This is a genomic window from Pseudomonas sp. 910_23, assembly GCF_052850795.1.
Genome location: NZ_VXCZ01000024.1, coordinates 57,672 through 98,891 on the forward strand (window position 1 = coordinate 57,672; position 41,220 = coordinate 98,891).

40 protein-coding genes (1 of these 40 cut by a window edge) are annotated in these 41,220 nt (G+C 60.8%); 20 read left to right on the plus strand and 20 right to left on the minus strand.

Annotation, left to right across the window (positions count from 1 at the left end; genetic code table 11):
- The 4 genes in view from pqqB to pqqE are tightly spaced (at most 11 nt apart) and all read left to right on the plus strand, a layout consistent with a single transcriptional unit that may run on beyond the window.
- Positions 1-308: the end of a pyrroloquinoline quinone biosynthesis protein PqqB gene (gene pqqB / locus FW800_RS24335; RefSeq protein WP_005792074.1), read on the plus strand. 604 nt of this gene lie to the left of the window's left edge; the window shows 308 of its 912 coding nt (coding positions 605-912); its start codon lies off the left edge, out of view; the stop codon is at positions 306-308.
- 11 nt (positions 309-319) lie between these two features.
- On the plus strand, positions 320-1,072 hold the full coding sequence (pqqC, locus tag FW800_RS24340) for a pyrroloquinoline-quinone synthase PqqC (RefSeq protein WP_017138042.1): 753 nt from the start codon (positions 320-322) through the stop codon (positions 1,070-1,072).
- A complete protein-coding gene (gene pqqD, locus FW800_RS24345) occupies positions 1,069-1,344 on the plus strand; it encodes a pyrroloquinoline quinone biosynthesis peptide chaperone PqqD (protein WP_032879124.1) in 276 nt (91 codons plus the stop codon). Before pqqC ends, pqqD begins: the two co-directional genes overlap by 4 nt.
- Complete coding sequence (gene pqqE, locus FW800_RS24350) at positions 1,337-2,467, plus strand: pyrroloquinoline quinone biosynthesis protein PqqE (protein ID WP_050549385.1); 1,131 nt, start codon at positions 1,337-1,339, stop codon at positions 2,465-2,467. The genes pqqD and pqqE overlap by 8 nt, the downstream gene beginning before the upstream one ends.
- A 5-nt stretch (positions 2,468-2,472) precedes the next feature.
- On the opposite strand, the gene FW800_RS24355 is transcribed toward pqqE, so the two are convergent.
- The 4 genes from FW800_RS24355 to FW800_RS24370 all read right to left on the minus strand — a co-directional run bounded on the left by FW800_RS24355 (position 2,473) and on the right by FW800_RS24370 (position 4,888).
- Positions 2,473-2,631 (minus strand): YqaE/Pmp3 family membrane protein, encoded by a 159-nt coding sequence (locus FW800_RS24355; RefSeq protein ID WP_003194776.1) that lies wholly within the window; start codon positions 2,629-2,631, stop codon positions 2,473-2,475.
- A gap of 93 nt (positions 2,632-2,724) precedes the next feature.
- Positions 2,725-3,045 carry a helix-turn-helix domain-containing protein gene (locus FW800_RS24360; RefSeq protein WP_032879122.1) on the minus strand — a complete coding sequence of 107 codons (321 nt, stop codon included), beginning with the start codon at positions 3,043-3,045 and terminating at the stop codon, positions 2,725-2,727.
- Positions 3,029-3,394 (minus strand): type II toxin-antitoxin system RelE/ParE family toxin, encoded by a 366-nt coding sequence (locus tag FW800_RS24365; protein WP_032879120.1) that lies wholly within the window; start codon positions 3,392-3,394, stop codon positions 3,029-3,031. Before FW800_RS24365 ends, FW800_RS24360 begins: the two co-directional genes overlap by 17 nt.
- Before the next feature lie 225 nt (positions 3,395-3,619).
- A complete protein-coding gene (locus tag FW800_RS24370) occupies positions 3,620-4,888 on the minus strand; it encodes an aspartate aminotransferase family protein (RefSeq protein ID WP_103735241.1) in 1,269 nt (422 codons plus the stop codon).
- Between the two features lie 209 nt (positions 4,889-5,097).
- Here FW800_RS24370 and FW800_RS24375 point away from each other — a divergent pair, with 209 nt between their 5' ends.
- Positions 5,098-5,997 carry a LysR family transcriptional regulator gene (locus tag FW800_RS24375; protein ID WP_005792083.1) on the plus strand — a complete coding sequence of 300 codons (900 nt, stop codon included), beginning with the start codon at positions 5,098-5,100 and terminating at the stop codon, positions 5,995-5,997.
- A 226-nt stretch (positions 5,998-6,223) separates the two neighbouring features.
- On the opposite strand, the gene FW800_RS24380 is transcribed toward FW800_RS24375, so the two are convergent.
- From FW800_RS24380 to bioB, 9 genes are all read right to left on the minus strand, one after another.
- Complete coding sequence (locus FW800_RS24380) at positions 6,224-8,002, minus strand: acyl-CoA dehydrogenase C-terminal domain-containing protein (protein ID WP_446438622.1); 1,779 nt, start codon at positions 8,000-8,002, stop codon at positions 6,224-6,226.
- A 143-nt stretch (positions 8,003-8,145) separates the two neighbouring features.
- The gene (locus tag FW800_RS24385; RefSeq protein WP_122735986.1) at positions 8,146-9,435 is read right to left on the minus strand and encodes a GGDEF domain-containing protein; all 1,290 of its coding nucleotides are present in this window, start codon (positions 9,433-9,435) and stop codon (positions 8,146-8,148) included.
- A 218-nt stretch (positions 9,436-9,653) separates the two neighbouring features.
- Entirely contained in the window at positions 9,654-11,459 is a 1,806-nt protein-coding gene (locus FW800_RS24390; RefSeq protein ID WP_032879115.1) for a phenylacyl-CoA dehydrogenase, read from the minus strand.
- 333 nt (positions 11,460-11,792) lie between these two features.
- Complete coding sequence (locus FW800_RS24395) at positions 11,793-12,074, minus strand: hypothetical protein (protein WP_032879113.1); 282 nt, start codon at positions 12,072-12,074, stop codon at positions 11,793-11,795.
- Between the two features lie 105 nt (positions 12,075-12,179).
- A complete protein-coding gene (bioD, locus tag FW800_RS24400) occupies positions 12,180-12,860 on the minus strand; it encodes a dethiobiotin synthase (RefSeq protein WP_078822489.1) in 681 nt (226 codons plus the stop codon).
- Positions 12,857-13,669, minus strand: coding sequence for a malonyl-ACP O-methyltransferase BioC (gene bioC, locus FW800_RS24405; protein WP_446438623.1), 813 nt, complete (start codon positions 13,667-13,669; stop codon positions 12,857-12,859). Before bioC ends, bioD begins: the two co-directional genes overlap by 4 nt.
- Positions 13,662-14,393, minus strand: coding sequence for an alpha/beta fold hydrolase (locus FW800_RS24410; RefSeq protein WP_446438624.1), 732 nt, complete (start codon positions 14,391-14,393; stop codon positions 13,662-13,664). The genes bioC and FW800_RS24410 overlap by 8 nt, the downstream gene beginning before the upstream one ends.
- Entirely contained in the window at positions 14,386-15,567 is a 1,182-nt protein-coding gene (gene bioF, locus FW800_RS24415) for an 8-amino-7-oxononanoate synthase (protein ID WP_446438625.1), read from the minus strand. The genes FW800_RS24410 and bioF overlap by 8 nt, the downstream gene beginning before the upstream one ends.
- 11 nt (positions 15,568-15,578) lie before the next feature.
- Positions 15,579-16,634, minus strand: coding sequence for a biotin synthase BioB (bioB, locus tag FW800_RS24420; RefSeq protein ID WP_005792092.1), 1,056 nt, complete (start codon positions 16,632-16,634; stop codon positions 15,579-15,581).
- Between the two features lie 92 nt (positions 16,635-16,726).
- Here bioB and FW800_RS24425 point away from each other — a divergent pair, with 92 nt between their 5' ends.
- From FW800_RS24425 to rarD, 5 genes are all read left to right on the plus strand, one after another.
- Positions 16,727-17,464, plus strand: a complete 738-nt coding sequence (locus tag FW800_RS24425) for a ComF family protein (RefSeq protein WP_446438626.1) — start codon at positions 16,727-16,729, stop codon at positions 17,462-17,464.
- Between the two features lie 57 nt (positions 17,465-17,521).
- A complete protein-coding gene (locus tag FW800_RS24430) occupies positions 17,522-18,286 on the plus strand; it encodes a TOBE domain-containing protein (protein WP_078822491.1) in 765 nt (254 codons plus the stop codon).
- 70 nt (positions 18,287-18,356) lie between these two features.
- Positions 18,357-20,255: a PhoX family protein gene (locus FW800_RS24435; RefSeq protein WP_446438627.1), complete on the plus strand. Its 1,899-nt coding sequence runs from the start codon at positions 18,357-18,359 to the stop codon at positions 20,253-20,255.
- Positions 20,256-20,424: 169 nt separating this feature from the next.
- The gene (locus FW800_RS24440) at positions 20,425-21,399 is read left to right on the plus strand and encodes a serine/threonine protein kinase (RefSeq protein ID WP_103735247.1); all 975 of its coding nucleotides are present in this window, start codon (positions 20,425-20,427) and stop codon (positions 21,397-21,399) included.
- A 127-nt stretch (positions 21,400-21,526) separates the two neighbouring features.
- Entirely contained in the window at positions 21,527-22,411 is an 885-nt protein-coding gene (gene rarD / locus FW800_RS24445; RefSeq protein WP_446438628.1) for an EamA family transporter RarD, read from the plus strand.
- 222 nt (positions 22,412-22,633) lie between these two features.
- Here the strand turns inward: rarD and FW800_RS24450 are convergent, their stop codons facing one another.
- A complete protein-coding gene (locus tag FW800_RS24450; RefSeq protein WP_446438629.1) occupies positions 22,634-23,146 on the minus strand; it encodes a glycine cleavage system protein R in 513 nt (170 codons plus the stop codon).
- Between the two features lie 267 nt (positions 23,147-23,413).
- Between FW800_RS24450 and FW800_RS24455 the strand changes: the two genes are divergently transcribed.
- Positions 23,414-25,591 (plus strand): malate synthase G, encoded by a 2,178-nt coding sequence (locus FW800_RS24455; RefSeq protein ID WP_446438630.1) that lies wholly within the window; start codon positions 23,414-23,416, stop codon positions 25,589-25,591.
- Positions 25,592-25,753: 162 nt separating this feature from the next.
- On the opposite strand, the gene FW800_RS24460 is transcribed toward FW800_RS24455, so the two are convergent.
- Positions 25,754-26,200: a response regulator gene (locus FW800_RS24460; RefSeq protein ID WP_032879104.1), complete on the minus strand. Its 447-nt coding sequence runs from the start codon at positions 26,198-26,200 to the stop codon at positions 25,754-25,756.
- A 245-nt stretch (positions 26,201-26,445) separates the two neighbouring features.
- Here FW800_RS24460 and FW800_RS24465 point away from each other — a divergent pair, with 245 nt between their 5' ends.
- The 8 genes from FW800_RS24465 (at position 26,446) to FW800_RS24500 (ending at position 35,430) form a co-directional block, all read left to right on the plus strand.
- A complete protein-coding gene (locus tag FW800_RS24465; protein ID WP_248089333.1) occupies positions 26,446-28,368 on the plus strand; it encodes a putative nucleotidyltransferase substrate binding domain-containing protein in 1,923 nt (640 codons plus the stop codon).
- A complete protein-coding gene (locus FW800_RS24470; RefSeq protein WP_248089332.1) occupies positions 28,365-29,072 on the plus strand; it encodes a 3'-5' exonuclease in 708 nt (235 codons plus the stop codon). The genes FW800_RS24465 and FW800_RS24470 overlap by 4 nt, the downstream gene beginning before the upstream one ends.
- Positions 29,073-29,172: 100 nt before the next feature.
- Positions 29,173-29,691 carry an RNA polymerase sigma factor gene (locus tag FW800_RS24475; protein ID WP_005792103.1) on the plus strand — a complete coding sequence of 173 codons (519 nt, stop codon included), beginning with the start codon at positions 29,173-29,175 and terminating at the stop codon, positions 29,689-29,691.
- Entirely contained in the window at positions 29,688-30,656 is a 969-nt protein-coding gene (locus FW800_RS24480; RefSeq protein WP_446438631.1) for a FecR domain-containing protein, read from the plus strand. The genes FW800_RS24475 and FW800_RS24480 overlap by 4 nt, the downstream gene beginning before the upstream one ends.
- Positions 30,657-30,863: 207 nt before the next feature.
- On the plus strand, positions 30,864-33,293 hold the full coding sequence (locus tag FW800_RS24485; protein WP_446438632.1) for a TonB-dependent siderophore receptor: 2,430 nt from the start codon (positions 30,864-30,866) through the stop codon (positions 33,291-33,293).
- Positions 33,294-33,356: 63 nt separating this feature from the next.
- Positions 33,357-34,460 (plus strand): PepSY-associated TM helix domain-containing protein, encoded by a 1,104-nt coding sequence (locus FW800_RS24490; RefSeq protein ID WP_005792106.1) that lies wholly within the window; start codon positions 33,357-33,359, stop codon positions 34,458-34,460.
- Positions 34,457-34,639 carry a hypothetical protein gene (locus FW800_RS24495; protein WP_078822500.1) on the plus strand — a complete coding sequence of 61 codons (183 nt, stop codon included), beginning with the start codon at positions 34,457-34,459 and terminating at the stop codon, positions 34,637-34,639. The genes FW800_RS24490 and FW800_RS24495 overlap by 4 nt, the downstream gene beginning before the upstream one ends.
- Before the next feature lie 161 nt (positions 34,640-34,800).
- Positions 34,801-35,430, plus strand: coding sequence for a glutathione S-transferase family protein (locus tag FW800_RS24500; RefSeq protein ID WP_446438633.1), 630 nt, complete (start codon positions 34,801-34,803; stop codon positions 35,428-35,430).
- 186 nt (positions 35,431-35,616) lie between these two features.
- Here the strand turns inward: FW800_RS24500 and creD are convergent, their stop codons facing one another.
- Genes creD through rloA2 form a run of 4 tightly spaced genes read right to left on the minus strand, consistent with a single transcriptional unit; the run spans position 35,617 to position 39,635 of the window.
- Positions 35,617-36,966 (minus strand): cell envelope integrity protein CreD, encoded by a 1,350-nt coding sequence (creD, locus tag FW800_RS24505; RefSeq protein ID WP_032879097.1) that lies wholly within the window; start codon positions 36,964-36,966, stop codon positions 35,617-35,619.
- Between the two features lie 52 nt (positions 36,967-37,018).
- Positions 37,019-38,458, minus strand: coding sequence for a two-component system sensor histidine kinase CreC (gene creC, locus FW800_RS24510; RefSeq protein WP_248131229.1), 1,440 nt, complete (start codon positions 38,456-38,458; stop codon positions 37,019-37,021).
- Complete coding sequence (gene creB, locus FW800_RS24515) at positions 38,458-39,126, minus strand: two-component system response regulator CreB (RefSeq protein WP_078822503.1); 669 nt, start codon at positions 39,124-39,126, stop codon at positions 38,458-38,460. Before creB ends, creC begins: the two co-directional genes overlap by 1 nt.
- An 8-nt stretch (positions 39,127-39,134) precedes the next feature.
- The gene (rloA2, locus tag FW800_RS24520) at positions 39,135-39,635 is read right to left on the minus strand and encodes a retropepsin-like aspartic peptidase RloA2 (RefSeq protein WP_005792112.1); all 501 of its coding nucleotides are present in this window, start codon (positions 39,633-39,635) and stop codon (positions 39,135-39,137) included.
- 173 nt (positions 39,636-39,808) lie between these two features.
- Here rloA2 and FW800_RS24525 point away from each other — a divergent pair, with 173 nt between their 5' ends.
- On the plus strand, positions 39,809-40,717 hold the full coding sequence (locus FW800_RS24525; protein WP_446438634.1) for an acyltransferase: 909 nt from the start codon (positions 39,809-39,811) through the stop codon (positions 40,715-40,717).
- A 92-nt stretch (positions 40,718-40,809) separates the two neighbouring features.
- Here the strand turns inward: FW800_RS24525 and FW800_RS24530 are convergent.
- The coding region (locus FW800_RS24530) for a hypothetical protein (protein WP_446438635.1) at positions 40,810-41,220 on the minus strand (411 nt) is incomplete at its 5' end.

Consider the following 41,220-nt stretch of genomic DNA (forward strand, 5'->3'; position numbering starts at 1 on the left):
AGGTCGACGCGCCGCTGCTGGATATCATGGGCGGCAGCGATTGCCTTTTGGTAGACGGCACGATGTGGGATGACGATGAAATGCAGCGCCGTGGCGTCGGCACCCGCACCGGTCGCGAGATGGGCCACCTGGCGCAGAACGGCCCGGGCGGTATGCTCGAAGTGCTGGAGCAGTTGCCCAAGCAGCGCAAGGTGCTTATCCACATCAACAATACCAATCCGATCCTCGATGAAGATTCCCCCGAGCGAGCCGAGTTGGTGCGGCGCAATGTCGAAGTGGCGTACGACGGCATGAGCATTGAATTGTAGGAGCCACTGAAATGACTGACACACCGCTGACGACCGCCGAGTTCGAAGCAGCCTTGCGGGCCAAGGGCGCCTTCTACCATATCCATCACCCCTACCATGTGGCGATGTATGAAGGCCGCGCTACCCGCGAGCAGATCCAGGGCTGGGTCGCCAATCGCTTCTATTACCAGGTGAACATCCCCCTGAAAGACGCCGCGATCCTGGCCAACTGCCCGGACCGTGAGATCCGCCGCGAGTGGATCCAGCGTTTGCTCGACCACGACGGCGCACCGGGGGAAGACGGCGGTATCGAAGCCTGGCTGCGCCTGGGCCAGGCCGTTGGCCTCGACCCGGACCAGCTGCGCTCCCAGGAACTGGTGCTGCCCGGCGTACGCTTCGCGGTGGACGCCTACGTCAACTTCGCCCGCCGCGCCAGTTGGCAGGAAGCTGCCAGCAGCTCGCTGACCGAGCTGTTCGCGCCGCAGATCCACCAATCGCGCCTCGACAGCTGGCCGCAGCACTACCCGTGGATCGACCCGGCCGGCTACGAATACTTCCGCACCCGCCTGGGCCAGGCTCGTCGCGATGTGGAACATGGCTTGGCGATCACCTTGCAGCACTACACCACCCGCGAGGGTCAGGAGCGCATGCTGGAAATTCTCCAGTTCAAACTGGATATTCTATGGAGCATGCTCGATGCAATGAGCATGGCCTACGAACTCAAACGCCCGCCCTATCACAGCGTGACCGAGCAGCGGGTGTGGCATAAAGGGATCACCCTATGAGCTTTGATCGCAGCAAAATACCGACCTGGCGCCAGGGCTACCGTTTCCAGTATGAGCCTGCGCAAAAAGGCCATGTGTTGCTCTATCCGGAAGGCATGATCAAGCTCAACGACAGCGCCGCGTTGATCGGCGGTTTGATCGACGGCGAGCGCGACGTGGCAGCCATCATCGCCGAGCTGGACCAACAATTCCCCGGCGTACCGGAGCTCGGTGAAGACATCGAGCAATTCATGGAGGTCGCCCGTGCTGAGCACTGGATCACCCTTGCCTGAAAAACCCGCCATCGGCTTGCCGCTGTGGCTACTGGCAGAGTTGACCTATCGCTGCCCGCTGCAGTGCCCGTACTGTTCCAACCCGCTGGATTTCGCCGAGCAGGGCAAAGAGCTGAGCACCGAGCAATGGATCAAGGTGTTTCGCGAAGCCCGCGAGATGGGTGCCGCACAGCTGGGGTTTTCCGGGGGTGAACCACTGGTGCGACAGGACTTGGCCGAACTGATCGCCGAGGCCCGCAAGCTGGGCTTCTATACCAACCTGATCACCTCCGGTATCGGCCTGACCGAGCAGAAAATCAGCGACTTCAAAAAGGCCGGGCTGGACCATATCCAGATCAGTTTCCAGGCCAGCGACGAACAGGTGAACAACCTGTTGGCCGGCTCGAAAAAAGCCTTCGCGCAAAAGCTGGAAATGGCCCGTGCGGTCAAGGCACACGGCTACCCGATGGTGTTGAACTTCGTCACCCATCGGCACAATATCGACAAGATCGACCGCATCATCGAGCTGTGTATCGCGCTGGAAGCGGATTTTGTCGAACTCGCCACCTGCCAGTTCTACGGCTGGGCGCAGCTTAATCGCGTGGGCTTGTTGCCGACCCGAGACCAGTTGGTGCGCGCCGAACGCATCACCAATGAATACCGCGCCAAACTGGAAGCCGAAGGTCATCCGTGCAAGCTGATCTTCGTGACACCGGATTATTATGAAGAGCGTCCGAAAGCCTGCATGAACGGCTGGGGCAGCATCTTTCTGACGGTGACACCGGACGGCACCGCCCTGCCCTGTCACGGCGCGAGGCAGATGCCGGTGCAGTTTCCCAATGTGCGCGACCACAGCATGCAGCACATCTGGTACGACTCGTTTGGTTTCAATCGCTTTCGCGGCTACGACTGGATGCCCGAGCCCTGCCGCTCATGCGATGAAAAGGAAAAGGATTTCGGCGGCTGCCGTTGCCAGGCGTTCATGCTCACCGGTGACGCCAGCAATGCCGACCCTGTATGCAGTAAGTCCGAGCAGCACGGCATCATCCTGCAGGCACGGGAAGAAGCCGAACATGCCACCCAGACCATCGAGCAACTGGCCTTTCGCAATGAGCGCAACTCACGGCTCATTGCAAAAGGCTGAGGGCTTCAACGCTTGGCGATGATGTACACCGCGTGGATGATGCCAGGGAAGTAACCGCACAGGGTCAGCAGGATATTCAGCCAGAATGCACCGCCGAAGCCTACTTGCAGGAACACACCCAGTGGCGGCAGCAGAATAGCGATGATGATACGAATAATGTCCATGGGTCAGCTCCAGAAAATCGGCTCGTGTGAGCCGTGTAGCTAATCGACATTGGCGGTTCGTGAGGGTTCAGTGGATTCTGGCATCGGGCCATCTCACGCCAGAATCTGCAGACCATGCTTCTTCACGACGCTCAACAACTTGAGTGCCATGCCGCTGGGCCGTTTCTCGCCCGACTCCCATTTTTTGACCGTGGAAGCACTGGTGTTCAGGTAGCGGGCAAATACAGGTTGGCTGACATGGCTGCTTTCACGCAGTTGCTTGATCTGTTCGGCAGGGATTTGGTCCGGCATGGCAGATAAGCATGCTTCATCATATTCTCGAAGCGTGGTTTTGCTGATGGCGCCGATGGCATGAAGCGCTTCGGCAGACTGATGAATGGACTCAAGCGCCTCACTTTTATACTTCTTGGTCATGATGTATCTCCACAAACTCCCTGAGATCCAGCATGCGCTGAATCTGTGCTTCGTTTAACCCTTCATAAGTTTTGGCAAGTGTTCGAAACCAGACAAGTTCGCTCTGCGTTATATTGCTTTGATCCTGCTTCGCGAACAGAAACTGATAAACCCAATAATGCCTGCCCTTGGCCAATACAACAGACCGATGCCGATTCTGGTTGAGACGTTTTTTCCAGACACCACCTCCCAGATTATCTGCCTGCCCCCTCAACATTTCGCCAAACGCCTTCCTCAACTCAGAATCGCAGATCCAGACTTTAGTGGCCGCCTCGGCAAATCGCCTTGTTTTGAACAACCTGAGCCTCATGGAGATCCCTTCCTAAAACATACCACCCAGTGGTATAGATTAAAAGTCGAGCACGTCGTGCCCCTCCGGCAGTCCTTGCCGACGCTCGCTAAAAAGCCATCGTTTCCAAAGAGACTCAATAAACGTTTTCACACCAGAAATTACTCAGGCAAAAAAACGCCCCCAGCCAAAAGAATCAGGCTGAGGGCGCCGCGTATACCGCGAGACGGTTCAGGAAGTGGACGGTTAAACGGCAATGCCCTTTCGGCATTGCAGTTGCGCGGTGCGCACCCGTGAGAAGGCGCGGGCCAGGCGCAGGAGCATTTCGTCGATGTTGCTTTTGCTCACCGTCAGCGCCGGTGTGAAGCGCAGGCAGTCGGGTTGCGGCGCGCTGAGGATCAGTCCCTCTTGCAGCGCGGCTTTTACCACCGCATCCGCAGAATCATCCGATAAGGTAAGCCCCCACATCAGGCCATTCCCGCGCAATGGGCCATGGCCGTAGCGATAGGCCAGACGGGCAAGCCCTTCGCCCAGGTGACAGCCCAACACGCGTACATGCTCAAGAAAACCGGGCTCAAGCACGGTATCGGTGACGGCCAAGCCAGCCGAGGCCATCAATGCATTGCCATGATGGGTACCTTCCAGCTCACCCACTTCAAAGCAACAGGCCTTGCCCCGTGCCAGCAGCGCCGCCAACGGCACACCGCCGCCCAGGCCCTTGCCCAGGGTGATGATGTCGGCATGCACGCCGTACTGTTGCTCGGCAAGCAAGGTGCCACAGCGGCCCATGCCGGTTTGCACTTCGTCGAGGATCAGCAGGATCCCCAGTTCGCGGCACAGCCGCTCGACGCCTTTGAGATAGTGTTCGGTCGCCGGGATCACGCCGGCTTCGCACTGGATCGGTTCCAGCAGAATGGCCACCGTCTGGGCATCCACGGCAGCATGCAGGGCGGGAAGATCATTGAAGGGAACGTGACTGAAGCCCGACAATTGCGGTTCGAAGCGGTTTACCAAGGTACCAGCCGAAGCGGCTAGCGTAGCGAAGCCATGTCCATGGCAACCGTTGCTGGCGCTGATAATGCGATAGGCCCCGCCACGGTGCAGTTGCCCCCACTTGCGCGCCAGTTTGATTGCCGCCTCGCAGGCTTCCGCGCCGCTATTGAGCAGGTAAGCCTGGTCACTGCCGGTATGCTGGCAAAGACGCTCGACGAGATTGAGTTGGGCACGGTTATGCAGGCCATTGCCGGGATTGATCAGCGCCTGGGTTTGCGCAGCCAGGGCCTTGATCAATACCTGTGGGCTATGGCCCAGGCTGTTGGCGGCATTGCCTTGGCTGAAGTCCATATAGGCACGCTCATCACTGTCCCACAGCCACGAGCCCTGGCCTCGCACAAACACTTGAGGTGGGCGCGCCACAGTGGGCATCAAATGCTCGGTTGAATGCGTGTCGCGTGGGGCATCCTGGATCAGGTCATCCAGGCTCGGGGCGGGGCGGCGGATGTTGAACAGATTCACAACTTACCCCCGTTGGCAACCTGACCTTGGTGGTTACGGCCGGACCATTGCACCTGAGGTTTTTTTGCCTTGCCTATGTAAACGCTATCAACAAAAACGCTGTTCATTGTCCGATCCGGCCCTGTAAGCCCTGCGAATAGGCGCTAGACTAGGCGTCTCGGGGGCCAGCGGCCATTTCGATTTTCCAGCTTTTTCGATAAGTAAGCCTTATGGATTTCAAGCAACTGCGTTATTTCGTCGCGGTGTATGAGGAAGGCCACGTAGGGCGTGCTGCGGAGCGTCTTTCGATCTCGCAACCGGCCTTGTCACAACAGATTCGCCAGCTGGAGCAGAACCTTGATGTAAGTCTGTTCGAACGCAGCAGCAAGCGGCTGCTGCCGACCCTGGCGGCGCACACCTTATACAACCACGCGTTGCCGCTCATTGATGGCATGCAGCAAGCCGTCGAAGCGCTACGCAACTTCAAGGGCCAGGCCATGCGGACCCTGGCCATCGGCGTGCTGCAAACCGTGCACACCAGCCTGGTGCCGCAAATGCTTGAGCGCGTGCGCAAGGCCCAGCCTCATTTGGTGGTGCAGATTTACGAGCTGACGGGGCTTGAGATTGAGCGGCGGTTGCTCAACGGCTCCCTCGACATTGGCATCAGCTACCTGCCACCACGCCAGCCGGGCCTGCACGGTGTGCTGCTGTATGAAGATGAGTTGAAGGTGGTGATTCCCGACGACCATCCGCTGCGCGAATTCAAGAAAGTCTCGCTCAAACAAGCTGCCGAGTTACCGATGCTGCTGTTGGGGGAGGAGTTTCAAGTCAGGCAGATCTGGCAGGGCCAGTTGGCCAACCTGGGGCGGCGCCCGCAGGTGCAAGCGGAGCTCAACACCATGGTGGGAATACTCGACAGCCTGCCCCACACCAAGCTGGCGACGGTGCTACCGGGGCGTTCCCAGGACGAACACAACAGCCAGGCGCTTTTGTGGAAACCCTTGAGCGAACCGAGGGTGCCATTGAAGGTGGGGCTGGTCTGCCGCGATGTGCAACGCCAACAGGCCACCGTCGCATTGCTGCGCACCCTGCTGGAAGACGTGATGAATGCCCCGCAGGCAAGCGCCTGACTTTTTCGCGGGCAAAAGAAAACCCCGCCGAAGCGGGGCTTTGCAGACTGTTTCCCTGACATCCATTTCACTCCGCCGTCCTGGCAGAATCCTACGTGTCCGTGTTGTTGCTTTGCGCTTCCTGCGCGACGTCCATGTGAAGTAGATTATCCGTGGATCCAATTTGGCGATAGAGGACGATTAGCAGCACGTCATGTAAGAGATTGCTTACACGCCCTACAGGCCCTTAAAACAGTGCTTCATCCATCAGGAACAGCGATTCGCTACCGGCTTTTACCGACGCGCTCAACGAATGAATGCGCGGCAGCAGACGGGCAAAGTAGAAACGTGCAGTCCCCAATTTGCTGGCGTAGAAAGCCTCCTCGGCCTCTTTGCCCAACGCGGCCTTGGCCATGCGCGCCCACATATAGGCGTAGGCCATGTAGCCGAATGCATGCAGGTACTCCACCGACGCTGCGCCGATTTCATTCGCGTTGCTCTTGGCGCGGTCCAGTACCCAGGCCGTCAATTCATCCAGGTTATCCACCGCTGCGCTGAGCGGCGTGGTGAACTCGGCCAGCTCGGCCCCCGATTCAGCGATGAACTGGCGGATCTCATCGGCGAACAGCGTGTAGAACGCACCGCCGCTGCCGACGATCTTGCGTCCCATCAAATCCAGCGCTTGAATGCCGTTGGTGCCTTCGTAGATCTGGGTGATGCGCACGTCACGCACCAGCTGCTCCTGGCCCCATTCGCGAATGTAGCCATGGCCACCAAACACTTGCTGGCCGAGCACAGTGGTTTCCAGGCCCAGGTCGGTGAGGAACGCCTTGGCCACGGGTGTCAACAGCGCCACCAGGTTATCGGCGCGCTCGCGCGCCTGCGCATCGTCGCTGAACTTGGCGATGTCCAACTGCGTCGCCACGTAGGTGGAGAACGCACGACCGCCTTCGTTGGCCGCCTTCATGGTCAGCAGCATACGGCGTACGTCCGGATGCACGATGATCGGATCTGCCACTTTATCCTTGGCCTGTGCACCCAGCGGGGAGCGGCTTTGCAGGCGGTCGCGGGCGTATTCAATCGCGTTCTGATAGGAGCGCTCGCCGGACGCCAGGCCCTGGATGCCCACCCCCAGACGCTCGTAGTTCATCATGGTGAACATCGCCGCCAGGCCACGGTTAGGCTCACCGACCAGATAACCCACGGCTTCGTCGAAGTTCATCACGCAGGTCGCGGACGCCTGGATCCCCATCTTGTGTTCAATCGAACCGCAGGTCACCGGGTTGCGCGCGCCAAGGCTGCCGTCGGCGTTCACCATGAACTTGGGCACCAGAAACAGCGAGATGCCCTTGGGCCCCGCCGGTGCATCCGGCAGTTTGGCCAGCACCAGATGGATGATGTTCTCGGTCAGGTCGTGCTCGCCACCGGTGATGAAGATCTTGGTGCCGCTGACCTTGTAGGAACCGTCCGCCTGAGGCTCGGCCTTGGTGCGAATCATGCCCAGGTCGGTGCCGGCATGGGCTTCGGTCAAGCACATGGAACCGGCCCACTCACCGGAATACATCTTCGGCAAGTACGCGGCCTTGAGCTCTTCGCTGGCGTGGGTGTTGATCGAGACACAGGCGCCGGAGGTCAGCATCGGGTACAGGCCGAATGCCAGGCTCGACGAGTTGATCATTTCTTCAACCTGCGCCGACACCGCCTTGGGCATACCCATGCCGCCATAGGTCGGATCGCCGCCCACACCCACCCAGCCGCCTTCGGCGTAGGTCGCATAAGCCTGGGGGAAACCGTCCGGGGTACGCACCGCGCCGTCGGTCCAATGGCAGCCTTGCTCATCGCCGCCGCGGCTCAAGGGCGCGATGGATTTGGCGGTAACCTTGCCGGCCTCTTCGAGGATCGCCTCAACGGTTTCGGCATCAACGGTGTCTGCCAATGCCGGCAGTTGGGCCCAAGTCTTGGCGACTTCAAAAACTTCGTTGAGGACGAAGCGCATATCACGCAACGGCGCTTTGTAATCAGCCATGGCAAACCTCGTGGGAACATGAAAAGTGATTCGATAGGATCGGTTTTACAGACCCCGAGTGTACCCGAACAACTTTTCAGACACATAGGGTCTGCTTGTGACTATCTGGTATTTTTAAGTCACAGTAAATACAGCACGCTGACTCAACCCGCAGCGCTTTGCGTGCGCACCGCGCCACGACGGGTTTGCCCGGCCGCGATCACGCAGTTACGCCCGGCGCCCTTGGCGGCGTACAGCGCCTGGTCGGCGGACTTGAGCACGTCTTCAGGGTTACGCTGCTCGGCCTGACGCTCGGCCACGCCGATGCTGACCGTCACCGACACGCTGGAGGCACCGCTGCCCGCACGCCGTTGACGGCCTTGATGGTCGTCATGAGGACGATCCGGGTTGCGCAACTTGATGGCGTAGCCGGCAATGATCTCGCGAATCTCCTCCAGGTGCGGCATGCATTCATCCAAGGTCTTGCCGGCAAACACCACGGCAAATTCTTCACCGCCATACCGGTAGGCGCGCCCGCCGCCGTTGACCTTGGACAGCTTGCTCGCCACCAGGCGCAGCACCTGGTCGCCCACGTCGTGGCCATGGGTGTCGTTGAAACGTTTGAAGTGATCAACGTCACTCATCGCCAGCACATAGTTGCGCCCCAGCCGTTGCATGCGTTCGTTGAGGGCGCGTCGTCCCGGCAAGCCGGTCAGTTCGTCGCGGAACGCCATTTGGTAGGCTTCGTGGGCCACACCGGCAGCAATCATCAACATCACTTGGCTGCACATGATGTTGAGGGTGAACGGCAGGATGAAGGTTTGCGGCAACATCCAGAACAGGCCCAAAAACCCCACCAATTGGGCGGCGTGCAGCGGGCGCGGCTGATACCAATACTGGGCGGCCAGGGTAAGGAAGCCGATCAGGAACATGGGATAGGACAGCTGGATCAGGCTCATCCACGCGCCATGCAGCATCGGCCAGCGAATCTCCGCCAACCAGCCCAGCAAAGCCTGGGGGAAACTTTGCTCCAGGGCCAGCGCCACACTGCCCACCGCCAGCAACACCGCGCAGCGGGCGACGAAGTCACGGAACAGATGGGTTTTTTCCTGCCACAGCGCGTAGATGCTGAATAGCAGCGGCAACAGCAGGCAACACAGGTGGAACACCACCGCGGCGTCGTCACGCACGCGGCCATTGTCGCGGTAGAAATCGGTCTGGGTATCCAGCAGGAAATAGGCGACGTACACCGTGATCATCAGGAACAGTTCACGCTGGCGCCGATAGACCGCGCAGTACGCGCCGCCGAGCAGCAGGACCAGGGTCGGCAACACGTTGAAGAGCGAGGTGAAGAAGACGTTGAGGTCCTTGACGTACGCAGCCGAAAGCCCGGCCAGCAACAGCAGCAGCGAAGGTAGGAAATGACTGAAACGTACAGCAGACACGCGTGACAAGGGTAAAACTCCGACCCGCAAAATAATGGCACTGTGCCTTCATGCAGTCAGTTAAGCACAACCGGACTGACACGTATCACATTGCCACTACTGTAACGGCAGCGGGCTGTAATCCCTGAGTGCATCACTGCGGTTTTTTATGTCCGTACTCTGTAGGAGGGCAAAAAAAACCGCCGCGTCCCGAAAGAGGCGGCGGTTCCAGAAAGAACCGGTAAGGCTTAGTAAGCCAGGCCGAAGTCTTCTTCTTTCATGTCCATCAGGTTGTTGGCGCCCGACAGCATGGTCGCCACGTGGGTACGGGTACGCGGCAGGATGCGCTGGAAGTAGAAGCGCGCGGTCTGCAACTTGGCGGTGTAGAACGCCTCTTCGCTGGTGCCGGCGGCCAGTTTCTCGGCGGCCAGGCGCGCCATGTCGGCCCAGAAGTACGCCAGGCACGCGTAGCCGGAGTACATCAGGTAATCCACCGAAGCGGCACCGACTTCTTCGCGGTCTTTCATCGCGGCCATGCCGACCTTCATGGTCAACTCGCCCCACTCCTTGTTCAGTGCCGCCAGCGGTGCAACGAACTCTTTAACCGCGTCGTTACCTTCGTTGGCCTGACAGAACTTGTGCACAATCTTGGTGAAGCCCTTGAGCGCTTCGCCTTGGGTCATCAGTACTTTGCGGCCGAGCAAGTCCAGGGCCTGGATGCCGGTGGTGCCTTCGTACAGCATCGAAATACGGCTATCGCGCACGTTCTGTTCCATGCCCCACTCGGCGATGAAGCCGTGGCCACCGTAGATCTGCACGCCGTGGTTGGCCGATTCAAAGCCGACTTCGGTCATGAACGCCTTGGCGATCGGGGTCATGAATGCCAGCAGGCCATCGGCCTGTTTCTTGGCTTCGTCGTCGGTGCCGTACTTGACGATGTCCACTTGCTTGGCGGTGAAGTACACCATCGCGCGGTTACCTTCGGCGAAGGCTTTCATGGTCAGCAGCATACGACGTACGTCTGGGTGCACGATGATCGGGTCAGCGGCTTTGTCCGGTGCTTTAGGGCCGGTCAGGGAGCGCATCTGCAGGCGATCACGCGCATATTTCAGGCCGCCCTGGAAGCCGATTTCGGCGTGGGCCAAGCCTTGCAGGGCGGTGCCCAGGCGAGCGGTGTTCATAAAGGTGAACATGCAGTTCAGGCCTTTGTTCGCCGGGCCGATCAGGAAACCAGTGGCTGCGTCGAAGTTCATAACGCAGGTAGCGTTGCCGTGGATGCCCATCTTGTGTTCCAGGGAACCACAGGTGACCGCATTGCGCTCGCCCACTGAACCATCGGCGTTGGGCAGGAACTTGGGCACGATAAACAGCGAGATGCCTTTGGTGCCGGCCGGTGCGTCCGGCAGGCGGGCCAGTACGATGTGGACGATGTTGTCGGCCATGTCGTGTTCACCGGCCGAGATGAAGATCTTGGTGCCGGAGACTTTGTAGGAACCGTCAGCCTGAGGCTCGGCCTTGGTACGCAGCATACCCAGGTCGGTACCGCAGTGTGGCTCGGTCAGGCACATGGTGCCCGTCCATTCGCCCGACACCAGTTTGGTCAGGTAAGCGTCTTGCTGCTCGGGGGTGCCGTGCTCGGAAATGGTGTTCATCGCGCCATGGGACAGGCCAGGGTACATGCCCCACGACCAGTTGGCTTCGCCGACCATTTCGCTCACAGCCAGGCCCAGGGACTCCGGCAAGCCCTGGCCACCGTGCTCCACGTCATGGGCCAGGCTCGGCCAGCCGCCTTCGACGAACTGTTTGTAGGCTTCTTTGAAACCGGTAGGGGTCTTAACGCCTGACTCACTCCAGGTACACCCTTCGATGTCGCCCACGCGGTTCAGCGGTGCCAGCACTTGCTCACAGAACTTGGCGCCTTCTTCGAGGATGGCGTCGACCATGTCCGGGGTAGCGTCCTGGCAAGCCGGCAGGCTCTGATAGTGCGCTTCATAACCGAGCAGTTCGTCACGAACGAAGCGAATATCACGCAAGGGGGCCTTGTAGTCAGGCATAGCGATAAACCTCTGCTGATGTATCTGGGATGAACAACCGCGTGGATTTGTTATGGCGGTCAAACAGGTGTTTGAAACATACGTTTACGACCCAGGGTTGTCAAGCGTCGGCCTGATGCCGTTTGTCTTGACGCAGATCAGCGCCAGGCACGGCAAGGCCTGCGGCGAGATGCCACTGCAAAAAACGAATAGAGAACTAGCTCAGGGCCAGGCACAGGCGAATGTAGGAGGGGCTTGCTCCCGATAGCGGTAGGTCAGCTATGAATGGGCACGCTGATACACCGCATCGGGAGCAAGCCCCCTCCCACATTTTTAATTGAGTTCAGCAGGGGATCAGGCGTAGGTATCGATCAACGTACCGAGCATTTCATCCGAAGCCTTGGCGACTTTTGCCCCCAGCTCGACTTGAAACTTGCCCTGGGCCATTTCCACCATATTGCTCGCCGAGTTTGACGCTTGGGCGCGGTCATTGGCTTGCAGACGATCGCTTTGCGCGGCCGATGGCTGGGCTGTTGCGGCGCTGGCAATCTTGCCGGCCGCCTGGTCGACACGGCTCTGCCCGGTCTGAATACTGCTCAGGCCCGAATAAAACGCGCTGCTTCCAGAGATTTCCATGGCTTAAGCCTGCCTTGAGAGAATCGTGAAGGTGGATTGAAGCAGACATCCCGGCAAAAGGCCCGTCAAAAACACTAATGGCATAATGCCTTGCGATAGCCAAAATCAGTCAAGCAGGTCCAACTCCAGGTACTCCGCCACGGCGGCGGCACCGGCATCCTTGAGCTTCGGCACGCGCCCCAGGCAGGGCGCCGGCAAGCGCTCGGCCAGGGTGGCGAGGTTTTCTTCCAGACGGGAGGTCTTGGGATCGATGATATTCGCCACCCAACCGGCCAGCGGCAAGCCGTCCCGTGCGATCGCTTCGGCGGTCAACAACGCGTGGCTGATGCAGCCCAGGCGCACACCCACCACCAGGATCACCGGCAATTTGAGCGCGATGGCCAGGTCAGACAGGTTGGCCTGATCGGCCAAGGGCACGCGCCAGCCGCCCGCCCCTTCGATCAAGGTAAAGTCGGCTCCACGGGCCAGAATCTGTTGCATCGGCTTGAGCAACGATTGCACCGTCAGCCCCACGCCCGCCTCGCGCGCAGCCAGATGCGGCGCGATAGCCGGCTCAAATGCCACCGGGTTGACCTCGGCATAACTGAGCGGCAATGAGCACTCGGCCAGCAACGCCAGGGCATCGGCATTGCGCAAGCCCTGGGCAGTCAACCGGCACCCCGACGCCACCGGCTTCCCGGCGGCCGTGCTTTTGCCCGCGAGCCTGGCAGCATGCAACAGGCCGGCCGCGATAGTGGTCTTGCCCACATCGGTGTCGGTGCCGGTGATGAAGTACGCGACGCTCATAGCGGTTTCTCCAGTACGGCGTACACCACCTGATACGTGGCGGGCAGGCCCTGAGCCTGACGGAACTGCTCGTATGCGTCTACCAGTGCAACAATCCGCGCGCGCCCCGTCAAGCCGCCGGGGCGGCCGGGGTTGAGGTTATGGGCGCCCAACGCTTTGAGCTCGTGGGACAGGCTGCGCACATCCGGGTAATGCAGCACATGGGGCTGTCGCGCGAGACTCACCACCCGCAGGCCGCTGGCCGCACATAACTGCTGATAAGCCTCGAAGGTGCGAAAGCGATTGACGTGAACCAAGCCGTCTACCGCTCGCCAGCTTTCGCGCAGTTCATCCAGGGTACCCACGCACAGGCTCGCGAACGCCAACACACCGCCAGGTTGCAATACGCGCTGAGCTTCGCTGAGCACTGCATCGAAGTTGGCACACCATTGCACGGCGAGGCTGGAGAAGAGCAGCTCGAAGCTGTCAGCCTTCAGCGGCAAGCGTTCAGCATCGCCAGCCATGAAATGCGCGGCGCCGCCCAACGGACGCGCGTGGTTGAGCATGCCTTCGGCGATATCCAGCGCCACGCCCTCGCTCCCGGGCAAACGCTCACCCAGCACGCGACTGAAATACCCTGTGCCGCAACCCATATCCAGCCAGCGTTGTGGCGAAAGCTCGCTGGGCAAACGGCGGAGTAACTCATGCCCTACTGCGCGCTGCAACTCGGCTACGCTGTCGTAGCTGGCCGCTGCACGGGAGAACGAGGCAGCAACCTGGCGCTTGTCCGGCAAGGCACCCGGCAGACAAGGGTGGGATAAGTCAGTCATCAACACACTCATGCAAAAAAGCCTGGATGGCCCCCGCTACACCGTGGGGGTCTTCCAGAAGAAACGCGTGACCGGCCTGTTCAATCAGGCCGACTTCTACATCCGGGAGCAACGCCAGCAGGTCACTGGCAGCTTCGGCAGGTACCAGCCCATCCAGGCCGGCAAACAGATGCAACTGCGGCCCGCGAAATGCCTGCAAGGCCGCGCGGGTATCCAGTTGGGCCAGCAGCTCCAGGCCGGGCATCAACACGCTGGGGGCGGTATGCGGCGCACCGCTGACCAGCAAGCGCGAGAGCCCGCGAAGCTCCTGCGCGCCCTTGGCACACAACAGGCCGAAGCGCTTGAGGGTGACCTGGGAGTCGGCGTGGCAGCCCGCCAGGAACGCATCGAAGGTCTCGGCGGGCATCCCGTGGGGCCAGCCATCATGGGCGACGAAACACGGGTTGCTCGCCAGGGTCAGCAAACCGCAGCAACGTTCGCCACGGCGTGCCGCCAGCTCCGAAGCAAGCATCCCGCCCAGGGACCAGCCCCCGAGCCAGACGTCGTCCGCCAGCGTCGCATCGAGCTCGTCAAGCCACTCATCCAGATCGCTGGAATCCAGCGCCGGCAAGGGTTCGATCTGTACCCGCAGGTGCTCGTTGAGGCCCTGCAGTGCCGCGGCCAGCGGTTCCAGCGGCGACACACCGAGCCCCCAACCAGGCAGCAGTATCAGGCGATCACGCATGGTCGGGCTCCGCTGCGTTTAATGACCGGAAACAGTCCTCTAATCCGTTTAACAATAGCTGCACCTGCGCTTCGCTGTGCGCCGCCGTCAATGTCACGCGCAACCTTGCACTGCCGGCCGGTACAGTCGGCGGGCGGATTGCAGTCACCATCAGCCCACGCTCGCGCAGCATCTGTGACAGCTGCAACGCCCGGGCGCTGTCGCCAATCAGGATTGGCTGGATCGGCGTAAAGCTGTCCATCAACGCCAGGCCCAATTGCTCGGCGCCGCGACGGAACTGGCGGATCAACCCGTTGAGGTGCTCACGCCGCCAGTGTTCGCTGCGCAGCAGTTCCAGGCTTTTGAGGGTGGCGCAGGCCAGTGCTGGTGGCTGGCTGGTGGTGTAGATATACGGCCGGGCAAACTGGATCAGGCTTTCGATCAAGTCTTCACTGCCTGCCACAAATGCCCCGGCGGTGCCGAAGGCTTTGCCCAAGGTGCCAACCAGCACCGGTACATCGTCCTGGCTCAAGCCAAAATGTTCGACGATGCCGCCGCCATGGGCGCCCAGCGGGCCAAAGCCATGGGCATCATCCACCATCAGCCAGGCACCTTTGGCCCTGGCTTCCCGGGCCAGCGCTGGCAGGTCGGCCAGGTCGCCGTCCATGCTGAACACACCATCGGTGACCACCAGCGTACTGCCGGTGGCCTTTTCCAGGCGCTTGGCCAGGCTGCCCGCGTCGTTATGCAGATAGCGGTTGAACCGCGCCCCGGACAATAAGCCGGCATCCAGCAACGAAGCATGGTTGAGGCGATCTTCCAGCACCGTATCGCCCTGCCCCACCAGCGCCGTGACCGCGCCCAGGTTGGCCATATAGCCGGTGGTAAACAGCAACGCACGCGGGCGCCCGGTCAAGTCAGCCAGGGCTTCTTCCAACTCATGGTGCGGCGTGACGTGGCCCACCACCAAATGCGAAGCGCCGCCACCCACGCCCCAACGGGCCGCACCGGCGCGCCAGGCTTCGACCACCTGCGGGTGATTGGCCAGGCCCAGGTAATCGTTATTGCAGAACGCCAGCAATGGCTGGCCATCCACCACCACTTCAGGGCCTTGGGGGCTCTGAAGCAACGGGCGTTGACGGTAAAGATGTTCGGCACGGCGGGCCGCGAGGCGCGCGGCGAGATCAAAAGACATGCTGGCCTCGATCAAACAGCGGCGTTATAGAACTGCTCGCTGCTCTTTTGCTCCACCAGCGCCTGCTCGATCGCTGCCTGATGCACTTCATCGGCGTGCTCTTCACGAGCTTCGGGCAGGATGCCCAGGCGTGCGAACAGCTGCATGTCCTTGTCAGCCTGAGGGTTGGCGGTGGTCAGCAATTTATCGCCGTAGAAGATCGAGTTGGCACCGGCAAAAAACGCCAGGGCCTGCATCTGCTCGTTCATGGCTTCGCGGCCAGCGGACAGGCGCACGTGGGATTGCGGCATCAGGATGCGCGCCACCGCCAGCATACGGATGAAGTCGAAGGGGTCGATGTCCTCGGCGTTTTCCAACGGCGTACCGGCCACCTTCACGAGCATGTTGATCGGCACCGACTCCGGATGCTCTGGCAGGTTGGCCAGTTGGATCAGCAGGTTGGCACGGTCGTCGAGGGACTCGCCCATGCCGAGGATGCCGCCCGAGCAGATCTTCATCCCCGAATCACGCACGTAGGCCAGGGTTTGCAAGCGCTCGCTGTAGGTACGGGTGGTGATGATCGAGCCGTAGAACTCTGGCGATGTGTCGAGGTTATGGTTGTAGTAATCCAGGCCGGCCTGGGCCAGCGCTTCGGTCTGGTCCTGATCGAGACGACCCAGGGTCATGCAGGTTTCCAGGCCCATGGCCTTTACGCCTTTGACCATCTCCAGCACGTAGGGCATGTCTTTGGCCGACGGGTGTTTCCACGCCGCGCCCATGCAAAAGCGCGTCGAGCCGATGGCCTTGGCGCGGGCGGCCTCTTCGAGGACCTTCTGCACCTCCATCAGCTTCTCTTTTTCCAGGCCGGTGTTGTAGTGACCCGACTGCGGACAATATTTGCAATCTTCCGGGCAGGCGCCAGTCTTGATCGACAGCAGGGTCGATACCTGCACGCGGTTGGCGTCGAAATGCGCGCGGTGCACGGTCTGCGCCTGGAACAACAGGTCATTGAACGGCTGCACGAACAGGGCTTTGACTTCGGCCAAAGACCAGTCGTGACGCAGGGTGGCAGAGGTGCTGGCGCTCATGGGCGATTCCTTGATTATGCTTTGGCTAACGCTGCGGGAAGGGCAATACCCACAGGCACGACACGGATGCTCGGCATATTTAAGGAAGATTCATGCACTGTCAACCTGAGTACAAACACCAAGTTTACATCTGGTTAAAAAACAAACAGACCTGTCTGATCTGTGACGAATGCACAGACTCCGCCGAAAATGTATGCAATACCTGCGAAACAGAACTGCCATGGTTGCTAGAGCACTGTGAACAGTGCGCCTTGCCTTTGCCGATGGACGGGCCGATCTGCGGCCAGTGCCAAAAACACCCTCCGGCCTTTAACCAGGTGATCGCACCCTGGATCTACAGTTTTCCCATCGACACCCTGGTCAGCCGATTCAAGCATCAGGCTCGCTGGCCGCTGGGCCACATGCTGGCGCGCCTGCTGGGGCAGCACCTGCAGCACCGCTTCGATAACGCCGAACTCAACCGCCCCGACTATCTACTGCCGGTCCCCATGGCCCGCAAACGCCTGCGCCAACGCGGCTTTAACCAGGCGCAGATGGTGGCTCGCTGGCTCAGTAGCGCGCTCGACATTCCCCTCAATGAGCACGCGCTGCTGCGCCCGCTTGAAACCGTGGCGCAGCAAGACCTCGACGCCAAGACGCGTAAGCGTAACCTGCTCAACGCCTTTGCCCTGGCGCCCGGCGCTCAAGTCGCAGGGCAACACCTGGCGCTGGTGGACGATGTACTCACCACCGGCGCTACCGCCTACAGCCTGGCGCGGTTATTGATGGGTGCCGGCGCACGCCAGGTCGATGTCTACTGCCTGGCCCGCACCCCCAAACCCGGCCCCTGACTTGACTCCCCTGCTTCAGGGCGGCAACGTCGGCTTATCTCATCCAAGCGTATGCCCATGTCTCTGCCCAGCCCACTCAGCCAGCACATCATCCGTCGCCCCCAACGCATTGCCTTGCTGGGGCATATCGCCGAGCAGGGCTCCATCACCCGTGCCGCCAAAAGTGCGGGGTTGAGTTACAAGGCCGCCTGGGACGCCATCGATGAACTGAACAACCTGGCGCAAAAACCGCTGGTGGAACGCAGCGTCGGTGGCAAAGGCGGTGGCGGCGCCAAGCTGACGCAAGAAGGTGAACGAGTGCTGCGCCTTTATCAGCGCCTGCAAGTGCTGCAGGCCGAGCTGCTCGGTTCGGACGAAGCGGCCAGTGACTTCAACCTGCTCGGCCGCTTGATGCTGCGCACCAGTGCACGCAACCAATTGCACGGCCAGGTCATCGCCATCGACAGCCAGGGCCGCAACGACAGGATTCGCCTGCAACTGGCCGGCGACCTGTACCTCGACGCCCAGATTACCCACGACAGCACCCAACGGCTGGAGCTGCAGGCCGGCGTGGAGGTGGTCGCCCTGATCAAAGCGGGATGGCTGGAGTTGCGGGCGATCGGGCACCCAGAAACACCTGGACACAATTGCATGAGCGGTGTGATTGAGGCGATTCTCGATGCCGAGGACGGCCCCAGCGAGGTGCGTATCGCCTTGCCCAACGGCCAGGTGTTATGCGCGCTGGCACCGCCCGCTGCACTTCTGGTACTCAACGCTGCCGAGGGCCAGCCGATCCAGGTGCAATTCGCACCCAGCAATGTGCTGCTCGGGACCCCGGTATAACGTCTTCAGGCTGCAACAATTTGGTCACAACCGCTCCTTAAGGTATCTGCAAAAATCGCGGGAGCCTGAGATGAGCCTATTAGAAGAAAACCAAGCCACTGACCTTGAACAAATGGTCGGCCTGACCCGCCGTCGCTTTATCGGCGCGGGCGCCCTGTGCGGCGCCGCGATGTTCCTCGGCGGTAACCTGCTGAGCCGCAGCGCCCTGGCGGTGAATGCCGCCTCCGCCAGCCCGCTGCTGGGTTTTACCAGCATCGCCGCCGCCACCAGCGACACCATCACCCTGCCCCCTGGCTACAGCGCTTCTGTGCTGATCAGTTGGGGCCAGCCGCTGCACAAGAACGCCCCGGCTTTCGACCCATCGGGCAATGGCACGGCCAAGGCCCAGGAACAGCAATTTGGCGACAACAACGACGGCATGAGCCTGTTTCCGTTCCCGGGCGACGACAACCGCGCCTTGATGGCGATCAACAACGAATACACAAACTACCGCTACCTCTACGCCCACGGCGGCGCGCCACAATCGGCCGAGGAGGTACGCAAGGCCCTGGCCAGCGAGGGCGTGTCGGTGATCGAAGTACGGCGCAAGGGCGACACCTGGCAGTTCGTCCAGGACTCACGCTACAACCGGCGCATCCATGGCAACTCACCAATCCGCTTGAGCGGCCCCGCTGCCGGCCATGACTGGTTGAAAACCACTGCCGACAAAACCGGCAAGAAAGTCCTGGGTACGTTCCAGAACTGCGCCAACGGCAAGACACCGTGGGGCACCTACCTGACCTGCGAAGAGAACTTCACCGACTGCTTCGGCAGCAGCAACCCGCAGCAAGCGTTCGACGCCGGGCAGAAACGCTACGGCGTAGTGGCCGCCAGCAAAGACATCAACTGGCACCCGCACGACCCGCGCTTCGACATGGCCAAGAACCCCAACGAACTCAACCGCCATGGCTGGGTGGTGGAAATCGACCCGTTCGATCCGCAATCCACTCCGGTCAAGCGCACGGCCCTGGGCCGCTTCAAACATGAAAACGCGGCGCTGGCCGAAACGCGCGACGGCCGCGCCGTGGTGTACATGGGCGACGACGAACGCGGCGAGTTCATCTACAAGTTCGTCAGCCGCGATCAGATCAATCACAGCAATCCGAAAGCCAACAAAGACCTGCTCGACCACGGCACCTTGTACGTGGCCATCTTCGATGCGGGCGACGGTAACGCCGATCATCCCAAGGGCAAAGGCCAATGGGTTGAACTCACCCATGGCAAAAACGGCATCGACGCCGGCAGCGGTTTCGACAACCAGGCAGAGGTGCTGATCCATGCGCGCCTGGCCGCCAGCGTAGTGAAGGCCACGCGCATGGACCGCCCGGAGTGGATCGTCGTCAGCCCCACCGACGGCCAGGTCTACTGCACCCTGACCAACAACGCCAAGCGCGGCGAAGACGGCCAGCCGGTGGGCGGCCCCAACCCGCGAGAGAAAAACGTCTACGGCCAGATCCTGCGCTGGAAAGCCGACGCCGATAACCACGGCGCCACAGACTTTACCTGGGACCTGTTCGTAGTGGCCGGAAACCCGGGCGTGCACGCTGGTACGCCGAAGGGCGGCTCGTCCAATATCAACCCACAGAACATGTTCAACAGCCCCGACGGCCTGGGCTTCGACAAGGCCGGGCGCCTGTGGATCCTCACCGACGGCGACTACAGCAACGCGGGCGACTTTGCCGGCATGGGCAACAACCAGATGCTGTGTGCCGACCCGAGCACCGGGGAAATCCGCCGTTTCATGGTCGGGCCGGTGGCGTGTGAGGTCACCGGGATCAGCTTTGCGCCGGATCAGAAGACGTTGTTTGTGGGGATTCAGCATCCGGGAGAAACCGGTGGTTCGACTTGGCCTGAACATCTGCCGAACGGCAAGCCGCGTTCGTCGGTGATGGCGATTCGGCGGGATGATGGCGGGATCGTAGGCTCCTGACAGGGCCTCATCGGGGGCAAGCCCCCTCCCACAATTCTGAATTGCGAATACATTCAAATGTGGGAGGGGGCTTGCCCCCGATTGCAATAGCACAGCCACCACCTATCCCAGCCCCGGTGCGTTACCATACCCGGCCGGACGCGGCGCCCTGCTGCGCGCAGGAGTTCGCATGGCTCACCCGTTTGAAACACTCACCCCTGATCTGGTCCTCGACGCCGTCGAAAGCATCGGCTTTCTCAGCGATGCGCGCGTGTTGGCGCTCAACAGCTACGAAAACCGCGTGTACCAGGTGGGCATCGAAGACGCCGAACCGCTGATCGCCAAGTTCTACCGGCCCCAACGCTGGACCAACGAGGCGATCCTCGAAGAGCACCGCTTTACCTTCGAACTGGCCGAGTGCGAAGTGCCCGTGGTGGCCCCGCTGATTCACAACGGCGAGAGCCTGTTCGAACACGCAGGTTTCCGCTTCACCCTGTTTCCCCGCCGTGGCGGCCGCGCGCCGGAGCCGGGCAACCTCGACCAGCTTTATCGCCTTGGGCAGTTGCTCGGCCGTTTGCACGCCGTGGGGTCAACCCGCCCGTTCGAACATCGCGAAGCCCTGGGCGTGAAGAACTTCGGTCACGATTCCCTCAACACCTTGCTCGAAGGCAACTTCATTCCCAAAAGCCTGTTGCCGGCCTATGAATCCGTGGCCCGCGACCTGCTCAAGCGTGTGGAAGAGGTTTATAAAGCCACGCCGCACAAGAACATCCGCATGCACGGCGATTGCCACCCCGGCAACATGATGTGCCGCGACGAGATGTTCCATATCGTCGACCTCGACGACTGCCGCATGGGCCCGGCGGTGCAAGACCTGTGGATGATGCTCGCTGGCGACCGCCAGGAATGCCTGGGCCAGCTGTCGGAACTGATGGACGGCTATCAGGAGTTCCACGATTTCGACCCCCGCGAACTCGCCCTGATCGAACCGTTGCGCGCCTTGCGCCTGATGCACTACAGCGCCTGGCTGGCACGGCGCTGGGATGATCCGGCGTTTCCCCACAGCTTCCCGTGGTTTGGCACCGAGCGGTATTGGGGCGACCAGGTGCTGGCGTTGCGTGAGCAACTGTCGGCGCTCAATGAAGAACCGCTAAAACTCTTCTGACTGATTTGCTTTATGTGGGAGCGAGCCCCCCTCCCACATAAAAATCCCCATTGCCAAGCAAGTCCCCATTGTCTGACAAATATCCTTACAATCGCGCTTTGTTAGCTGCCTAAGCAAGGATTCTGCAATGCAAGCCGCCAACCCTCGCAAGGGGTACATCCTGGGCCTGAGCGCCTACATCATCTGGGGTCTGTTCCCGCTCTATTTCAAAGCCATCGCCAGCGTGCCCGCCGCCGAGATCATCGTGCACCGCGTGCTGTGGTCAGCGCTGTTCGGCGGCTTGCTGTTGATGGTGTGGAAGCACCCTGGCTGGTTTCGCGAACTGCGTGACAACCCCAAGCGCCTGGCGATCCTGGCACTCAGCGGTTCGCTGATCGCGGCCAACTGGCTGACCTATGTGTGGTCGGTGAACAGTGGGCGCATGCTTGAAGCCAGCCTGGGTTACTACATCAACCCGCTGGTGAATGTACTGTTGGGTATGTTGATACTCGGTGAACGCCTGCGCCGCCTGCAATGGGTGGCGGTGGGGTTGGCGGCGGTCGGTGTGGCGCAACAAGTGTGGCAGGTGGGTAGCTTGCCATGGGTGTCGCTGGCGCTGGCGTTGACGTTCGGTTTTTACGGCTTGATCCGTAAACAGGCCCCGGTCAAGGCACTTCCGGGGCTGGTGGTGGAAACCTGGATGCTGGTGCCGATTGCCGTCGCCTGGTTGCTGTTCAATCCATCGGCCCACAGTGCACAACTGGAATTCTGGAGCACCTCCGAAGCCTGGTGGTTGGTGGCCGCAGGTCCGGTAACCCTGATTCCATTGGTCTGCTTTAACGCCGCAGCACGGCATTTGCCCTATACCGCACTGGGCTTTTTGCAATACGTGGCGCCGACCCTGGTGCTGTTGGAAGCGGTATTGCTGTTCGGCGAACACCTGGCGCCGGCCACGCTGATTGCCTTCGCCTTCATCTGGGCCGGGCTGGTGATCTACAGCGTGGATGCATGGCTGACGGTGCGCAAACGCTGATCAAATAACGCACAAACCTTTGCAAGCCACGGCGCCCGTGGCTTGCAGCGTTTCACCCCAAGGTTATCCACAACCTGATCCCCGCCATTTGTGCACAAGCCCTTGAAACTGCTCGTTTTTTGCTCAGCTGACGGAGAAGTCCGGCCGACGTGGCCTGGCGCCGGGTCTCTACAGGTTATCCACAGGCCCATGCAAGATTTCCATGCATAACCTTGTGGGTGGTTATTCCTCGTTGCGCAGTTCCACCATCAAGTCGTCGGCCAAGGTCTCAAGCGATTCCTGCAAGCGCTCCAGAGACAACGTAGACGGCACCTGCAACAAAGCCTCGGCGTTGAACAACGGGTCCCCGCTCATGGGCGCCGGGCGTACATCGGTACTCAAGCGCTCCACGTTGACACCCTGCTGGCTCAACAGCGCAGTAATCTCGCGCACGATGCCCGAGCGGTCATTGCCCACCAGCGTCATCACAATCGATTTGGACACTGTCGCCTGCCCTGTACTGCCCTCGCCCACCAGCACGCGTATGCCGTGTGTGGATAAGTCTTCCAGCGCGCCCACCAGTGCCTGACGTTGCTCCGTCGGCACGCTGACCCGCAGGATCCCGGCAAACTGCCCAGCCATGTGGGCCATGCGGCTTTCCAGCCAGTTACCACCGTGGGCGGCAATGTTCTGCGCGATGCGTTCAACCAGGCCGGGTTTGTCGGCGGCGATAATTGTGAGTACAAGATGGTCCATGGCGAAGCCCTCTGGAATTCAATCTACAAGGTGGACCCGGGAGCCCTCGAAAACAAATCGTGTACCATTTTTATATTTATCTGGAACAATCCAATAGTTTTTTGAGAACATCCGGTTCTCCGCTGTGACCGTACGACCAAAGTGGGTCGCTAAACGACGTATTTAGTCTAATTTTCACAACCGCAAGTCATCATGTAGTATGCCCAACCGTGCACTACATAATGAAAATCTGAAAAAGCGCATAAGCTCCGCAGAGTGAGGCAAGCAATGACTGAACACGTTCAAGTCGGTGGCCTGCAGGTCGCCAAAGTCCTGTTCGACTTCGTGAACAACGAAGCCATTCCCGGTACCGGCATTACTGCCGACCAGTTCTGGGCCGGTGCCGACAAGGTCATCCACGACCTGGCCCCGAAGAACAAAGCCCTACTCGCCAAACGCGACGATTTCCAGGCGCGGATCGATACCTGGCACCAGACTCACGCCGGCCAGGCCCACGACCCGGTGGCCTACAAAGCCTTCCTGCAAGACATCGGATACCTGCTGCCAGAAGCCGCAGACTTTGAGGCCTCGACGCAAAACGTCGACGACGAAATCGCGCGCATGGCCGGCCCGCAACTGGTGGTGCCGGTGATGAATGCGCGTTTCGCCCTCAACGCCTCGAATGCGCGCTGGGGCTCGCTGTATGACGCGTTGTACGGCACCGACGCCATCAGCGAAGCCAACGGCGCCGAAAAGGGCAAGGGCTACAACAAGGTGCGTGGCGACAAGGTCGTCACCTTCGCCCGCGCCTTCCTCGACGAAGCCGCACCGCTGAGCGCGGGCAGCCACGTCGATTCCACCGGCTACAAGATCGTCGACGGCAAGCTGATCGTGAGCCTCAAAGGCGGCAGCAACAGCGGCCTGCGTGACGATGCCCAGTTGATCGGTTTCCAGGGCCCCGAGGCCGAGCCGATTGCGCTCCTGTTCAAACACAACGGCCTGCACTTCGAGTTGCAGATCGACGCCAGCACCCCGGTCGGCCAGACCGATGCCGCCGGTGTCAAAGACGTGCTGATGGAAGCCGCGCTAACCACCATCATGGACTGCGAAGACTCCGTTGCTGCCGTGGATGCCGATGACAAGGTGGTGATCTACCGCAACTGGCTCGGGCTGATGAAGGGCGACCTGGCCGAAGAAGTGGCCAAGGGCGGCAAGACCTTTACTCGTACCATGAACCCTGATCGCGCCTACACCGGCATCGACGGTAACGACGTGACCCTGCACGGCCGTTCGCTGTTGTTCGTGCGCAACGTTGGCCACCTGATGACCATCGACGCGATCCTCGACAAAGACGGCAACGAAGTGCCCGAAGGCATCCTCGACGGCCTGATCACCAGCCTGGCGGCGATCCACAGCCTCAATGGCAACAACACGCGCAAGAACAGCCGCACAGGTTCGGTGTACATCGTCAAACCGAAGATGCACGGCCCGGAAGAAGCCGCGTTCACCAACGAGCTGTTCGGTCGCATCGAAGAGGTGCTGAACCTGGCGCGTAATACGCTCAAAGTCGGGATCATGGATGAGGAGCGCCGTACCACGGTCAACCTCAAGGCCTGCATCAAGGCCGCCAGCGAGCGCGTGGTGTTTATCAACACCGGCTTCCTCGACCGTACCGGCGACGAAATCCACACGTCAATGGAAGCCGGCGCGATGGTGCGCAAGGCCGCCATGAAGGCGGAAAAATGGATCGGCGCCTACGAAAACTGGAACGTCGATATCGGCTTGAGCACCGGCCTGCAAGGCCGTGCACAAATCGGTAAAGGCATGTGGGCCATGCCCGACCTGATGGCGGCGATGCTTGAGCAGAAAATCGCCCATCCATTGGCCGGTGCCAACACCGCCTGGGTACCGTCGCCGACCGCTGCGGCGCTACACGCGTTGCACTATCACAAGGTCGACGTATTTGCCCGCCAGGCCGAACTGGCCAAGCGCGAACGCGCCTCGGTGGACGATATCCTCACCATTCCTCTGGCCAGCAACACCGATTGGTCGGACGAAGAGATCCGCAATGAACTGGACAACAACGCCCAGGGCATCCTTGGCTATGTGGTCCGTTGGATTGACCAGGGCGTTGGCTGTTCGAAAGTACCGGACATCAACGATGTGGGCCTGATGGAAGACCGCGCCACCCTGCGTATCTCCAGCCAGCACATTGCCAACTGGCTGCGCCACGGCGTCGTCAACCAAGACCAAGTGATGGAAAGCCTCAAGCGCATGGCGCCGGTGGTGGACCGTCAGAATGCCGGGGACGCGTTGTATCGTCCGTTGGCGCCGGATTTCGACAGCAATATCGCGTTCCAGGCAGCGGTGGAGTTGGTGATTGAAGGGACCAAGCAGCCCAATGGGTATACCGAGCCGGTGTTGCACCGCAGGCGTCGGGAGTTCAAGGCTAAAAACGGCCTGTAAATGAAAAAGCCCTGATCGAGAGATCAGGGCTTTTTAGTTGGGTTGAGGATGACTGAACCGGCGCAATCGGGAGCAAGCCCCCTCCCACATTCTAAAAGTGTTCGCAGTTCAAAATGTGGGAGGGGGCTTGCTCCCGATGAGGCCATCACAGCATCACAAAAATCAGGAAGCCATCCCCAACTCCCGCTTCACCAACTTCGCCAACTTCACGCTATCTATCGGCTTGAGCAAGAAATCCACCACACTCAAGTGCATCGCATCGATCACATCCGGCGCTTCGGCGTCACCCGACATGATGATGATCGGCAGCGCCGCCCGGGTCGACTCACGCACCTGACGGATCAACTCCAGGCCGTTGCTGGGCTGCATGCGCAGGTCGGTGATCAGCAAACCGATAGAGCCGCTCGATTTCAACAAATCCCATGCCGCCTCACCACTGTCGGCGGTCAAGCAACGAATACCGTCCAGCCCCAGGATTTCCGCCAACAGTTCACGCGCATCCTTGTCGTCGTCCACGATCAATACGCGTTGGGGCGGTAAATCAGGCTCGAGCATCACGGCGCTCAGCGCCTCGCGCTCGGCATCACTCAAAATATCGTGGTCGGACATACGTTTCTCAGCAGTTCTAAATCAATCTCCCAGCACTCGTCAGACATCTGTGCAAGGTCGAACAATGTGCACTTCGTCGGAAAGTTTGCCTAGTGGGCGTTCTACGGGGTTTGGACGATAGTCATGTAAGGTTTTTCCCTAGTTTTGCAGCGTTTTCACCGACCTAGACTTACGTCCAATGGGCACCCGCGGTGCAGGAGTCGACCATGCAGCACGATAACGACAAAAAAACTGCGGTCACTGTTATGAGTAAAGCTGATGCATTCGAACAGGCGGGTAAAACTGCTGTGTTGCAGAACATCCACGGCACCTTGCAATTGCTGCAACGCTTCCCGCCGTTCAACCAGATGGAACCGGCGCACCTGGCCTTTCTGGTGGAACAGTGCCAACTGCGCTTCTATGGCCAGGGCGACAGCATCCTCAAACCGTCGGGCGGGCCGGTCGAGCATTTCTATATCGTCAAACAGGGCCGGGTGATTGGCGAGCGGCCAGACTCGCCAGATCCCACCTTCGAAATCACTACCGGCGAGTGCTTCCCCCTCGCCGCTTTGCTGGGTGAACGTGCGACCCGCACCGAACATAAAGCCGCGCAAGACACCTTCTGCCTGCAACTGAACAAGCCGGCGTTTATCAAGCTGTTTGCCCTTTCCAGCCCGTTTCGTGATTTTGCCTTGCGTGGCGTCAGTAGCCTGCTCGACCAAGTCAACCAGCAGGTGCAGCAAAAAGCCGTGGAAACCCTCGGCACCCAATACTCCCTGAATACCCGCCTGGGCGAATTGGCCATGCGCCACCCGGTGACGTGCAGCCCGCACACGCCGTTGCGTGAAGCGGTCACGTTGATGCACGAGCAACAGGTCGGCAGCATTGTGATCGTGGACGAACACAAGGCGCCCCTGGGCATCTTTACCCTGCGTGACCTGCGCCAGGTGGTAGCCGACGGCACCAGCGATTTCAGCCAGGGCATTGACGGCCATATGACCCAGGCGCCGTTCTTCCTGAGCCCGGACCACAGTGCCTTCGACGCCGCTATCGCCATGACCGAACGGCATATCGCCCACGTGTGCCTGGTCAAAGACCAGCGCCTGTGCGGCGTGGTGTCCGAGCGTGACTTGTTCTCGTTGCAACGCGTGGACCTGGTGCACCTGGCCCGCACTATCCGCAACGCGCCCCGGGTCGACAACCTGGTGGCAATCCGTGGTGAAATCGGTCAGTTGGTGGAACGTATGCTTGCTCATGGCGCGTCGTCCACCCAGATCACCCACATCATTACGCTGCTCAACGACCACACCGTCTGCCGGGTGATCGAGCTGACCCTGGCGGAAAAAGGCGACCCCGGCGTGCCATTCAGTTGGCTGTGTTTCGGCAGCGAAGGCCGCCGCGAGCAAACGCTGTACACCGACCAGGACAACGGCATTCTGTTCGAGGCCAAGGACGCCGTCGAAGCTGCCCAGATCCGTGAGCGGCTGCTTCCCCTGGCACAGCACATCAATCAAAGCCTGGCGCTGTGCGGCTTCAGCCTGTGCAAAGGCAATATCATGGCCGGCAACCCCGAGCTGTGCTTGTCCCGGGTGGAGTGGGCGCGGCGCTTCGGCGCGTTTATTCGCGAGGCGACGCCGGAGAACCTGCTTAGCTCGAGCATCTATTTTGATTTGCGTGCAGTGTGGGGCGACGAGCGTGGTTGCGAGCAACTGCGTCAGGGCATTCTCGATCAGGTCGCGGACAACCGTTTGTTCCAGCGCATGTTGGCCGAAAACGCATTACGCCAGCGCCCGCCGGTGGGACGCTTTCGCGAGTTCGTGCTGACCCGCAAGGGCGGCGAAAAGGCCACCCTGGATCTCAAGGTGCAAGGCTTGACCCCCTTTGTCGATGGCGCACGCCTGCTCGCCCTGGCCAATGGTATCCACGCCAACAACACCCTGGAGCGCCTGCGTCAGTTGGTCGACAAGCAAGTGATTGAGCCCCTGGATGGCGCGGCCTACGAAGAGGCCTACCACTTCATTCAGCAAACCCGTATGCAGCAGCACCAATTGCAGACCCGCGAGAACCAGCCCTACTCCAACCGCGTCGACCCCGACAGCCTCAACCACCTCGACCGACGCATCCTGCGTGAATCCCTGCGCCAGGCCCAGCGCCTGCAAAGCAGCCTGACCTTGCGGTATCAACTGTGAGTTGGTTCGGCTGGTTTCATAAGCAAAAACCGGGGCTGAATGCCGCGCAACAACAGCGTCTGGAGCAACTGCCCAAGCCTGGCGCATTGGGCGATGGTTCGTTGCGCAACCAACGCTGGGTCGTGGTGGATCTGGAAACCAGCGGCCTGAACCTAAACCGTGACCAGGTGCTGTCCATCGGCGCCGTGGTGATCGAGGACGGTGCGGTGGACTTTTCGCAACTGTTCGAACGCACCCTGCAACGCACCGACACCAAACTCAGCCCCAGCGTATTGATTCATGGTCTCGGCCCCAGTGCGATTGCCGCCGGCAGCGACCCGGCCGAGGCGCTGCTGGATTTCATGGCATTCGTGGGCGACAGCCCGTTGCTGGCCTTCCATGCACCGTTCGATCAACACATGCTGGGCCGGGCGCTCAAGGACAGCCTGGGTTATCGACTGGCCCACCCGTTTCTCGACGTGGCCGACCTGGCGCCGCTCTTGTGCCCCGACGCCACGCTACGCGAGGCCGGGCTGGACGACTGGGTCAAGCATTTCCAGCTGCAGGTCGGCGAGCGTCATCACGCCAGCGCCGATGCACTGGTCACGGCGGAGCTGATGCTGATCCTGTTCAGCCGTGCACGGCAGCAGCAGATCGATACGCCCCACGCGTTGCAAGAGCGTTTGGCCCAGTGGAAACGGCGCCAACAAGCGCCATCGTTTTAATGTCACCGCCCGACAGACGCCAATTGCGCCCACCCCACGCCTCTGACACAATCGCGAATAATTCTCGTTAGTTCAAACCTATTGTTTATTCGGTGATGCCTTGTCGTCGGTCCAGACCCCACACAGTGAGCTTGTTGGCGCGTTGTATCGCGACCATCGTGGCTGGCTGTTGGCCTGGCTACGCCGCAATGTAGCCTGCCCGAGCCGCGCCGAGGACCTGAGCCAGGACACCTTCATGCGCCTGCTGGGCCGCGACGGCTTGCGCGAGCCCCGCGAACCCAGGGCGTTCCTGGTGGCTATCGCCAAGGGCCTGCTGTTCGACTACTTCCGTCGAGCCGCTCTGGAACAGGCGTATCTCACCGAATTGATGCTGATCCCCGAAAGCGAACACCCTTCGCCGGAAGCACAGCAACTGATCCTTGAAGACCTCAAGGCCATCGACCGCCTGCTCGGCAAGCTGTCGAGCAAGGCCCGCGCCGCGTTCCTCTACAACCGCCTCGACGGCCTGGGCCACGCAGAAATCGCCCAGCGCCTCGGTGTGTCGGTGCCCCGTGTGCGCCAGTACCTGGCCCAAGGTATACGTCAGTGCTACATCGCGCTGTATGGCGAGCCGTCGTGACAGCCATTGGCTCCAAACCGGTTTCGGCACGGGTGCTGGATGCCGCGATTGCCTGGCAACTGTCTCTGGACTCGGGCGACGGCAGCGCGGTGGAACAGCAAGAGTTCGCCAAATGGCTGGCCAGCGATGAGGAACATGCCCGGGCCTGGCGCCAACTGGGCATGCTCGATCAGCGCTTCAGCGTGGCCGCCGGCCCGGCCCGGGCGGCGTTGCTGCAATCGCGCCACGGCATTCGCCAGCGCGTACGCAAGTTGGGCCGTGGCCTGGCGAGTATCGGCCTGGTGTGTGGCCTGGGCTTGTTTGCCGGCGAGCGTTACGTGCCGATCCACTATTGGCTGGCCGACCAGCGCACCGCCACCGGCGAGCAACGCACACTGAAACTGGACGATGGCACTTCCATCAACCTCAATACCCATAGCGCCATAGATGTGCGCTTCGACGAACAGCGCCGATTGATTGTGTTGCAGGAGGGCGAAATCCTCGTCGAAACCGGTCACGACGATTCACGCCCGTTCTATGTGCAAACCCGCGACGGCAGCCTGCGAGCGCTGGGTACCCGGTTTATCGTCAAGCGCGAAGACGACGCCACGCGCTTGAGCGTGTTGCAGTCCGCCGTGGCCGCCCAGCCTGAAGCGCTGCATCAGGAGCACGTTTTCAAAGCAGGCCAGCAAGTGTTGATGCGCAGCGATGGCCTTGGCCCGCTGCTGGCCGTGACACCCGCCACCGACGCCTGGACCCGCGGCATGTTGGTGGTCGACAACGCCCGCCTGGGCGATGTGATCGAAGAACTGGGCCGCTACCGCACCGGGCACTTGGGCGTGGATGACAACGTGGCCGACCTGCGCATCACCGGCAGCTTCCCCCTGCACGACACCACGCTGGCGTTGAATGCGCTGTTGCCGACCTTGCCGGTGCAGATCAAGCAGCACACGCCGTGGTGGGTGACTGTAGCTGCCAAGCCTTAGTTCTGTGGTGACCGGGCAATCGCCATCGGGAGCAAGCCCCCTCCCACATTGAAAGGTACTCACACATCAAAATGTGGGAGGGGGCTTGCTCCCGATGAGGCCCTGAAACACACCGCCAAAAAAATAGTTTCACCCAGCCCTATCACTTTCCGATTCTCGCTCGGCACCTAAGCAATTGAGAAATATTTCCATTCAGGAGCCGCCCTTATGTCCCGCACGCTAGACACCTTGTTGCGTCCCAGTCTGTTAGCCCTGGCCATCGCCCTCAGCGCCCCGCTGGCGAGCACTTCGCTGATCGCTGCTGAACAAGCCTTGAGCGTGCGCGCCTATAACCTGCCGGCAGCCCCATTGGCCAGCACCCTGAACCAGATCGCCAGCCAGGCTGGCCTGGCGCTGACCCTCAACCCGACACTCGCCGCCGGCAAGACCTCGGCCCCGGTCAAGGGCCAGTTCGATGCACAGAGCGCGTTGCGCGAGGCCTTGCGCGGTACTGGCTTGCAGTTGGAACAAAGCAGTACGGGCACTTACACCCTGGTGCCGGTTCCGGAGGGCGTCGTCGCCTTGCCGACTACCAACATCACCGGCCAGGGCAGCTATGAAAGCGCTTGGGGGCCGGTGGAGGGGTATGTGGCAAAGCGCACCGCCGCCGGCACCAAAACCGATACCGCGCTGGTCGAGGCGCCACGCTCGATTTCGGTAGCCACCCGCGAGCAGATGCAAGACCGCAACGTCCAAAACCTCGACGATGCCGTCAAATACATGCCCGGTATCGTGTCCGCCAGCTACGGCAGCGACACTCGCTACGACTGGATGCGCGTACGCGGCTTCGAGCCGACGCAATTCCTCGATGGCCTGCCACTGCCACGCGGGGTGTATGCCAACCCGAAAGCCGAAACCTGGAACCTGGATCGCCTCGCTTTGCTGCGCGGTCCGGCCTCGTCTGTCTACGGCCAGACCCCACCGGGTGGCCTGTTGGACATGGTCAGCCGCCGCCCCAGCGCTGAATCGAGGCACGCCATCCAGGTGCAATACGGCAGTGACAACTACCGCCAGATCAATTTCGAAAGCACTGGCAAGATTGATAATGAAGGCCAGTTTCTCTACAGCGTTGGCGGCGTGGTACGCGATGCCGGTACCCAGGTCGATCACATCGACAACAAACGCTACAACATCGCACCGAGCCTGACCTGGAATATCGACACCGATACCAAGCTGACCTTGCTGTCACAGTTCACCCGTGACGATACCGGGGCTACCAGCCAGTTCCTGCCGATAGTCGGCACCAAGATCAAGTCGCCGCTGGGTGACGTTTCGCATCATAAGAACCTGGGCGATCCGGACTACGAGTTCTACGACCGTACCTATTACGCACTCGGCTACGCATTCGAGCACCGTTTCAACGATACATGGCAGTTCAAACAGAACCTGCGTTACACCAAATCGGAACTGTCGTTCCAGCAATTGACCGTGGGGGCCTATGGCTGGGCGCCGGTCGACGCTGAGGGCAATATGGATCGCTCGTCCACCAACGTGGACGAGAACATCGGACAATTGGCGGTCGATAACAACTTTCAGGCCGACTTCGCCACCGGTGACGTCACCCACACCCTTCTGCTCGGACTGGACCACCAGCGTACCGATACCTCGTACTTGTCGATTTACGGGCAGGCCGGAAGAGTCAACATCTTCAACCCGGTCAACACCACGCCGGTTGAACGCCCCGCACGCTCCGGCGCTTTCTACGACTACAACCAGAAAACCATCCAGACCGGTCTCTACGTGCAGGACCAAATGGCGCTGGACAACTGGCGCCTGACCCTGGGCGGCCGTGAAGACTGGGTGCACCAAGGTACAACTTACTTCAACAAAAACGACGCGACCAATACTGACCGCAGCAAGAATTTCAGCGGTAACGCGGCACTGAGCTATGTGTTCGACTCGGGCTTCGTACCGTACATTTCCTACGCCGAATCGTTCCAACCGGCGAGCAACGCCAGCGCTTCACCTACAGAGTCCTATAAACCCACCGAGGGCAAGCAGTGGGAATTGGGGATCAAGTACCAACCGCCGGGCTCGAACACGCTGCTCAGTGCAGCGGTGTATGACCTGACCCAGAAGAACGTTCTGGTCAGCAGCTTCCAGTCCGGTGGTGTATCTGTCACCGACCAGACCGGCGAAGTGAAAGTCAAAGGTCTGGAGCTGGAAGCCATCTCTGACGTCACCGAAAACCTCAAGGTCATCGCGGCGTATACCCTGGCCAAATCCGAAGTGCAAAAAGGCGATTTCAAGGGCAATCGCCTGCAATTGATGCCCAACCAACAAGCCTCCTTATGGACCGACTACACCTGGCACACCGGCGCCCTCGACGGTTTCGGTATCGGCTTCGGCGCACGCTACACCGGCAATACCTATGGCGACCAAGCCAATACCTGGGCCGGCAAGGCCAATGCCTACACCGTGTTCGACGGCGCCGTGCACTACGACCTCGGTCGCCTCGACAACAGCCTTAAAGGCGCGTCGGTGAAAGTGAACGCGACCAACCTGTTCAACAAGGACTACATTTCCACCTGTGATGGCTCGTACTGCTACTTCGGCGACCAACGCAGCGTCGTCGCCAGCGCCACCTACCAGTGGTGATCAGCTTGAGTTAACAACCAGGCCGCCCCACAGGGCGGCTTGGGTGCATCTGAAGGCTCGAAAATGAAAAGCAAAACCATCCGCCGCTGGTCCTTCATCCACACCTGGACCAGCCTGATCTGCACCGTATTCCTGCTACTGCTCGCCCTCACCGGCTTGCCGTTGGTGTTCCACCACGAGATCGACCACCTGCTGGGTAACGAGCCCGAGTTGGCACAGATGCCGGCCGATACGCCGCAGCTCAACCTTGAGCAGCTTGTGGCCAAAGCCCAGGCCCATCGACCCGGCGAGGCCATGCAGTACCTGGCGTGGGACGAAGACGACAAGAACGGTGTGATCGCGATCATGGCCGCTACGGCCGGCACCGAGCCGAACTCGTCGCACACCTTCATGCTCGACGCCCGCACTGGCGAAGCAGTGGAAACCCCGGCGGCCAATGGCGGGTTGACCCTGTTCCTGCTGCGCCTGCATGTGGACATGTTCGCCGGCCTGCCGGGCAAGTTGCTGCTGGCGTTCATGGGCCTTCTGTTTGTGCTGGCGATTGTCTCGGGCACGGTGTTGTACCTGCCGTTCATGCGCCGCTTGAAGTTCGCCACCGTGCGTCAGGACAAGTCCACCCGCCTGCGCTGGCTCGACCTGCACAACCTGATCGGCGTGGTCACCCTGACGTGGGCGCTGGTGGTGGGCGTGACCGGCGTGATCAGCGCCTGCGCCGACCTGATCATCGCCGCCTGGCGCCAGGACAGCCTCAGCGCCATGATCGAACCCTACCAAAACGCTCCGCCGCTGACCCACCGCGCACCGGCCACCGAGCTGCTGAGCATTGCCGCCCAGGCCGCGCCGGGCATGGAGCCGGACTTTATCGCCTTCCCCGGCACGCGCTTCTCCAGCGAGCATCACTATGCGGTGTTCATGAAAGGCAGCACGCACCTCACCTCCCATCTGCTCACGCCGGTGCTGATCGACGCCAGCACCCTGGCCGTCACCGCCATCGCCGAGCGCCCCTGGTACATGGACGCCATGGGCATGTCCCAACCGCTGCACTTCGGTGATTACGGCGGGATGCCGATGAAGATCTTGTGGGCAGTGCTGGATGTGCTGACCATCGTCGTGCTGGTCAGCGGCATTTACTTGTGGATCGTGCGGCGCAAGGCGGCCAAGGTATGAAGCCTCGGCAGTCGAATTTCTGGAAGGTGTTTGGCATACCAATGGGGATTGGCCTGCTCAGCGCCGCGGGGTTGTTTGCGGCGCTGCTGGGGGATGGGGTGTGGGATTCCTTGAGTTGGGTGGGGTTGGGCGTACCTGCTGCCATTGGCGCTTGGGCGTTGGGCAAGCGGCGCGGCTGAGGGCGCTATCGGGGGCAAGCCCCCTCCCACATTTGATTTGTGAACGCCGTCCACTGTGGGAGGGGGCTTGCCCCGATGAGGCCCTCAGGATCACAAAAATCCCCCTCGCCAGCCACTGCGCAAGCATCTACGCTAGCCCCAGTCCATTTCGAGGAATGCCCATGTCCGCCCCCAGCATGACCTTGTTCCACAACCCCGCTTCGCCGTTCGTACGCAAAGTCCGCGTGCTGCTGAGCGAGACCGGCCAGCAGGACCGTGTGGCCCTGCACGCGTGCTTGCCTACACCGGTCAGCCCGGACGCCGACGTACTGCAAGGCAACCCCGTGGGCAAGATCCCGGCCCTGCGCCTGGCCGACGGTTCAGTACTGCACGACAGCCGGGTGATCCTCGATTACTTCGACCACCAGCATGTCGGCAACCCGCTGATCCCTCGCGATGGCTCGGCGCGCTGGCGGCGCCTGACGTTGGCGTCGATGGCCGACGGCATCATGGATGCCGCCGTGCTGGTGCGTTACGAGACCGCCATGCGCCCGCTGGAAAAACACTGGGATCAATGGCTCGACGAACAGCGCAACAAGATTCGTCGCGCTCTCGCCGAGCTGGAGCAGGACGCCATCGCCGAACTGGCCAGCCATTTCGATATCGCTTCGATCAGCGTCGCCTGCGCCCTGGGCTACCTCGACTTTCGCCATCCGGATATGCAGTGGCGCTCGGACAACCCCAAGCTCGCCGCCTGGTACGCCGAGGTCAGCCAGCGGCCTTCGATGCAGCAGACCCAACCGCCCGCCTGACATGCATACCTACCCCCTGTGGGAGCGGGCTTGCCCGCGATTGCGGCGTGTCATTCAGTACATCTGCTTCTGAACCACCTCTATCGCGGGCAAGCCCGCTCCCACAGGGGACGGTGGTGGTATCGAGGAAGGTGGCGATCCTTAAGGCCAACTGCGCCCCCGCTTGCTGATCCTCCCGCAACCCAATCATTGCACTTGCTCCACCTTGCGCTTACCCACCCCATACCAATCCAGCTTGCGCGTCAGCACCATAACCGTGCCCAGCAGGCCAAACAGCAACAGCGAGCCCATCAACAGCGCGTAATCCTCGGCACTGAGCAACCCGAACAACAAACCATACAACGCCGCCAACCCTGCCGAGAACCCCAGCCCATGGACGACGCTGCGCAGCACGTGGCACACGTAGAATCCGATCAACAGCACACAGGCACTGGCCGATATCAGGTACGCCAAGGCAAAGCCCACATGCTCGGACAGCGACAACAGCAACAGGTAGAAGAACGCCAGCGCCACACCCACCAGTGCATACTGAATCGGGTGCACCGCCAGGCTCTTGAGCACTTCGAACAGGAAGAAGCCAGCGAAGGTCAGGGCGATAAACAACAGCGCGTATTTGATCGCACGGTCGCTCTTGAGGTACTGGTCCACCGGGTCGATGAAGTTCACGCCAAAGCTGCGGTTGTTGAAGTCTTCGCAGCCCTGGCGGTCCAGGCAGCTTTGCAGCGCTTGTTCAAGGTTGGTGGAGAAGAATGAGGTCTGCCAACTGGCACTGAAGCCCTGGTCGTTGACTTCCCGTTGAGCCGGCAGGAAGTTGCCGATGAAACTCGGGTGCGGCCAGTTGGACGCCAGGGACACCTGGCTGGTCTTGCCCACCGGCACCACTTGCAGTTGTTCGGTGCCTTGCAGACGCAGGTCGAAGGCGAAATCCAGCACGGCAGGTTTCTTGCCGTCTTGCGTCGGCAACATCACATGCACGCCCTCGCCCAGCCAGTCCACCTGCGAGCCCGGCGAGAACTCCAGGCGCTGATCACCCAGCTCCAGCTTCAAAGCGTTTTCAATGCCGCGAATATCGCTGATGCCCACCGCCAGAAACGCAGGCTCAAAGCGGTAATCGGCAAAGTCTTCGGTGATTCCCAACTGCGCAGGCAATTCAAAACGCCCGCTGATACGGTTGTCGGCATGGAACAACCGCGCCTGGTAGATACCCCGCGCACGCAGTTCGGTTTGCACCTTGCCGTCGAGCTCGAAATGCTCCGGCAGGAAATACAACCGGCCACGCTCTTCACGGGTTTCTTCGTAGCGTTTATTGAGCTTTTCATTGAGCTTCCATTCACGCACCGTCTTGCGAAACGGCACCACCATCACCGGCCCGGTGAGGCGCTGGGCGTAACTGGAGCTGCGGGCGATGTCCATCAATACGCCGTCGCGCAGTTGCTGGCGGTCGGTGATGATGCCGTTGATCATCAGCAACGGAATCAGCAACAGCAGGATCAGCAGCGCAATCGCGCCAAGTTTGAAAAGCAGGCTGCGGTTCATGGGTCTCTCCCTGTTTGAATGGGGGAGAGTCTGCCCAGCCGATATGGGGGATTTATGTGGGCAATGTGGAGACTGTGTGGAGATGCAGCACTGCTTGCACGCCGCCTGGCACATTGCCGATCTGCAGCGAGCCGCCGTGCAGCTTCATCACCTCCTCGACAAAGTTGAGCCCCAGGCCCGTGCTTTTACGCCCGCTGGCCGGACGTGGCAGCGAGTAGAACCGCTCGCTCAGGCGCGGCAGCGCGTAATCGGGAATCGCCGCGGCCTGGTTGAACAGACTGACCTGCACATCGTTATGCCGCACCTGGGCACTGAACCTCAGCGTGCCGCCGGGTGGGGTGAAATCCAGCGCATTGTCGAGCAGGTTGCCCAGGGCCTGACGCAGCAGGAAGGGTTCGCCAAACACCTTCACATCGGCGGCGATGACCTGCTCCACCTGCAAGCCGGCACCTTCGATTCGCGCACACTGGGCCTTGAGCACCTCATCGACCAACACCGCCAGCGGGATGTTCGACTGTTCCTCCAGCCCCTGACGTTGTTCAACCTGGGCCAGGTTCAACAGGCGTTCGATCAACTGTTGCAGGCGCGCGCTTTCGCTGTCGATATTGCCGACAAACCGCTGCTGCTGCTCACGGCTCATATCGCCCTGCAACAGCTCCGCCGCACCGCGAATCGCCGCCAACGGGCTTTTCAATTCATGGGTCAGCGTATGCACGTAGCGCTCTACGTAAGCCTTGCCTTCCAACTGCGTGCGCATGTGTTCCACGGCGGTGGACAACTGCTTGAGCTCGCCGCCGCGATAATGCGGCAACTCGGCGCGGCGGCCCTCGCTTACGGCTTCGGCATAGGCGGTAAGGCGTCGAAGGGCAACGGTCAGCCACCACGACAATAGCGCCCCCAGCAACAGGCCCAGAATCACCAGCCCCGCGCCGTACCACAGCAGGCGACGCTCAGTACGATCCACGTAGGGTTGCAACGAGCTGTTGGGCTTGGCCACGGTGACCACGCCGATGATCTGGCCGTTATCGCGAATCGGCGCCCCCACGTGCATCACGGATGACGTGGGATCGTCCGCGTCGCTGCGGGTGGAGCGCGCACCGTATTCGCCGCGCAGGGTCAGGTACACGTCGTTCCACTTCGAATAGTCCTGGCCCACTGCTTCACCGCTGGAGTCAAGCAGGACCCGGCCCTTGGCGTCGGTCACATAAATACGATGGTTGACCTGGTTTTTCGGCAGGCCCCAGATCACCGCACCCGGCTGGCGATTGCCGTAAGCCTTGAGCAGCGCTGGCCAATGACTCTGGCCCAGGGTGCCGTTCTTCACATCTTCGCGCAGGATTTCAGCCAGCAGGTTAGCGGTATCCACCAATGTTTCTTCGGTAGACTGGCGCACGCCGGGGCGGATTTCTTTCATCACCGTGTTGAGTACGAAGTAGCCGGTCAGGCCGATAAACAGCGCATACACCAGGAAAATCCGCAGCCCCAGGCGCATCAGCTGTGGCTCGGGCTGTAGCTGTAGCCCAGGCCGCGATGGGTCTGGATCGGCTCGGCCTGCGCCGCCACGCTACGCAATTTGCTGCGCAGGCTTTTGATGTGGCTGTCGATATTGCGCTCGTAGCCGGCATCGGCGGGCACACCGACGGCGTCCAGCAGTTGCTCGCGGCTGAACACGCGCTCGGGTTGTTCCAACAGGCTTTGCAGCAGGCGGAACTCGTGGCGCGTGAGGCTCAGGGGTTGCCCGCGATAGTGGATCTGCATGCGCTCCAGGTCCACCTGGAACAGCATCGGGGCCGCACCCGGGCCAACACGCTTGAGAATCGCCCGGACCCGCGCCGCTACTTCCCGAGGGCTGAAGGGCTTGACTACATAATCGTCGGCACCGATTTCCAGCCCCACCACCCGGTCGATCTCGGCATCCCGGGCACTGAGGAACATCACTGGCACTTCGCTGAACCGGCGCAGGTGCTTGCAGGTTTCAAAGCCAGTGATGTCCGGCAGACCGATGTCGAGAATGATGAGGTCGGCCGGGCTCTGGCGCTGATGCTCCAGCGCCGCCTGGCCAAGGGTCAGCCAGGTGGTGGTGAAGCCCTCGCCTTGCAGGGCAAAGATCAGCGTGTCGGCTATCGCCGCTTCGTCTTCGACAATCAGGATGTGCGGCATGGGTTCAATCAGCAGTCCGGTTTGTCGGCAGTGTAGCGACGTGCCGGGTTCACCGCCGCGCCAAATTCACGCAGGGCCTTGGCGCCGATCAACAGCGGGTAGTTGAAGCTGCTGCGGTCGGTGAGGTTGACCTCGACGGTGCGCTTGACGTCACCCAGGCACATCTCCAGATCGATCACCGGACGCTTGGCCACGCTGGCTTCGTCCTTGTCATCGTCTTCGTCGGCACGGCTCTTGATCTTGCTGATGCGCGACACCTTGTGCTCGTAGACCTTGTTGCCGGCGTCCTTGCCGCCGAGGCGGAAGCGCACCCAATCGTCGCCGTCGCGGGTGAAGGTCTCGATGTCCCGGGCCGACAGCGAGGCGGTCAGCGCGCCGGTATCCATCTTGGCCTTGAAGGTTTCGCCGATCTCCGGCAACTGGATGTATTCGTAGCGACCATAAAGGGTCGGTTCGGCAGCCATGACAGGCAGGGCCAGCAGAGCGAGGGAGGCAAATAACAGTTTCACGAAGTGAGTTCCTCGGAAAGAAGTAGGCGGATTCTAGACCGCAAACGCGGCACTTAGTTAGTGACTGCCACCCTACACGGCACATTGTGAAACATTCGTCCGCTGATTTGCGATTTGGCCTCTAGACTGACCTTGCTTATCATGGCCCACCCACAAGATTCCAAGAGTTATTTATGCGCCGCCTGCTCACCGGCTGTTTGGTCACACTGCTGCTGTTACTCAACACGCTGATCCTGATCGGCCCCTTGATGGTCTTTGCCCTGCTCAAGCTGGTGGCGCCGGGCCGCTCGCGTGACTATGCATCCTGGGCGGTAATGTGGATCGCCGAGACCTGGGCCGAGATCGACAAGTTGATTTTCTCGCTGTGCATTCCAACCCAATGGGATATCCGCGGCGGTGAGGACTTGCGCAGTGACACCTCCTACCTGGTCATCAGCAACCACCAAACCTGGGTCGATATTCCGGCACTCATCCAGGCGCTGAACCGGCGCACGCCGTTCTTCAAATTCTTCCTGAAAAAAGAGCTGATCTGGGTGCCCTTCCTCGGCCTGGCCTGGTGGGCGCTGGATTACCCGTTCATGAAGCGCTATACCAAGGCATTTCTGGCCAAGCATCCTGAACTGGCAGGGCAGGATCTGAAAATCACCAAAGAGGCCTGCGAGCTATTCAAGCGCCAGCCGGTGACGGTGGTCAATTACCTGGAAGGAACGCGGTTCAGCGAGGCCAAGCGCGCGCAACAGGATTCACCCTTTACCCGGCTACTCAAGCCCAAGGCAGGCGGCGTCGCGTTTGTACTGGCGGCGATGGGTGAACAGCTGGACGCGGTACTCGACGTCACCGTGGTCTACCCGCAACAAAAGATTCCGGGGTTCTGGGACTTGATCAGTGGCGCGGTGCCGAAGGTGATCGTGGATATCCGCACCCGCGAGCTGGACCCGGCGTTGTGGCAAGGGGATTACGAAAACGATCCGGCCTTTCGCCAAACCGTCCAGAACTGGGTCAACCAGCTCTGGACGGAAAAGGACCGTCGAATCCATGAACTGCTGGAAAACGACGGCATGCAATGCGAAAGCCAACGATGATGGAACCTTCCAAGGTCATACACGAGACCTTGAAAGGTAATCCATAGTGGTGTCTTGCTTCCTGCAGCTCCCTACTGTTTCGAAGCTACCGCTCAAGCCAGCTCATTTATGCTGTTGCGCAGAGCATCTCGTACCTGCGTAGGGTTGGTCCTGTCAAAAAGGGAATCCAAAGCCGTGCGCATCTTTGCTGATGCTTGCGAGATATCGCCTCCAGCGGCCTGGGCGCCCAACACCTCAACGAGATTGGAAATCACTGCGTCAGCGGAAGCCTGCACAGACGAGGGCACATTTGCCAAATCGCTGCGCGGCACTCCGGATGCATCAACCTCTTTTGGTTGGCCGTCCTCACCCTTCACAAGGTGCACACCGCCTTCAGGCAACGGTTTGCCTGCCGGCCACTCTTTAGCAGCAGTGACTGCTTCTGGTTGACCGTCCGCACCCTTCACAAGGTGCACACCGCCTTCAGGCAACGGTTTGCCTGCCGGCCACTCTTTAGCAGCAGT

Coding starts and splice junctions, on each gene's coding strand:
- creD (WP_032879097.1), bottom strand. CDS start 36,966: ATGAACCGCAGCCTGCTTTTCAAACTTGGCGCGATTGCGCTGCTGATC.
- bioB (WP_005792092.1), bottom strand. CDS start 16,634: ATGAGCGCCAGCACCTCTGCCACCCTGCGTCACGACTGGTCTTTGGCC.
- FW800_RS24485 (WP_446438632.1), top strand. CDS start 30,864: ATGTCCCGCACGCTAGACACCTTGTTGCGTCCCAGTCTGTTAGCCCTG.
- bioD (WP_078822489.1), bottom strand. CDS start 12,860: ATGAGCGTCGCGTACTTCATCACCGGCACCGACACCGATGTGGGCAAG.
- FW800_RS24360 (WP_032879122.1), bottom strand. CDS start 3,045: ATGACCAAGAAGTATAAAAGTGAGGCGCTTGAGTCCATTCATCAGTCT.
- FW800_RS24425 (WP_446438626.1), top strand. CDS start 16,727: ATGCACTGTCAACCTGAGTACAAACACCAAGTTTACATCTGGTTAAAA.
- FW800_RS24490 (WP_005792106.1), top strand. CDS start 33,357: ATGAAAAGCAAAACCATCCGCCGCTGGTCCTTCATCCACACCTGGACC.
- FW800_RS24450 (WP_446438629.1), bottom strand. CDS start 23,146: ATGGACCATCTTGTACTCACAATTATCGCCGCCGACAAACCCGGCCTG.
- FW800_RS24455 (WP_446438630.1), top strand. CDS start 23,414: ATGACTGAACACGTTCAAGTCGGTGGCCTGCAGGTCGCCAAAGTCCTG.
- bioF (WP_446438625.1), bottom strand. CDS start 15,567: ATGTCTTTTGATCTCGCCGCGCGCCTCGCGGCCCGCCGTGCCGAACAT.
- FW800_RS24500 (WP_446438633.1), top strand. CDS start 34,801: ATGTCCGCCCCCAGCATGACCTTGTTCCACAACCCCGCTTCGCCGTTC.
- FW800_RS24440 (WP_103735247.1), top strand. CDS start 20,425: ATGGCTCACCCGTTTGAAACACTCACCCCTGATCTGGTCCTCGACGCC.
- pqqC (WP_017138042.1), top strand. CDS start 320: ATGACTGACACACCGCTGACGACCGCCGAGTTCGAAGCAGCCTTGCGG.
- rarD (WP_446438628.1), top strand. CDS start 21,527: ATGCAAGCCGCCAACCCTCGCAAGGGGTACATCCTGGGCCTGAGCGCC.
- FW800_RS24410 (WP_446438624.1), bottom strand. CDS start 14,393: ATGCGTGATCGCCTGATACTGCTGCCTGGTTGGGGGCTCGGTGTGTCG.
- FW800_RS24465 (WP_248089333.1), top strand. CDS start 26,446: ATGAGTAAAGCTGATGCATTCGAACAGGCGGGTAAAACTGCTGTGTTG.
- FW800_RS24460 (WP_032879104.1), bottom strand. CDS start 26,200: ATGTCCGACCACGATATTTTGAGTGATGCCGAGCGCGAGGCGCTGAGC.
- FW800_RS24390 (WP_032879115.1), bottom strand. CDS start 11,459: ATGCCTGACTACAAGGCCCCCTTGCGTGATATTCGCTTCGTTCGTGAC.
- FW800_RS24365 (WP_032879120.1), bottom strand. CDS start 3,394: ATGAGGCTCAGGTTGTTCAAAACAAGGCGATTTGCCGAGGCGGCCACT.
- FW800_RS24430 (WP_078822491.1), top strand. CDS start 17,522: ATGTCTCTGCCCAGCCCACTCAGCCAGCACATCATCCGTCGCCCCCAA.
- FW800_RS24525 (WP_446438634.1), top strand. CDS start 39,809: ATGCGCCGCCTGCTCACCGGCTGTTTGGTCACACTGCTGCTGTTACTC.
- FW800_RS24355 (WP_003194776.1), bottom strand. CDS start 2,631: ATGGACATTATTCGTATCATCATCGCTATTCTGCTGCCGCCACTGGGT.
- bioC (WP_446438623.1), bottom strand. CDS start 13,669: ATGACTGACTTATCCCACCCTTGTCTGCCGGGTGCCTTGCCGGACAAG.
- FW800_RS24395 (WP_032879113.1), bottom strand. CDS start 12,074: ATGGAAATCTCTGGAAGCAGCGCGTTTTATTCGGGCCTGAGCAGTATT.
- creC (WP_248131229.1), bottom strand. CDS start 38,458: ATGCGCCTGGGGCTGCGGATTTTCCTGGTGTATGCGCTGTTTATCGGC.
- FW800_RS24375 (WP_005792083.1), top strand. CDS start 5,098: ATGGATTTCAAGCAACTGCGTTATTTCGTCGCGGTGTATGAGGAAGGC.
- pqqD (WP_032879124.1), top strand. CDS start 1,069: ATGAGCTTTGATCGCAGCAAAATACCGACCTGGCGCCAGGGCTACCGT.
- FW800_RS24495 (WP_078822500.1), top strand. CDS start 34,457: ATGAAGCCTCGGCAGTCGAATTTCTGGAAGGTGTTTGGCATACCAATG.
- creB (WP_078822503.1), bottom strand. CDS start 39,126: ATGCCGCACATCCTGATTGTCGAAGACGAAGCGGCGATAGCCGACACG.
- FW800_RS24435 (WP_446438627.1), top strand. CDS start 18,357: ATGAGCCTATTAGAAGAAAACCAAGCCACTGACCTTGAACAAATGGTC.
- FW800_RS24380 (WP_446438622.1), bottom strand. CDS start 8,002: ATGGCTGATTACAAAGCGCCGTTGCGTGATATGCGCTTCGTCCTCAAC.